General features: G+C 65.0%; 47 protein-coding genes and 1 pseudogene (2 of these 48 only partly in view). 42 read left to right on the top strand and 6 right to left on the bottom strand.

Features of this window, described 5'->3' with window-relative positions; genetic code table 11:
- The 8 genes from asnS to CZ375_RS06155 all read left to right on the top strand — a co-directional run.
- Nucleotides 1-441, top strand: partial view of an asparagine--tRNA ligase gene (gene asnS, locus CZ375_RS06190; RefSeq protein WP_077598383.1) — the 3' end only. The gene continues 969 nt to the left of window position 1, outside the view; only the last 441 of its 1,410 coding nucleotides appear in the window; its start codon lies beyond the left edge, outside the window; it ends in the stop codon at nucleotides 439-441.
- A 116-nt stretch (nucleotides 442-557) separates the two neighbouring features.
- Entirely contained in the window at nucleotides 558-1,844 is a 1,287-nt protein-coding gene (locus CZ375_RS06185; protein WP_077598382.1) for an O-acetylhomoserine aminocarboxypropyltransferase/cysteine synthase family protein, read from the top strand.
- Nucleotides 1,845-2,017: 173 nt separating this feature from the next.
- Complete coding sequence (locus CZ375_RS06180; RefSeq protein WP_077598783.1) at nucleotides 2,018-3,058, top strand: YeiH family protein; 1,041 nt, start codon at nucleotides 2,018-2,020, stop codon at nucleotides 3,056-3,058.
- Nucleotides 3,059-3,418: 360 nt separating this feature from the next.
- Entirely contained in the window at nucleotides 3,419-5,233 is a 1,815-nt protein-coding gene (locus CZ375_RS06175; protein ID WP_077598381.1) for an ABC transporter ATP-binding protein, read from the top strand.
- 139 nt (nucleotides 5,234-5,372) lie between these two features.
- Nucleotides 5,373-6,920 carry an aminotransferase class I/II-fold pyridoxal phosphate-dependent enzyme gene (locus CZ375_RS06170; RefSeq protein ID WP_097677389.1) on the top strand — a complete coding sequence of 516 codons (1,548 nt, stop codon included), beginning with the start codon at nucleotides 5,373-5,375 and terminating at the stop codon, nucleotides 6,918-6,920.
- Nucleotides 6,921-6,950: 30 nt separating this feature from the next.
- Complete coding sequence (locus CZ375_RS06165; RefSeq protein ID WP_077598379.1) at nucleotides 6,951-7,772, top strand: PHP domain-containing protein; 822 nt, start codon at nucleotides 6,951-6,953, stop codon at nucleotides 7,770-7,772.
- Between the two features lie 60 nt (nucleotides 7,773-7,832).
- Nucleotides 7,833-8,882, top strand: coding sequence for an inorganic phosphate transporter (locus CZ375_RS06160; RefSeq protein WP_077598378.1), 1,050 nt, complete (start codon nucleotides 7,833-7,835; stop codon nucleotides 8,880-8,882).
- 69 nt (nucleotides 8,883-8,951) lie between these two features.
- Entirely contained in the window at nucleotides 8,952-9,584 is a 633-nt protein-coding gene (locus tag CZ375_RS06155; protein ID WP_077598377.1) for a DUF47 domain-containing protein, read from the top strand.
- Between the two features lie 59 nt (nucleotides 9,585-9,643).
- Here CZ375_RS06155 and CZ375_RS06150 read toward each other — a convergent pair whose 3' ends face one another.
- Nucleotides 9,644-10,693, bottom strand: coding sequence for a threonine aldolase family protein (locus CZ375_RS06150; protein ID WP_077598376.1), 1,050 nt, complete (start codon nucleotides 10,691-10,693; stop codon nucleotides 9,644-9,646).
- Nucleotides 10,694-11,100: 407 nt separating this feature from the next.
- Between CZ375_RS06150 and CZ375_RS06145 the strand changes: the two genes are divergently transcribed.
- A complete protein-coding gene (locus CZ375_RS06145; RefSeq protein WP_268794211.1) occupies nucleotides 11,101-12,147 on the top strand; it encodes a branched-chain amino acid aminotransferase in 1,047 nt (348 codons plus the stop codon).
- Between the two features lie 189 nt (nucleotides 12,148-12,336).
- Here the strand turns inward: CZ375_RS06145 and CZ375_RS06140 are convergent, their stop codons facing one another.
- The 3 genes from CZ375_RS06140 to CZ375_RS06130 all read right to left on the bottom strand — a co-directional run bounded on the left by CZ375_RS06140 (nucleotide 12,337) and on the right by CZ375_RS06130 (nucleotide 15,607).
- A complete protein-coding gene (locus CZ375_RS06140) occupies nucleotides 12,337-13,191 on the bottom strand; it encodes a hypothetical protein (protein WP_077598374.1) in 855 nt (284 codons plus the stop codon).
- 493 nt (nucleotides 13,192-13,684) lie between these two features.
- The gene (locus CZ375_RS06135; protein WP_077598373.1) at nucleotides 13,685-14,926 is read right to left on the bottom strand and encodes a M20 family metallopeptidase; all 1,242 of its coding nucleotides are present in this window, start codon (nucleotides 14,924-14,926) and stop codon (nucleotides 13,685-13,687) included.
- Nucleotides 14,927-14,956: 30 nt separating this feature from the next.
- On the bottom strand, nucleotides 14,957-15,607 hold the full coding sequence (locus tag CZ375_RS06130) for a helix-turn-helix transcriptional regulator (RefSeq protein WP_077598372.1): 651 nt from the start codon (nucleotides 15,605-15,607) through the stop codon (nucleotides 14,957-14,959).
- A gap of 363 nt (nucleotides 15,608-15,970) precedes the next feature.
- On the opposite strand from CZ375_RS06130, the gene ssnA reads away from it, so the two are divergent.
- The 16 genes from ssnA (at nucleotide 15,971) to ade (ending at nucleotide 39,492) form a co-directional block, all read left to right on the top strand.
- Complete coding sequence (gene ssnA / locus CZ375_RS06125; protein ID WP_077598371.1) at nucleotides 15,971-17,326, top strand: putative aminohydrolase SsnA; 1,356 nt, start codon at nucleotides 15,971-15,973, stop codon at nucleotides 17,324-17,326.
- A 79-nt stretch (nucleotides 17,327-17,405) separates the two neighbouring features.
- Nucleotides 17,406-20,402 carry a putative selenate reductase subunit YgfK gene (gene ygfK / locus CZ375_RS06120; protein WP_077598370.1) on the top strand — a complete coding sequence of 999 codons (2,997 nt, stop codon included), beginning with the start codon at nucleotides 17,406-17,408 and terminating at the stop codon, nucleotides 20,400-20,402.
- A 115-nt stretch (nucleotides 20,403-20,517) separates the two neighbouring features.
- Nucleotides 20,518-20,967: a 4Fe-4S binding protein gene (locus tag CZ375_RS06115; protein WP_077598369.1), complete on the top strand. Its 450-nt coding sequence runs from the start codon at nucleotides 20,518-20,520 to the stop codon at nucleotides 20,965-20,967.
- Between the two features lie 12 nt (nucleotides 20,968-20,979).
- The gene (gene xdh / locus CZ375_RS06110; protein ID WP_077598368.1) at nucleotides 20,980-23,766 is read left to right on the top strand and encodes a selenium-dependent xanthine dehydrogenase; all 2,787 of its coding nucleotides are present in this window, start codon (nucleotides 20,980-20,982) and stop codon (nucleotides 23,764-23,766) included.
- A 108-nt stretch (nucleotides 23,767-23,874) separates the two neighbouring features.
- Nucleotides 23,875-25,386 (top strand): ABC transporter ATP-binding protein, encoded by a 1,512-nt coding sequence (locus CZ375_RS06105; protein WP_077598367.1) that lies wholly within the window; start codon nucleotides 23,875-23,877, stop codon nucleotides 25,384-25,386.
- Nucleotides 25,387-25,398: 12 nt separating this feature from the next.
- On the top strand, nucleotides 25,399-26,508 hold the full coding sequence (locus CZ375_RS06100) for an ABC transporter permease (protein ID WP_077598366.1): 1,110 nt from the start codon (nucleotides 25,399-25,401) through the stop codon (nucleotides 26,506-26,508).
- Entirely contained in the window at nucleotides 26,508-27,443 is a 936-nt protein-coding gene (locus CZ375_RS06095) for an ABC transporter permease (RefSeq protein ID WP_077598365.1), read from the top strand. The genes CZ375_RS06100 and CZ375_RS06095 overlap by 1 nt, the downstream gene beginning before the upstream one ends.
- A gap of 189 nt (nucleotides 27,444-27,632) precedes the next feature.
- Nucleotides 27,633-28,730 (top strand): BMP family lipoprotein, encoded by a 1,098-nt coding sequence (locus CZ375_RS06090; RefSeq protein WP_077598364.1) that lies wholly within the window; start codon nucleotides 27,633-27,635, stop codon nucleotides 28,728-28,730.
- Between the two features lie 106 nt (nucleotides 28,731-28,836).
- Nucleotides 28,837-29,334 (top strand): nucleoside deaminase, encoded by a 498-nt coding sequence (locus CZ375_RS06085; RefSeq protein ID WP_077598363.1) that lies wholly within the window; start codon nucleotides 28,837-28,839, stop codon nucleotides 29,332-29,334.
- Nucleotides 29,335-29,410: 76 nt separating this feature from the next.
- Entirely contained in the window at nucleotides 29,411-30,496 is a 1,086-nt protein-coding gene (locus tag CZ375_RS06080) for a BMP family lipoprotein (protein ID WP_077598362.1), read from the top strand.
- A gap of 82 nt (nucleotides 30,497-30,578) precedes the next feature.
- A complete protein-coding gene (locus CZ375_RS06075) occupies nucleotides 30,579-31,862 on the top strand; it encodes an amidohydrolase family protein (protein ID WP_077598361.1) in 1,284 nt (427 codons plus the stop codon).
- Between the two features lie 422 nt (nucleotides 31,863-32,284).
- Complete coding sequence (gene xdhA, locus CZ375_RS06070) at nucleotides 32,285-34,627, top strand: xanthine dehydrogenase subunit XdhA (RefSeq protein ID WP_077598360.1); 2,343 nt, start codon at nucleotides 32,285-32,287, stop codon at nucleotides 34,625-34,627.
- Nucleotides 34,627-35,508: a xanthine dehydrogenase subunit XdhB gene (gene xdhB, locus CZ375_RS06065; RefSeq protein WP_077598359.1), complete on the top strand. Its 882-nt coding sequence runs from the start codon at nucleotides 34,627-34,629 to the stop codon at nucleotides 35,506-35,508. Before xdhA ends, xdhB begins: the two co-directional genes overlap by 1 nt.
- Nucleotides 35,508-36,017 (top strand): xanthine dehydrogenase subunit XdhC, encoded by a 510-nt coding sequence (xdhC, locus tag CZ375_RS06060; RefSeq protein ID WP_077598358.1) that lies wholly within the window; start codon nucleotides 35,508-35,510, stop codon nucleotides 36,015-36,017. Before xdhB ends, xdhC begins: the two co-directional genes overlap by 1 nt.
- A gap of 216 nt (nucleotides 36,018-36,233) precedes the next feature.
- Nucleotides 36,234-37,616: an NCS2 family permease gene (locus tag CZ375_RS06055; RefSeq protein ID WP_077598357.1), complete on the top strand. Its 1,383-nt coding sequence runs from the start codon at nucleotides 36,234-36,236 to the stop codon at nucleotides 37,614-37,616.
- 46 nt (nucleotides 37,617-37,662) lie between these two features.
- Nucleotides 37,663-39,492, top strand: coding sequence for an adenine deaminase (ade, locus tag CZ375_RS06050; protein WP_077598356.1), 1,830 nt, complete (start codon nucleotides 37,663-37,665; stop codon nucleotides 39,490-39,492).
- A 120-nt stretch (nucleotides 39,493-39,612) separates the two neighbouring features.
- On the opposite strand, the gene CZ375_RS06045 is transcribed toward ade, so the two are convergent.
- Nucleotides 39,613-40,092 (bottom strand): hypothetical protein, encoded by a 480-nt coding sequence (locus tag CZ375_RS06045; RefSeq protein ID WP_077598355.1) that lies wholly within the window; start codon nucleotides 40,090-40,092, stop codon nucleotides 39,613-39,615.
- Nucleotides 40,093-40,197: 105 nt separating this feature from the next.
- Here CZ375_RS06045 and CZ375_RS08415 point away from each other — a divergent pair.
- The 13 genes and pseudogenes from CZ375_RS08415 (at nucleotide 40,198) to CZ375_RS05985 (ending at nucleotide 54,468) form a co-directional block, all read left to right on the top strand.
- Nucleotides 40,198-40,746: pseudogene (locus CZ375_RS08415) on the top strand (MptD family putative ECF transporter S component).
- Entirely contained in the window at nucleotides 40,730-41,113 is a 384-nt protein-coding gene (locus CZ375_RS06035) for a hypothetical protein (protein WP_200799708.1), read from the top strand. The pseudogene CZ375_RS08415 and the gene CZ375_RS06035 overlap by 17 nt, the downstream one beginning before the upstream one ends.
- On the top strand, nucleotides 41,110-41,355 hold the full coding sequence (locus CZ375_RS08475) for an ATP-binding cassette domain-containing protein (RefSeq protein WP_327196219.1): 246 nt from the start codon (nucleotides 41,110-41,112) through the stop codon (nucleotides 41,353-41,355). Before CZ375_RS06035 ends, CZ375_RS08475 begins: the two co-directional genes overlap by 4 nt.
- Before the next feature lie 15 nt (nucleotides 41,356-41,370).
- On the top strand, nucleotides 41,371-41,580 hold the full coding sequence (locus CZ375_RS08470) for a hypothetical protein (protein ID WP_327196218.1): 210 nt from the start codon (nucleotides 41,371-41,373) through the stop codon (nucleotides 41,578-41,580).
- Nucleotides 41,581-41,925: 345 nt separating this feature from the next.
- The gene (gene dpaL / locus CZ375_RS06025; RefSeq protein ID WP_077598354.1) at nucleotides 41,926-43,140 is read left to right on the top strand and encodes a diaminopropionate ammonia-lyase; all 1,215 of its coding nucleotides are present in this window, start codon (nucleotides 41,926-41,928) and stop codon (nucleotides 43,138-43,140) included.
- Between the two features lie 112 nt (nucleotides 43,141-43,252).
- Nucleotides 43,253-44,632, top strand: a complete 1,380-nt coding sequence (locus CZ375_RS06020) for a YgeY family selenium metabolism-linked hydrolase (RefSeq protein WP_077598353.1) — start codon at nucleotides 43,253-43,255, stop codon at nucleotides 44,630-44,632.
- A gap of 83 nt (nucleotides 44,633-44,715) precedes the next feature.
- Complete coding sequence (gene ygeW, locus CZ375_RS06015) at nucleotides 44,716-45,918, top strand: knotted carbamoyltransferase YgeW (RefSeq protein ID WP_077598352.1); 1,203 nt, start codon at nucleotides 44,716-44,718, stop codon at nucleotides 45,916-45,918.
- A 110-nt stretch (nucleotides 45,919-46,028) separates the two neighbouring features.
- Nucleotides 46,029-46,982 carry an NTP transferase domain-containing protein gene (locus CZ375_RS06010; RefSeq protein WP_077598351.1) on the top strand — a complete coding sequence of 318 codons (954 nt, stop codon included), beginning with the start codon at nucleotides 46,029-46,031 and terminating at the stop codon, nucleotides 46,980-46,982.
- Nucleotides 46,983-47,012: 30 nt separating this feature from the next.
- Nucleotides 47,013-48,368: a dihydropyrimidinase gene (hydA, locus tag CZ375_RS06005; protein WP_077598782.1), complete on the top strand. Its 1,356-nt coding sequence runs from the start codon at nucleotides 47,013-47,015 to the stop codon at nucleotides 48,366-48,368.
- A gap of 83 nt (nucleotides 48,369-48,451) precedes the next feature.
- Nucleotides 48,452-48,835 carry a Rid family detoxifying hydrolase gene (locus CZ375_RS06000; protein WP_077598350.1) on the top strand — a complete coding sequence of 128 codons (384 nt, stop codon included), beginning with the start codon at nucleotides 48,452-48,454 and terminating at the stop codon, nucleotides 48,833-48,835.
- Nucleotides 48,836-49,320: 485 nt separating this feature from the next.
- Complete coding sequence (locus CZ375_RS05995) at nucleotides 49,321-50,112, top strand: FAD binding domain-containing protein (protein ID WP_077598349.1); 792 nt, start codon at nucleotides 49,321-49,323, stop codon at nucleotides 50,110-50,112.
- Nucleotides 50,109-52,988, top strand: a complete 2,880-nt coding sequence (locus tag CZ375_RS05990; protein WP_077598348.1) for a molybdopterin-dependent oxidoreductase Mo/Fe-S-binding subunit — start codon at nucleotides 50,109-50,111, stop codon at nucleotides 52,986-52,988. Before CZ375_RS05995 ends, CZ375_RS05990 begins: the two co-directional genes overlap by 4 nt.
- Nucleotides 52,989-53,148: 160 nt before the next feature.
- Nucleotides 53,149-54,468, top strand: a complete 1,320-nt coding sequence (locus CZ375_RS05985) for a uracil-xanthine permease family protein (protein ID WP_077598347.1) — start codon at nucleotides 53,149-53,151, stop codon at nucleotides 54,466-54,468.
- 91 nt (nucleotides 54,469-54,559) lie between these two features.
- Here CZ375_RS05985 and yqeC read toward each other — a convergent pair whose 3' ends face one another.
- Complete coding sequence (gene yqeC / locus CZ375_RS05980) at nucleotides 54,560-55,249, bottom strand: selenium cofactor biosynthesis protein YqeC (RefSeq protein WP_077598346.1); 690 nt, start codon at nucleotides 55,247-55,249, stop codon at nucleotides 54,560-54,562.
- Nucleotides 55,250-55,447: 198 nt separating this feature from the next.
- Here yqeC and yedF point away from each other — a divergent pair, with 198 nt between their 5' ends.
- The 4 genes in view from yedF to yqeB are tightly spaced (at most 28 nt apart) and all read left to right on the top strand, a layout consistent with a single transcriptional unit that may run on beyond the window.
- Nucleotides 55,448-56,065, top strand: a complete 618-nt coding sequence (yedF, locus tag CZ375_RS05975; protein ID WP_077598345.1) for a sulfurtransferase-like selenium metabolism protein YedF — start codon at nucleotides 55,448-55,450, stop codon at nucleotides 56,063-56,065.
- Nucleotides 56,066-56,078: 13 nt separating this feature from the next.
- The gene (locus tag CZ375_RS05970; protein ID WP_234966907.1) at nucleotides 56,079-57,242 is read left to right on the top strand and encodes an aminotransferase class V-fold PLP-dependent enzyme; all 1,164 of its coding nucleotides are present in this window, start codon (nucleotides 56,079-56,081) and stop codon (nucleotides 57,240-57,242) included.
- Nucleotide 57,243: 1 nt separating this feature from the next.
- Nucleotides 57,244-57,480 carry a putative Se/S carrier protein gene (locus CZ375_RS05965; RefSeq protein ID WP_077598344.1) on the top strand — a complete coding sequence of 79 codons (237 nt, stop codon included), beginning with the start codon at nucleotides 57,244-57,246 and terminating at the stop codon, nucleotides 57,478-57,480.
- Nucleotides 57,481-57,508: 28 nt separating this feature from the next.
- Nucleotides 57,509-57,671, top strand: partial view of a selenium-dependent molybdenum cofactor biosynthesis protein YqeB gene (yqeB, locus tag CZ375_RS05960; protein WP_077598343.1) — the 5' portion only. 632 nt of this gene lie beyond the right edge of the window; 163 of the gene's 795 nt are visible here — the first part of the coding sequence; the start codon lies at nucleotides 57,509-57,511; the stop codon falls past the right edge of the window.

The following is a 57,671-nucleotide window of genomic DNA, read 5'->3' as shown; positions in this document are numbered from 1 at the left end:
CAGGAGTCTGGCGCCAGCTTCGAGTACCCCGTGAGCTGGGGCTCAGACCTCCAGACCGAGCACGAGCGCTTCCTCACCGAGCAGCACTTCAAGCGTCCCACCTTCGTGACGGATTACCCCGCCGCCATCAAGGCCTTCTACATGCGCCTGAACGATGACGGCAAGACCGTCGCCGCCGCCGACTGCCTCGTGCCCGGCATAGGGGAGATCATCGGCGGATCCCAGCGAGAGGAGCGCCTCGACCTGCTCGAGGGCCGCATTCGCGAGCTGGGCATGGAGGTCGAGCAGTATCGCCACTACTGCGACCTGCGCCGCTTCGGCGGCTGTCGCCATGCGGGCTTCGGCCTGGGCTTCGAACGGCTGGTCATGTACCTCACGGGCATCGACAACATCCGCGACGTGCTTCCGCACCCACGCACCGTGGGCAACGCGGAGTTCTAGCCGCGCCGCCGGAAGGTGCCCGGTGTGTGGCAGCCATGTTAACGACAGGCACGCCGGGGACCCAGATGCTATAACCAAAAGCCTGCCAAGGGACGAACACACGAGAGGGAGGCCGCATGACGGGTCAGGGAATCGGCACGCGCTGCGTGCAGGGAGGATACACGCCAGGAAACGGGGAGCCGCGCCAGGTTCCCATCATTCAGTCCACCACCTTCAAGTACGACAGCAGCGAGGCCATGGGGAGGCTCTTCGACCTCGAGGCGCAGGGCTACTTCTACTCTCGCCTGCAGAACCCCACCTGCGACCACGTCGCCTCCAAGATCGCCCAGATGGAGGGTGGCGTCGCCGGCATGCTGACATCCTCGGGCCAGGCGGCCAACTTCTTCGCCCTCTTCAACGTCTGCGAGGCAGGCGACCACATCGTCGCCTCGTCGTCCATCTACGGGGGCACCTACAACCTCATCAAGGTCACCATGGCCAAGATGGGCGTCTCGTCCACCTTCGTCCCCTCGGACGCGAGCGAGGAGGAGCTTGCCGCCGCCTTCCAGCCCAACACCAAGGCGCTCTTCGGCGAGTCCCTCGCAAACCCTGCTCTCACGGTGCTGGACATCGAGAAGTTCGCCCGCGTGGCAGGCGAGAAGGGCGTGCCCCTGATCGTGGACAACACTTTCCCCACGCCGGTCAACCTGAGGCCCCTCGAGTGGGGCGCAAACATCGTGACCCACTCCACCACCAAGTACATGGACGGCCATGGCGTGGCCGTGGGAGGCGCCATCGTGGATGGCGGCACGTTCGACTGGATGGCCCATGCCGAGAGGTTCCCTGGGCTCACCACGCCCGACGACTCGTATCACGGCATCGTCTATGCCGAGCGCTTCGGTCAGGCGGGGGCGTTCATCACCAAGGCCACGGCCCAGCTCATGCGTGACTTTGGCTGCACCCAATCTCCGCAGAGCGCGTTCTACCTCAACCTGGGGCTGGAGTCCCTGCACGTGAGGATGCCGCGTCACGTAGAGAACGGGCAGGCCGTGGCGGAGTTCCTCGAGGGGCATCCCCTGGTCTCGAGCGTCAACTACCCGGGACTTCCCAGCAGCCCTTACTACCAGCTGGCACAGAAGTACCTTCCCCAGGGTGGCTGCGGCGTCGTTTCCTGCGAGCTCTCCGGGGGTCGTCCCATGGCCGAGAAGTTCATGGCCGCGCTGCGCCTGGCTGCCATCGAGACCCATGTGGCCGACGCACGCACCTGCTGCCTCAATCCGGCCACCAGCACGCATCGCCAGCTGAGCGACGAGGAGCTTGTCGCCGCGGGCGTGCCTGCGGGCATGATTCGCCTCTCCTGCGGCCTGGAGGACAAGGAGGACCTCATCGCCGACCTCTCCCAGGCCCTGGACGCCTGCCGATAGGGTCCGTGGATTCCCTTGGGCCCGCAGCCCGCCACCAACTGGCGGGCTGCGGGCCTTTTTGGTCGAACCCCGCGAAGCGGCCCCCAATGACGCCACCTGCTGACGGGGTTGCGGACTGGGGCAAGAGGGGTCTATAGTCTCACCTGCGCAAATTCATGCAATGGGGAGGCAAGATGGGTTCTTTCGTGGGCGAGAGGGGCAGGGGCATCCTGCTCTGCCTGGCAATTTCCGTGCCGTGCTGGTTTGTGGGAACGGCATTTCCGGTGGTGGGTGGCCCCGTGCTTTCCATCGTCGCGGGCATGGTGGTGGCTCTCTTCCTCAAGGGCGAGAGGCGCGCGGGCTTTGACGCGGGCATAGCGTTCAGCTCCAAGAAGCTGCTCCAGACTGCCGTGGTGCTGCTGGGCTTTGGCCTCGACCTGCGTGTGGTTGCCCAGACGGGCGCTCAGTCCCTGCCCATCATCGTGCTCACCATCAGCTCCTCGCTCGTTGTCGCCTACCTCATGCACCGCCTTCTCAAGGTGCCCACCAAGATCTCTGCCCTTGTGGGCGTGGGGTCCTCCATCTGCGGAGGGTCTGCCATCGCGGCCACGGCTCCCGTGGTGGATGCCGACGACTCCGAGGTGGCGCAGGCCATGTCCGTCATCTTCCTGTTCAACCTGGTGGCAGCCCTGGTGTTTCCCTCCTTTGGCAGCCTGCTGGGCTTCAGCACCACTTCCGGCGAGGCATTTGGCATCTTCGCGGGCACCGCAGTGAACGACACCTCCTCCGTGACCGCAACCGCATCAACCTGGGATGCGCTCTGGGGTCTGGGCACGGCGACCCTTGACAAGGCCGTGACCGTCAAGCTGACGCGCACCCTGGCCATCATCCCCATCACCTTGGCGTTGGCCCTGCTGAGGGCACGTCGCGAGAAGGGTGGCGAGGGGAGCGGCTTCTCGCTCAGGCGCGCCTTCCCGATGTTTTTGCTCTGGTTCGTGCTTGCCTCCCTGGCGACTACCCTCGCTACTGCGGCAGGCATCCCCGTTGCGGCGTTCGCCCCGCTCAAGACCCTGAGCAAGTTCCTCATCGTGATGGCCATGGCCGCCATTGGCCTCAACACTGATGTCGTCAGGCTGGTGCGCACGGGTGGCAAGCCCATCGCGCTGGGATTCTGCTGCTGGCTGGGCATCATAGCCACCAGCCTGCTCGCCCAGCACGTCTTGGGGATCTGGTAGTTCGGCAGGTGCCCCGTCCGCCCCGGTGGGTAGATGTGACGCTTGTTGCTTCGGTCAGTGTTTTCTCTCGTGTTCGCTCACCTGACGTGTCTGGTTTGGTGGGCGAACGCGTCTTGTGGAGCCATGCGGTGACAAAAACGTTGCATTCGCCCACCAATACAGGGTCTCCAGGTGGGTGAACACGTCCTTTTCGGCCGAGAGAAGCCCCAACCTGCGCGTTCACCCACCTCATCCAGGTGCGCCCTGCGCAATTGTGGCAGCTTGCATGGCATATCACGGCGCCATTTGGGTATCAAAGGGTGTCTAGCACCGAAACGGGGGCATTGCACCTGCCCGGCCAGGCCTGAGGAGCACCACGCAATGAGCATGCGCAGCACCACCGACAAGAACGATCGTCAGACCATCCGTCGTACCCTGCACTACTTCTGGTGGGTCACCAAGCAGAAGCCCGGCGCATTCGCGCTGTCCATCGTCAGCTCCGTCGGCTACATAGCGCTGCTCACCTTTGCCAACACCTACGTCATGGGACTCATCGTTGACAGGGTCCAGGCCTCTCCCGTTGCGGCAGAGCAGGTCTTCTCCGTCTTTGGTCCCTACATCCTGGCGCTCCTCGTGGTGAACGCGTTGGGTCAGACCCTCTCCAAGCTGCAGGACTATTCCGTCTACAAGCTCGAGATAAACGGTGACTACCAGCTCTCGCGCCTGTGCTTCGACACCCTCTCCAACCAGTCCATGACCTTTCACAACAGCCGTTTCGGCGGCAGCCTCGTGAGCCAGACCTCGCGTTTCGTCTCGGGCTACACGGGCCTTGTTGACGTCCTGACCTATGCCCTTTACCCCACGCTGGCATCCATCGTGCTGACGGTTGGCCTGCTGGCGCCGGTCTCTCCCAGCTTCGTAGCCATCCTGCTGGTCATGATGGTGGTCTATGTGGCGCTGGCGTATCGCATGTACAAGCGCATCCTCCCTCTTTCCGCAGCCGCCTCCACCGCGCAGAACAAGCTCTCGGGCGTGCTCTCGGATGCCGTGACGAACATCCTCGCGGTAAAGACCTACGGCCGCGAGGACTTCGAGCGCGAGACCTTTACCACGTCCAACCGAGATGCCATGCTCGCGGCAAACTCCAACATGCGCGCCACCATGTGGCGAAGCTTCACCACGTCGTTCCTCATCACGGTGATCATGTTCGTGGTCTCGATCTTTGTCGCCGGAGGCAACGCCTGGTTTGGCATCAGCGCGGGCACGCTGGTGGTCATGTTCACGTACACCTACAACCTGACCATGCGCTTCAACTACTTCAACTCCATGATGCAGCGCATCAACCGCGCTCTGGGGGACGCGGCCGAGATGACCCGCGTCCTGGACGAGCCCACCCTGGTGGCGGACGACGAGGGCGCCTCCCCGCTCAGGGTGAGCGAGGGCAGGATCGACTTCGAGCACATCGGCTTCCGCTACGCGGACGCCCAGGCGGACGACAAGGTCTTCGACAACCTCAACCTGCACATCCCCGCAGGCCAGCGCATGGGCCTTGTGGGACGCTCGGGCTCCGGCAAGACCACCCTCACCAAGCTGCTGCTTCGCCTGGACGACGTGCAGGAGGGCCGCGTGCTGGTGGACGGGCAGGACGTGAGCCGAACCACCCAGCAGTCCCTGCGGCAGCAGGTTGCCTACGTGCCGCAGGAGGCGCTGCTCTTCCACCGCACCATCCGCGAGAACATCGCCTACGGAAGGCCCGATGCCAGCGAGGAGGAGATTCGCGCGGCAGCCGCCGACGCAAACGCGCTCGAGTTCATCGAGCGCCTGCCGCTGGGCTTTGACACCATGGTGGGAGAGAGGGGCGTCAAGCTTTCGGGTGGGCAGCGCCAGCGAGTTGTCATTGCCCGCGCCATCCTGGTCGACGCCCCCATACTGGTGCTTGACGAGGCCACAAGCGCCCTTGACTCCGAGTCCGAGGCCCTGGTCCAGGACGCCTTGGAGAACCTCATGCGTGGCCGCACCTCCATCGTGGTGGCGCATCGACTCTCCACCGTCGCGGCCCTCGACCGCATCGTGGTCCTCTCGCACGGGCAGATCGTGGAGGATGGGACCCATCATGAGCTGGTCGAGGCCAAGGGTGAGTACGCGGGCCTCTGGGACAGGCAGACGGGCGGCTTCCTCGAGGGAGACGTGGAGTAGGCGCATCATCCCCGCCCCAGCGCAGTGGAGACAAAAATTGAACTTTTTGCCAAAGTCGTTCTTGCGGTGTGCTATAGTTCGTTCAATTTAACGAAGCATGCATTGAACTTCTGCTTTAAATTGAACTTTTTGGAGCATGATGACTGACGAGAACGTCTCACGCAACGGCTTCGCGCTGCGCCTTGGCCAGGCGATGGGCGAGCGCCGGCTCAAGCAGGCCGACCTCATCCGCCTCGCTGCCGAGAGGGGCAAGAAGCTGGGCAAGAGCCAGATGAGCCAATACCTCAGCGGGAAGACCCAGCCCCGCCCGGACGTCCTTGCCCTGCTGGCCGACCTCCTGCGCGTCGAGCCGGCATGGCTCGCCCGCGGCACGACGCGAGCAGCCAAGGGCCTTGCGCCCCGTACCACGAGCCAAGCAACTGAGTCCCCCTCCGCACGCCAGACCAAGACCCCCAAACGCAAAGGATCGGCCATGCGACAGTTCACCAAGTCCTCCAAGCTCGACAACGTTCTCTACGACGTCCGCGGTCCCGTGGTGGACGAGGCCAACCGCATGGAGGAGGACGGCGTCCACGTCCTCAAGCTCAACATCGGCAACCCCGCGCCCTTTGGCTTTCGCACGCCCGACGAGGTCATCCACGACATGAAGCGCCAGCTGCGCGACTGCGAGGGCTACTCCGACAGCCGAGGGCTCTTCTCCGCTCGCAAGGCCATCATGCAGTACGACCAGATCAAGGGAATCCCCAACGTAGAGATGAGCGACATCTACACCGGAAACGGCGCCTCCGAGCTCATCAACCTGAGCATGTCCGCCCTGCTGAACACCGGCGACGAGATACTCATTCCCAGCCCCGACTACCCGCTCTGGACGGCTTGTGCGACGCTTGCGGGCGGCACGCCCGTGCACTACGTCTGTGACGAGCAGGCCCACTGGTACCCGGACATGGCCGACATCCGCTCCAAGATCACGGCAAGCACCAAGGCCATCGTGGTCATCAACCCCAACAACCCCACCGGCTCGCTCTACCCGCGCGAGGTCCTGCAGGAGATCGTTGACATCGCCCGCGAGCACCAGCTCATGATCTTTGCCGACGAGATCTACGACCGTCTGGTCATGGACGGCAAGCAGCACGTCTCCATCGCGAGCCTCGCCGGCGACCTCTTCTGCGTGACCTTCAACGGCCTCTCCAAGTCTCACATGGTGGCGGGCTATCGCATTGGATGGATGTCCATCTCGGGCAACAAGGAGCTGGGCCGCGACTACATGGAGGGCATCAACATGCTCTCCAACATGCGTCTCTGCTCCAACGTCCCCGCCCAGTCCATCGTCCAGACCGCGCTTGGCGGTCACCAGAGCGTGAACGACTACATCGTGCCGGGAGGGCGCGTCTTCGAGCAGCGCGAGTTCGTCTACGACGCCCTCAAGGAGATCGACGGCGTTGAGGTCCAGAAGCCCGATGCCGCCTTCTACATGTTCCCGCACCTGGACCCCAAGAGGTTCAACATCACCGACGACGAGCGCTTCGCCCTTGACCTCCTCAAGCAGAAGCGCGTGCTCGTCGTGGGCGGCAAGGGCTTCAACTGGGAGACGCCGGGCTACTTTCGCATCGTCTACCTGCCGCGCGTCGAGATCCTGCGCGACGCCATGCACAACCTGGCGGAGTTTCTCAGCTTCTATCGCCAGTAGGCGCATTCCCGCAAGGCGAGAGGACACGGCATGCTCAAGGCGAACTTCCATACCCACAGCCGCTTCTGCGACGGCACGGACACCATAGAGGAGCTTGCCGCGCACGCCACCGCGCTGGGCTTCGAGCAACTGGGCTTCTCTGGGCACATGGACCCGCACATCCACATGGACTGGCCGGCCTACGTGGCAGAGGTCAGGCGGGTGCGGGAGCTCTACCGCGGCCGGCTGGACATACTTCTGGGCGTGGAGCTGGACAACGCCATGGACCCGGGCTGCTGCCCGGAAGCGGAGTACGCGATAGGCTCCACGCACTTCCTGCCGCTCCAGCAGGAGGAGCCAGAGAGCGTAGACCATACCTTCGAGGGCCTTGAGGGTCTCTGCCAGGAGTTCTACGGAGGAGACTGGTACGCGCTCGCCCGAGCCTACTTTGACTTCGAGGCCCAGGTGTTCGACCGCACGCACTGCAGCTTCGTGGGGCACTTCGACCTCGTCACCCGCTTCAATGACCAGAACCCGAGCTTCGACGAGCGGGACCCGCGCTACCTGGGTCCGGCGCTCGATGCCATGGAGCACCTGGTCTCTCAGGGCGTCCCCTTCGAGATCAACTGCGGGGCGGTGAACCGGGGGAGGAAGAGGGAGCTCTACCCCCGTCGCGAGCTGTTGCACAAGCTGCATGAATTTGGGGGAGAGATACTCATCAGCGCGGATGCACACCAGAAGGAGCTTCTCAACGGTGGCTTTGACCAGGCGGTGAGAACGGCCATGGAATGCGAGTTCACGCATGTCAACATCCTTGCCCACGACAGCTTCGGAGGCGTGGGGCTCAGGCAAATCGCATTGGATACCCTCTAGCTTCCATGCTTGTCAGGCATTTGTTCCGCTATGATTGTCCAACCCCGAGAAAGGCGGAACATGATTAGCTTCGAGCAGTTCCTCTCCATCCTTGCGTCTAACCCCTTCCTTGCTGTAGTGATGGTCCTCGTTCTGGGGACCATCTTCGTCAACGGCTCCACCGATGCGGCCAATGCCATCGCGGAGCCCGTGGGCACACGCTCCATTGGCGTCAACGAGGCCATCGTCATGAGCGTGGTGTGCAACTTCGTGGGCCTGGTGGCCATGTCCTTCGTCTCCACGGCAGTCGCTGACACCATGAGCAACATGGTGGACTTCGGCGGGGACACCCACGCCGCCCTCATTGCCCTGGCGGCGGCGACCGTGGGCATCGTTGCCTGGGGCGTCGGGGCCTGGATCTTCGGAATCCCCACCTCGGAGAGCCATGCGCTCATCGCCGGCCTCACGGGAGCGGCGCTCGCGGTCTCCGGCGGCCTGGATGGCGTCAACATGGGCGAGTGGGTCAAGGTCATCTATGGCCTGGTCCTCTCGACTGCGCTGGGCCTCCTTGCCGGCTGGGCCATCGCCAAGGCCATTCCCCGCCTCTGCCGTCACGCAGACCGCAGGAAGGCCAACGACTTCTTCGGTCGCATGCAGGTGGTGGGTGCCGCGGGCGTGGCCCTCATGCATGGTGCCCAGGATGGCCAGAAGTTCATGTCAACCGCCATGATGGCCATCGCCCTGGCAGCCAACATGGGCGTGTCCGACGTGGGCGGCTTCCCGCTCTGGATAGAGGTGCTCTGCGCCGGCATCATGGCCCTGGGCACGGCGGTTGGTGGCAAGAAGATCATCAAGACCGTGGGCATGAACATGGTCCAGCTGGACAAGTACCAGGGATTTGCCGCCTCGATCAGCGCCACCGCCTCGCTGCTGGTGGCAACGCTCACGGGCCTTCCCGTCTCCACGACGCACACCAAGACAGCCGCCATCATGGGTGCCGGCGCCGCAGAGAACGTCCGCTCGGTCAACTGGGCCATCGCCAAGGACATGGTGCTCACCTGGATCTTCACCTTCCCGGGCTGCGGCCTCATCGGCTATGTGCTCGCAAAGATCTTCCTGGTCCTGTTCTAAACGTCGGGGCGCCTCGTTCGCCTCGCGCCCGTCACGCAGTCACGTCCCCCTCGCAGAAAGAGAAGACAGATGGCACGCATCAAGAAGGAAGACCCGTTCTACACCCTCTTCAAGCAGTTCGCCGCAGAGATAAAGGCAACGGGCGAGGACTATGTGAAGTTCGTCGAGGGCTACCCCGGCAGCATTGCCATGATTCCCGTCATGAAGCTGCACGAGGCACGCTCTGACGAGTTCGTGCGCAAGATCATGAAGGAGCTCTACACCTCCTTCATCACGCCCTTCGACCGCGATGACATCTCCAACCTGGCGCTCAGGCTGGATGACATCGTTGACTACATGGAGGGCGTCTGCACGGGCCTTGACCTCTTCAACATGAGCGGCACCCGCGTGGAGGCCCGCCAGATGGCAGGCCTCGCCCTTGAGGCGGCCAAGGAGCTGGTGGGGATGTTCGACCACCTGCCCGACTACAAGAACGATCCCGTGGTCATGGAGAAGGCCATTGCCGTGGGCCACATCGAGGACGAGGGAGACGAGGTCTACGAGCAGGGCCTGCGCCAGCTCTTCCACGACGACACGCTCGACGAGGCGCGTCGTGGGCACGTGGTGGGCTGGATGCGCGTCTTCGACCGCATGGAGGGCTGCCTGGATGCCTGCGACCATGCTGCCGGCGTGGTGCGCTCCGTGGTCATGAAGAGCGCGTAGGGGCAGAGCGTCACAATTGGAGAGAGAAGCGCCTGGCCCCGGTGGGCCAGGCGCTTTTTCTAGCGCAGCGTGCGGGCGAGGGCGAGCAGCTCGTCCACGTCCTCGGCCCTCGTGGCCCAGGAGCAGACGAAGCGGATGACCTCGCTGCCGTCGGGCAGCAGCGCGAAGGCCTCCGACCCCACGGCCTCCTCGAACGCGCGGGCAACGGCAGGGGAGACCACGAAGAACTGCTGGTTGGTGGGGGAGTCGAGGTAGGGCGCAAAACCCAGCTCAACCATGCCCGCGCGCAGGCGGGCGGCGCACCTGTTGGCGTCCCTCGCCAGTCTCCAGTAGAGCGCCTCGCCGTCCCCGTCGCGCTCGAAGGCCGCCTCGAACTGCACGCCCAGAAGGCGTCCCTTGGCCATGAGGCCACCGCGCTCCTTCACCAGGTAGGGGAAGCTCTCCTTGAGCTCGGGGTCGGCTATGACCATGGCCTCGCCGAAGAGCATTCCGTTCTTGGTTCCGCCCAGGTAGAAGGCGCTGGCACGGCTTGCGAGATGTCGCAGCGTGAGGTCTGAGCCCTCGGAGGTCAGCGCGCAGGCCATGCGCGCGCCGTCCACGAAGACTTTGAGGTCGTGGCTCTCTGCCCAGTCGCAGATGGCGTCGAAGCGCGTGCGGTCCCACGCGCCGCCGAACTCCGTGGCATTGGTGATGTAAATCATCTTGGGACGAGTCATGTGCCGCCCGGTCATGGTCTGGCTCTGGAAGACCTGCTCGGCGCGGTCGGGCGAGAGGAAGCCGTCCTCGTCCTGAGTGGCCAGAATGGTGCGGCCGCAGGCGGCGATGGCGCCGGTCTCGTGCACGTTGATGTGCGCGTCCTTGGTGCAGATGACACCCTCCCAGTCGCGGAGCATGCCGGTGACGCCAACGATGTTGGTGGAGGTGCCGCCGATGCAGAACTCGACGTCCGCCTCGGGAAGCCCAGCCTCTGCCCGGATGAGCTCGCGGGCACGCTCGCAGTGGGGGTCTCCCTCGGTGTAGCCAACGCACTGCTCGCCATTGGTGCGCACGAGCGCCTCGAGTATCCCTGGTGCCGCTCCCTCGGAGTAGTCGTTCTTGAACATGCGCATGAGATTCCCCCTGCCTTGTCGTCCTTGTTCTCTCGTATGGATTATGAGTCTCCGCCTGCGGCAGGCGTCCTGTCTTTTGCGGCCTGCAGAGTCTAGGACGGAGCCGCACTCAAGGTCTGGACACCAAGGCGGGAGTATCTGACCAAAGGAGGCGCCTCACCTATGGGTGACGGTCGTTGTCACAGTCGCACATGGCCCGCATCAACTCACTTGTCACGGCAGAGCCGAGGCTTTCATGGCCGCGTCACGTCTCAACGCTCGGCATCGGGCGGGTTTGCGACGAGCCCAAGAGCTCCGGTTTCGGTTTGGCACCAGAGGGGGCTGCCGTATCCATGTTTCGGGAATGTCTCGCTTGCCGAAGTGCCCCAAGGCACGCGTGTACACTTCGGTGAAACGAGGCCCGCAACGTGCGAAGGAGCGTCATGGAGAAGAAGGACCTGGACTGGGGCAAGCTCTCGTTTGCCTACCTGCCAACCGACTACAGCTACGTGTCCAACTACAAGGACGGCGCATGGGACGAGGGCTGCCTCACGTCTGACCACACCCTCACGCTTTCCGAGTGCGCAGGCATCTTCCACTACTGCCAGGAGGTCTTCGAGGGGCTCAAGGCCTACACCACCAAGGGCGGCGAGATAGTCTGCTTCCGCCCGGACCAGAACGCCGAGCGCATGGCCGATTCCGCCAGGCGCATCGTCATGCCGCCCTTCCCAGAGGAGCGCTTCGTTGATGCCGTCGAGCGGGTCGTGCGTGCCAACGCGGCATGGGTGCCGCCCTTTGGCTCTGGGGCGGCCCTCTACGTGCGTCCCTTCATGGTTGCCACGGGCAACGTGATCGGCGTGGCACCTGCCACCGAGTACCAGTTCCGCATCCTCGTGACGCCGGTGGGCCCGTACTACTCCGGTGGCGTCAAGCCAGTCAAGCTGCGCGTCTCCGAGTACGACCGCGCTGCCCCGCATGGCACGGGCGGCATCAAGGCCGGCCTCAACTACGCTATGTCCCTCTATCCCAGCGTGGAGGCGCATGCCGAGGGCTACGCGGACAACATGTACCTCGATCCCGAGACCCGCAGCTTCGTGGAGGAGTCTGGTGGCGCCAACTTCCTCTTCGTGAAGAAGGATGGCAGCTTGGTCGTTCCCCAGTCTGCGACCGACTCGATCCTGCCCTCCATCACGCGCCGCTCGCTCGTGGACGTGGCCGAGAAGATGCTGGGCATGACCGTTGAGCAGCGTCCGGTGCGCTTTGACGAGATAGGCGAGTTCGTGGAGTGCGGCATGTGCGGAACCGCGGCGGTCATCTCCCCGGTTGGCCAGGTGGATGGCCCCGATGGTTCGGTCGTGTTCGGCATGGACGAGGTTGGCCCTGTGATGCGTCGCCTGCGTGAGACGCTGACCGGCATCCAGGCTGGCGAGGTCGAGGATCGCTTCGGCTGGGTCCACAAGATCGACGTCGACTAGCCAGTCTCCCCCGCCGTCTCGCACCCGCGCCGCCAGCCGAACCCATGCCACGAAAGCGGCGATGTGTGTAGCTTTGTCTCCACCACAGCTGAGATGTGTGTAGTTTCTCGCCCAAAATGGGCCTCCAAGCTACACACATCTCGCATTTTGCGTCAGTGGAGCGAGGGGAAGAGAGCCGCCCTCAGGGCACTAGAACCTGCGACGAGAGGTGTTGACCAGAAGCGCATGCAATTCGCGCTGGCGTGCGCGCCCCTTATCCGAGCAGGAGCGATGTCGCAGGTCCAGCTGCGTCTCGAGACTCCACACCAGGTCATCGAAGCGGCCGAGGGTTCTCACCTGCCCAAAGGTGATCGAGTTGACGGAATACCCAAGAGCGCGCAGGGCATTGGCCCGCGCCTGGGTGTTGTCGTACTCAACTCGTCCGGCGTGATGCTCGTAGCTGTCAAACTCTAGGCAGAGTCCAGCTCCCTCAAAGAGGAGGTCAACGTAGACGTGCGAGCGTCGGGCAAGGCGCCTCAGGTGCATGTCGGGGAGGGCTATCCGCCGATTGAGCGCAAAGGGCGGAAATCCTCTGCCGCCCAGCTTCTTGGGCATGCCAAGCTCCATGGCAAGGAGGGTCTCCATGGGGGAGGCGGAGCCGTCCATTACCCAGCGCAGGGCTGCCCGCGCCTTTGCATACCCCCGAAGACCAGGGCATCGGTCAAGGTAGGCAGAGAGGCCCCCAACGCTCGTGAGGGGAGGGCGACTGCCTGCGGGCTGCTTTCCATCTGGCTGAAACGCATAGCTCCCACACAGCTCAAATCCCAGTTCCACGATCTTGCACGGCATGCCCAGCGTGTCAGACATAAGAAGAAAGCAGAGCTCAGGTGATGCAATGAGCACATCTGGCGCAAGCATCCTGAGCGAGCCTTCCGGCAGGCCGTGGGAGAAGAGGTGCCTGATGACGCCCCCGCTCACATTTCGACTTGTGGGCGAAGGCACAAGAACGTCAAGCTTGCCGTCGTGGAGAAGGCGGGCTGCATCCTCGGGCCTCAGCTCCGCCATGTCATGCCTGACGGCGTCAACGGAAGTGCTTGCGTCCCCAAGGTCCGCCCTGTGAACAGGGGGCAGCCCATGGATGGCGTGTTGGCATGTGAGCCAGTACGCCAGAGAGCTGTTATGCGAGATGAAAGTTGGCATGCCGGGAGGCTATCAGGCCAAACTTGCGGAGGGTGCTCTTTCTGCAAGCCCCTGGCCGGCAGAAGCGCTTGTGAGATTCATGAATTCCCAGGCAAGGGTGGGTGCATGCCGAAGCAGCCCTCGCTTGGGAGCCGGGCGCGTGGTGTGGGACGACACCATATGTCTACATGGCTCACGGCGAGAGGGTATCTCGCGCCGTGGGTGCGCGCCACGAGAGCTGAGATGTGTGTAGCCAGAGCCCCTTTTTTGGCGAGAAAGCTACACACATCACAGCTGTAGTGGCGAGAAAGCTACACACATCGCCGTTTTGCGCGGCATGGGTTCGGCTGGCGGTGCCACGGCGCGCCCGTGCGTGCGCCTACTCCTCCCAGGCGCTGCGCAGAAGCGCCACCAGCACGCCCTGCACGCGCTCGAGGTCCGCAAGTGCCACGTGCTCATTGGGCTTGTGCGCCATCTCAAGCTCGCCCGGACCATACGAGAGGCAATTGTCGTTGTGGCAGAGCCCGGCAACCACGGCGCCGTCGGTGTAGCCGGTGAAGACGTCCATCTCGGCCTCATGCCCCGTTGCCTCACGGTAGGCCCGCTGCAGGCGCGCGAGGAACGGCGAGAGGGGATGCCCCTCAAGGGGCGGCCTGTCTCCCGTGACGCGCCAGCTTCCGCTCGTTCCCGACACGGCCTCCTCGGCCTCGGCCATGGACTCGCGCACGATCCGCCGAGCCAGCTCGCTGCCTGCCGGAGGCACCAGGCGCATGTCCACGGTGGCATGACAGGAGTCGGGCACCACGTAGGGTCGATATCCTCCCTCAACCTGTCCAAACGTGACGGTCGAGCGGCCCAGGGCGGGGTGCTCTGCCAGCTCTCCCACGCGTCTGCGGATCCGGCAGATCGCCTCGGCCATGCCAGCGATGGCGTCGGCCCCCTTCCAAGGGGTGCTTGCGTGCGCCGTGACCCCGCTCACGTCCAGCTCGAACCAGGTGCGGCCCTTGTGAGCCATGCGGATGCTCCCACCCGTTGGCTCGATGTCCTGCACCCAGTCCGTCGCGCCCACCCATCCGGCAGATATCGCCGCCTCGATGCCGCGCATGAAGTCCTCCTCGTCCACCGTGCAGACGAGGCTCAGGCTGCGAGAGGGGAGGCCGTCTCCCTCGGCGACTCGGCCAAGGGCGCTGGCAAAGGCCAGCATGGCACAGGCAAGTCCTCCCTTCATGTCGCAGGACCCCCGGCCATACAGCTGCCCGTCGCGCACCACGCCGGAAAAGGCGCCCGTCTCGGCAGGCCAGCCCTCGCCCGCAACCACGGTGTCCATGTGGGCAAGCAGGCAGATGCCGCCCGCACCCTCCTCGTGGTCGGGAATGCGCAGCCTCAGGCAGCGTCGCCCCGGCAGCGCCTCGAGCTCCTCCAGCAAGACCCGTCCCAGCTGCAGTCTGGCCTCGCCAGAGACGGCCCGCTGCTTCGCTTCCTCAAGCTGCGCCGCAAGCCAGTCACGCACGAAGGACTCGACCTCTCCCTCGCACGCCCCCGGGTCGCTGCTATCAATGCGCACAAGCGCCTGCGTGAGGACCGCCGCCTCGCTCAGCGGGCCCGCCTCAAGATCGTTCATGGAAACCTCCCCAATGGGGCCTGGTGTCGGCTACTCCTTCGGCTGGCCCTTGGCCTCGTCCATGTAGCTGTAGAGCGTGTACTTGGAGATGCCGAAGTAGCTGCAGACCTTCTGGCCGGACTTCGTGACCAGGAACGCGCCGGAGTCGTTGAGGAAGCCGATGGCCTTGACCTTGTCCTCCTTGGTCATGAGCGTGACGGGCTTGCCAACCATGCGCACGCTCTGCTCGATGAGCTCGTCCAGAAGCTCCGTCACGCTCTGGGGAATGGGCTCGGGCTCGGCCGTGGGCCCGCCTGAGACGGAGATCATGTTTGCCATCTCGGTCTGGGCGGCCAGGAGGATGGTGATGTCATAGTTGATGGCAAAGATGCCGTCTACCTCGCCGTCGTCCCCGCGCAGGAAGATGGTCGAGGACTTCAAGATCTTGCCGTCCTCGGTCTTGGTGAGATAGGCGAGGCGGTCGCTGGGCGCCTTCCTTCGGTCGTGAAGAGCCTCGAGGACCACGTGGGAGGGACCGTCTCCCAGCTTGCGCCCGGAGACGTGGCCGTTCTCAATGACCACGATGGTGCTCGTGAGGTCGCCCGAGGAGATGTCGTGCACCGCTATCTCGCAGTTTGGTCCAAACTGGGCAGCGATGCCATGTGCCAGGCTCTTGCAGAACTCGATGTCGCGGCCACGCATGTGTTCCTCCGCCGATGAGTGAGTCGAGGTATCGGAAAAAATGACAGATGCTGGATATACCACATCGGCATCTGTTCGGGATAGGTCCGTGCGGCTTCCCTGCGGTTGATGGTATAACTAAATTTCGGTGCTTAGCAGCGAAACTCCTGCCAACGGCATGGGTCCTTATACCACCCTAGCGTTGCATATATGAAAGTACAACGCGCCGATGGGGCGATATCGACCGTCCGCGCCCTGATGGATTCTTACTTTTCGTCATTCATCCTATCATTTTTTCGGATAGGAACATGGTCGGAGAGGGCCGTGTGCTTTTTCCTTGTCTGGCCGTAGCTGATCTGCGGCGCATCGAAGGGGGAGGGTCACATGCTGCTTGTTGGTAACGGTAGGGTCATCACGCGAGATGACGAGCATGCATACTTCGGAGATGGTGCCGTTGTCGTGGACGGGAGCGCCATCGTCGCGGTGGGGGATCGCACTGAGCTTCAGCAGGCGTACCCGGGGGCAGAGTTCCTCGACGCCCAGGGCGGCGTCATCATGCCGGGCCTCATTAACGCGCACACCCACATCTACTCCGGCCTGGCACGCGGCCTTGCCATCAAGGGCTGCAACCCCACCAACTTCCTCGAGAACCTCGAGCAGCAGTGGTGGAAGATAGACCGCAACCTCACCATGGAGGGCACCCGCGCGTCCGCCTATGCCACCATCCTCGACTGCATCCGCAACGGCGTGACCACCATCTTCGACCACCACGCCAGCTTCCGGGAGATCCCCGGCTCGCTCTTCGCCATCAAGGACGTCGCCGAGGAGATGGGCATGCGCTCCTGCCTCTGCTACGAGACCTCAGACCGTGACGGCCAGGAGAAGCGCGACCAGGCCATCGCCGAGAATGCCGAGTTCGCGCGCTGGGCTGCCGAGCAGGACTCCGACATGATCGCCGCCATGTTCGGCGGGCACGCCCTCTTCACGCTCTCCGACGAGACGCTGGACAGGATGGTCGAGGCGAACAACGGCCTCACTGGTTTCCACGTCCACGTCTGCGAGGGCATGGACGACGTATACGACAGCCTGGGCAAGCACGGCTGCACCGCGGTGCACCGTCTGCTGGACCATGGCCTGCTGGGCGAGAAGACCATGCTGGGCCACTGCATCCACGTGACGCCGGCAGACATGGACATCGTTGCCGAGACCAAGACCATGATCGTCAACAACCCCGGCTCGAACATGAACAACGCCGTGGGCTGCGCCCCGGTCCTCGAGTTCTTCAAGCGCGGCATCACCGTGGGCATGGGCACCGACGCCTACACCCATGACGTGCTGGAGAGCCTCAAGACCTTCATCATGGTCCAGCGCCACAACAGCTGCATGCCAAACGTCGCCTGGGACGAGGACATGGCCATGCTCTTCAAGAACAACCGCGCCATCGCCGAGAGGTACTTCTCGTCCAAGCCCGCGGGCAAGCCCCTTGGCATCCTTGCCCCTGGCGCCGCGGCAGACATCGCGATCTTCGACTACAAGCCCTTCACGCCCTTCTCTGACGAGAACATCGACGGCCACATCCTCTTCGGCTTCGAGGGCAAGTCCTGCCGCACCACCATCATCAACGGTCGCGTCCTGTACAAGGACCGCGAGTTCACGGGCGTGGACGAGGAGGCAATCAACGCCCGCATCCTCGCCGCCTCCAAGCAGCTCTGGGGGGAGCTCAACGGCCGCGAGTACTAAGTCGCATGCACCTGCGTCGCCCGCGGACGCAATAAATGCGGGGGACATAATCCGCTTTTGGTTTTAGGAGAGGACCAATATGAGCGACATCATGCGCCCCATTCCGTTCGACCAGCTGATGAACTGGATCATCGACGAGCATCGCACGCAGGGGACCATCTTCGGTGTGTCCCGCATGGCCAAGGGCACCAAGGAGGGCACGCGCCGCATCTTCGGTGAGAGCATCGAGACCCCCGTGGGTCCCGCCGCCGGCCCCAACTCGCAGCTCGCGCAGAACATTGTCGCCAGCTACGTCACGGGCGCCCGCTTCTTCGAGCTCAAGACCGTCCAGGTCATGGACGGCGAGGAGCTTTCCGCCTGCGTGAACAAGCCCTGCATCCTTGCGGGTGACGAGGGATACAACTGCGAGTGGTCCACCGAGCTCACCGTTCCCGAGGCCTTCGACGAGTACGTCAAGGCATGGGTCGCCTGCAAGCTGCTCTCCCGCGAGCTTGGCCTGGGTGACGCCGACGGCTTCGTGTTCAACATGTCCGTGGGCTACGACCTCGAGGGCATCAAGAGCCCCAAGGTGGACAAGTACATCAATGACATGAAGGACGCCTCCGCCACGCCCGTCTTCCGTGAGGCGATCGCGTGGGCAAAGGCGAACCTCGACCGCTTCGAGCATGTGGACGAGGCCTTCGTCGACTCCATCACCCCGCAGGTCTCCCGCTCCATCACCGAGTCCACCCTGCACGGCTGCCCGCCCGCAGAGATCGAGCGCATCGCGACCTACCTCATGGGCGAGAAGGGCCTCAACACCTTCGTCAAGTGCAACCCCACGCTCCTGGGATACGAGTACGCCCGCACCACCCTGGACTCGCTGGGCTTCGACTACATCGCCTTCGACGACCACCACTTCCTGGAGGACCTCCAGTGGTCCGATGCCGTTCCCATGCTCGAGCGCCTCATGGCCCTGGGCGAGGAGAGGGGCCTGGAGTTTGGCGTCAAGCTGACCAACACCTTCCCCGTGGACGTCACCCGCGGCGAGCTTCCCAGCGACGAGATGTACATGTCGGGGCGCTCCCTGTACCCGTTGTCCCTCACCCTGGCCGCGCGCCTCTCCGAGCAGTTCGACGGCAGGCTTCGCATCTCCTACTCCGGCGGGGCCGACGCCAACAACGTGGCCGGCCTCGTCTCGTCCGGGATCTGGCCCGTCACCGTGGCCACCACCATCCTGAAGCCTGGTGGATACCAGCGCTTTGGCCAGATCGTGAGCGTGCTGGAGGCGGTTCCCGCCAAGGCGTTCGACGGCGTTGACGCCAAGGCCGTGCGCGGCCTGGTGGAGGAGGCCGTGAGCGGCGATGCCTATCGCAAGCCCATCAAGCCGCTTCCCGAGCGCCATGTTGCGGCCAAGCTCCCCCTCACGGACTGCTTCACCGCACCCTGCCGCCACGACTGCCCCATCCACCAGGACATCCCCGGCTACCTCATGGCCGTGGACGAGGGTCGCTACGAGGACGCGCTCAACATCATCCTGGAGCGCAACGCCCTGCCCTTCGTGACCGGCACCATCTGCCCCCACCACTGCGGTGACGGCTGCATGCGCAACTACTACGAGGAGCACGTCCACATCCGTGAGGCGAAGCTCAAGGCCGCGGAGTCCGCAGCCGAGAAGGTCCTGCCCACGCTTGCCCGCAGGGGAGAGCGGGAGGGCAAGACGGTCGCCGTCATCGGCGGCGGTCCGGCCGGCCTGTCCGCCGCCTCCTTCCTCTCTCGTGCCGGCGTGGACGTGACCGTCATCGAGCGCACCGACAGGCTCGGTGGCATCGTTCGCCACGCCATCCCGGAGTTTCGCATCTCCCACGAGGCGATAGACCGCGACATCGAGCTCTGCCGTGCCTATGGCGCCAAGTTCGAGCTGGGCCGCGAGGTCAAGTCTGCGGGCGAGCTGCTGGAGCAGGGCTACACCGACGTCGTCATCGCCATCGGGGCCTGGGCGCCGGGGCGTGCCACCCTCAAGTCTGGCGCCGAGATGGACGCCATCGACTTCCTCGTGGCCGCCAAGAGCGACCCCGACTCTCTCGAGCTGGGCAGCGACGTCGTGGTCATCGGCGCCGGCAATACCGCCATGGATGTCGCCCGTGCCGCAAAGCGCATCAAGGGCGTCGAGAACGTGCGTCTGGTCTACCGTCGCACTCGTCGCTACATGCCCGCAGACGAGGAGGAGCTGACGCTCGCCCTTGGGGACGGCGTGGAGCTCATGGAGCTCCTTGCGCCCGAAACGCTCTCTGACAACGTTCTGACCTGCGCGGTCATGGAGCTTGGTGCCCCTGACGAGTCTGGTCGCCGCTCTCCTGTCGCAACGGGCGAGACCGTCACCATTCCCGCCACCGCCGTCATCGCCGCCGTGGGCGAGAACGTCGAGGGCGATCTCTTCGAGGCCTCCGGCATCGAGCTCGACCGCAAGGGACGCCCCGTGGTCAACGCAAGCCACAAGACCAGCGTGGACCACGTCTACGCGATCGGCGACGCCCGCCGTGGGCCTGCCACCGTGGTCGAGGGCATTGCCGACGCGGCCATGGTCACCGTGGCCATCTCGGGCTTCAACTTCAACTCCAAGGCGGAGTCCAACGTCAAGGAGGACTACGAGGCCCCCCTGGCCAAGCGCGGTGACCTCTGCCTCGGCCTCAAGGGTTGCGACAAGACCCGCTGCCTGGGCTGCGCCACCGTGTGCGAGACCTGTGTCGAGGTCTGCCCCAACCGTGCCAACGTGGCAATCCGCGTGCCCGGCATGAGGCAGCGCCAGATCGTGCACGTGGACGGCATGTGCAACGAGTGCGGCAACTGCGCCGTCTTCTGCCCCTATCAGGGCGGCCGCCCCTACAAGGACAAGCTCACGCTCTTCTGGAGCAAGGAGGACTTCGACAACAGCACCAACGAGGGCTTCCTTCCCGTCGAGGGCGGCATGCTCGTGCGTCTGGATGGCTCCGAAAAGGTCTACGATGTGAATGATAAGGACTGTGGCCTACCCGAGGCGGTCCGTGCCACGATCGCCGCAGCGCAGAGCGACTACGCCTATCTCACGGTCGGCTAGCTTCAGACTGCGCCCTTACACGTCAGCCGGGTGTCGGGTGGCAGTGCGCGCGTCGCAGTGCCCCCGACACCAAACCCAGGGGAAGCCAGGTGCCAGAGTGGCTAAGAGAAGGGACATGGTAGCTGTCGTACATTGCTGGGGAGGGTCCAGCAGGTACTGCAACTACGGATGCATGGGCTGCGGGGCCTGCGTCCTTGCCTGCCGCGTCAACGCAATAGAGCTCAACGAGAACAACACCGCCCAGGTCAACCGCGAGGCATGTGTTGGCTGCGGCCTCTGTGCCAGGGCCTGCCCGCAGGACGTCATAGAGGTCGTTCCGCGCGAGGCGGCCATTCTGCCCCTCTGCTCCAACCCTGACGTGGGCTCCCTCGCCCGCAAGATATGCGACTCGAGCTGCATCGCATGCGGGGCGTGCGAGAGGGCCTGCCCGGCAGATGCCGTGCACGTCATCGACAACTGCGCCGTGACCGATGTCGAGCTTTGCATCTCCTGCGGCATGTGTGCCACAAAGTGCCCGCGCGGCGTGATTCGCGATGCCCACGGCATCCTGGCCAAGAGCTTCTAGGGAGGGGAGGACATGGGAAAGTACAGCTTCACCGTCAACGGCGAGGGGATAAGCACCGACGAGAACGTCTCGCTCCTTCGCTTCCTCCGTGATGAGCTTGGCCTCACCTCCGTCAAGGATGGCTGCTCGGAGGGCGCCTGCGGCACCTGCACCGTGGTGGTGGACGGCGTCGCCACCAAGGGCTGCGTCATCTCCACCGCCCTTGCCCAGGGTAAGGAGGTCCTCACCGTTGAGGGCCTCACCGAGCGGGAGAAGGAGAGCTTCGTCTATGCCTTCGGGGCGGTTGGCGCCGTGCAGTGCGGCTTCTGCATCCCCGGAATGGTAATGAGCGGGGCCGCCCTCCTGAGGTCCAACCCCAATCCCAGCGAGGACCAGGTCAAGGTCGCCATCAGGGGCAACGTCTGCCGCTGCACCGGCTACAAGAAGATCATCGAGGGCATCCTCCTTGCCGCGGAGATCCTCAGGGGCGAGAAGGAGATCGACCCCGAGCTGGAGAGGGGCGAGGACTACGGCGTGGGCAAGCGCGCCTTCCGCGTGGACGTGAGGCGCAAGGTCCTGGGGTACGGCCAGTATCCCGATGACCTCACCAAGGACGACTACCCGGACATGGCCTACGCCTCCGCCGTCCGCTCCAAGCACCCTCGCGCCCGCGTGCTGGGCATCGACAGCTCCAAGGCCGAGGCCCTGCCTGGCGTCCTGGGAGTGCTCAGGGCCGAGGACGTGCCCGTCAACCAGGTGGGCCACCTCATCCAGGACTGGGACGTGATGATTGCCGAGGGCGACGTCACGCGCTTCGTGGGGGACGCCATATGCCTGGTGGTTGCCGAGGACGAGAAGACCCTGGCAAAGGCGAAGAAGCTCGTCAAGGTCAGCTACGAGGAGCTCGAGCCCGTCCGCAGCATAGAGGAGGCCAAGGCGGAGGGCGCACCTGTCATCCATGACAGCTTCCTTGCCTTTGGCAACGTGGTGGAGCTGCACGACAACGTCTGCCAGAGCAGGCATGTCACGCGCGGCAACGCCAAGGAGGCCCTCGCCAGCTCCGCGCACGTGGTGACCAAGACCTTCGAGACCCCCTTCACCGAGCATGCCTTCCTTGAGCCGGAGTGCGCCGTTGCCTTCCCCTACAAGGATGGCGTCAAGATACAGAGCACAGACCAGGGCGCCTATGACACGCGCAAGGAAGTCGCCCACATGTTTGGCTGGGACGGGACCCCCGAGCGCGTGGTGGTCCAGACCATGCTCGTGGGCGGCGGCTTCGGCGGCAAGGAGGACGTGAGCGTCCAGCACCTCGCGGCCCTCGCCGCCATGCGCTTCGGTCGCACGGTCAAGTGCCGCCTCACGCGCCAGGAGTCCATCAACTTCCATCCCAAGCGCCATGCCATGCAGGGCACCTTCACCCTGGGCTGTGACGAGGAGGGCATGCTCACGGCCCTGGACTGCGAGATCAACTTCGACACGGGCGCCTACGCGAGCCTCTGCGGGCCGGTGCTGGAGCGCGCCTGCACCCACTCAGTGGGCCCCTACAGGTACCAGAACACCGACATCCGTGGCTATGGCTACTACACCAACAACCCTCCCGCGGGCGCCTTCCGTGGGTTCGGCGTGTGCCAGAGCCAGTTTGCCCTCGAGTGCCTCATGGACCTCCTTGCCGACGAGGTTGGCATCAGCCCCTGGCAGATGCGCTATCAGAACGCCATCGAGCCAGGGGAGGCACTGCCCAACGGCCAGGTCGCAGACTGCTCCACCGCCCTCAAGGAGACCCTCCTCGCGGTGAAGGACGCCTATGACGCCAATGCCGACCATTGCGGCCTCGCCTGCTCCATGAAGAACGCCGGAGTGGGCGTGGGCCTGCCCGACGCCGGACGCTGCAAGATAGTCGTCGAGGGCGGCAGGGCCACGGTCTACTCGGCCACCTCCGACATAGGGCAAGGCTGCAACACCGTCTTCCTGCAGGACGTGGCCGAGGCCACGGGCCTGCCCCGCGAGCTCATCATCAACGGCGAGTGCTCCACCGAGGCGGCCCCCGACTCCGGCACCACCTCCGGCTCGCGCCAGACCGTCATCACCGGCGAGTCCGTCCGTGGCGCCGCCTTCCTGCTGCGTGACGCCATGACCAACATCGAGGCGGGCTGCCCGGCCCCCGCGGACCCGGTGCGCGCCACCGGTGATGGCGCCAGGGTCGAGTACGAGGACGGTCGCGTCCACGACGTCCGCGCCTGCGAGCTCAAGGCGGGTGGCGGCAGGCACGCCAAGGACCCCGCGGGCGCCCTTGCCGCCCTCGAGGGCTGCGAGTTCAGCTACGTCTACTTCGAGCCCACGGACAAGCTGGGGGCGGACAAGCCCAACCCCAAGAGCCACGTGTGCTATGGGTTTGCCACGCACCTGGTGATACTGGACAAGAAGGGCCTCGTTTCCCAGATCTACGCCGCGCACGACTCCGGCAAGGTGGTCAACCCCATCGCCATCCAGGGCCAGATAGAAGGCGGTGTCCTCATGGGCATGGGCTACGCCCTCACCGAGGACTTCCCGCTGGATGACTGCGTGCCTTCCGCCCGCTTTGGAACCCTGGGCCTGCTGCGCGCCAACCAGATCCCCGACATCCACGCCATCTACGTGGAGAAGGAGGAGCTGCTCGACGTGGCGTACGGCGGCAAGGGCATCGGCGAGATCGCGACCATCCCCACGGCGCCGGCGGTTCAGAACGCCTATCGCCGCCTGGACGGGAGGCTCAGGTGCAAGCTGCCGCTGGCGGACACTCCGTACGAGAGGAGGTCACGGCGCAAGGGGGCGGGTGCCTAGCCTCCCTCGCTTCGGGAATCCAGGGGAACGCCCGTCCTTGACGGTCCCCTGCAAGCTCATCACCACTGGAACGTGACATTGCAGAGCTGCGAAAGAGGTGGTCAACACATGGAAGAGCTCTTGAGGATGGAGGGCATCGACAAGCGCTTCGGTTCGTTCTACGCGAACCGGAACGTGAACCTCTCCATAATGAAGGGCGAGGTGCACACCCTGTTGGGCGAGAACGGAGCGGGCAAGTCCACGCTCATGAACTGCCTGATAGGCCTGTACACACCTTCTGCGGGCAAGTTCTTCATGAGGGGCGAGGAGGTGCGCATCGACTCCCCACGCGATGCCGTCGAGCGTGGCATCGGCATGGTCCACCAGCACTTCATGCTGGTGGAGGACATGACGGGCCTCGAGAACATCATCCTGGGCGACAAGCGCCACAGCACCCCGCTGCTCAGGCAGGAGGACGACCGCAAGACCATCGAGGGCCTCATGCAGCGCTATGGCCTTGAGGTTGACCTGGACGAGCGCGTCGCCGACATGTCCATCGGCATGCAGCAGCGCGTCGAGATCCTCAAGGTCCTCTTCCGCGGCGCGGACCTGCTGATCCTGGACGAGCCCACGGCGGTCCTGACGGACCTCGAGGTCCAGGGGCTCTTCGACATCATGCGCTCGCTCACCGACGAGGGCAAGTCGATCATCTTCATCTCGCACAAGATGCGCGAGGTCATGCACATCTCGGACAGGGTCACCGTCCTGCGCCGCGGCGAGTGCATCGACACCCTGGAGATCGCGAAGACCACCGAGCAGGAGCTCGCCGACCTCATGATCGGCCAGAAGTTCGAGGAGAGCGTCTACGCCAAGGTGAACGCCACCGATGAGCCCATGCTCCAGCTCACCAACGTCTCCTATCATCCCGAGGTCAAGCACGGGGGACTCAAGGACGTGAGCCTGACGCTGCACAAGGGAGAGATCCTGGGCGTCGCGGGCATAGACGGCAACGGGCAAGCGGCGCTGGCCTCCCTCGTCACGGGCCTCCTCTCGCCAGAGTCCGGCGAGGTCTGCGGTCCGGACGGCAAGAGCATCGCCCTCTTCTCGCCCCAGGCCTTCATCGACGCGGGCTTCGGCAACATCCCCGAGGACCGAAACAAGATGGGCCTCGTGGGAGACATGACCATCGCCGAGAACCTGGTCCTCAAGCAGACCGACTCCGAGCGCTTCTCTGCAGGACACGGCGCCTGGCTCAAGATGGACGCCATCCGCGACTTCGCCGAGAGGCTCCGCGAGGAGAACGACATCCGCTGCACCTCCGTCAGCCAGACGGCACGCAGCCTCTCGGGAGGAAACCAGCAGAAGGTCATCCTCGCCCGCGAGCTCGAGAGCCACCCCAAGCTCCTTGTGGCCGTCTATCCCACTCGCGGCCTGGACATCGGGGCCACCAGCTTCGTCCACGACCAGATCGTGGCGCAGCGCGACGCGGGATGCTCGGTGCTTCTGGTCTCCGCGGACTTCGACGAGGTCCTGAAGCTCTCCGATCGCATCGTGGTCCTCTTCGAAGGACAGATCATGGGAACGTACCCCGGCGCGAATCCCCCCATCAAGGAGATCTCGCTCGCCATGGCCGGCAAGTAGGAAGGAGGAGCCATGTCAAAGAGCACGAGTTCGGAAAACAGCCGCGAGAAGATGCTGATGACGCTCACCCCCATCGTCTCGGTGCTGCTTGCGCTCATCGTGGGCGCGATCATCATCGCCTGTCTCGGCAAGAGCCCCCTTCAGGGCTATGGCGCCATGATCCAGGGGTCTTTGGGGTCTGCGGCCAAGATCGGCAAGACCCTCGAGCGCTCCTGCCCGCTCATCTTCACCGGCCTCACCGCCGTCTTCGCCTACAAGTGCGGCGTGTTCAACCTCGGTGGAGAGGGGCAGTTCATCATGGGCGGCTGCGCCACCGCGACCGTCATCCTGGGGATGGGGCTCGACGGTCCCGTCGCCACGCTCTGCGGCCTCACGGCAGGCATCGTGGTGGGTGGTCTCTGGGGCCTGCTCCCAGGCATCCTGAAGATCACCCGTGGCCTCAACGAGATGATCACCACGATCATGCTGAACTACATCGCCATGTACTTCATGGAGCACGTATTCAAGAACCTCTACTCGGACAACGGCCTCCCCAAGACCCTTGCCCTCCCCAATGCGGCACGCCTCGCCAGCCTGGGCGACATGCATGCGGGCGTGATTCTGGCGCTGCTCCTGGGTGCCTTCCTGTGGTACGTGATCTTCCGCACCTCCTTTGGATTCAAGATTCGCGCGGTGGGCATGAACCCCATCGCCTCCCAGGTGAGCGGCTTCCCCGTCAAGAGGCTCGTCCTGCTCGCCTTCGTCATCTCCGGTGCCATCGCCGGCATGGGCGGCTCCGTTGAGCTCCTGGGCAAGACGCCCTATCGCCTGGCCGGCGGCTTCGGCTCCGGCTTTGGCTTCGATGGCGTCGCAATCGCGCTCATCGCCCAGCTCAACCCCCTGGCCGCCATGGCAGTCGCCGTCCTCTTCGGCATCCTCAACACGGGTGGCACCATGATGCAGAGCGTCATCGGAGTCCCCACCGCAATCGTGGACATCATCCGCGGCCTGATCATCATCTTTGCCGTGGCGGGCATGGCCATCGTCAAGCTGCCCAAGGTCATCGCGTTCTTCAACGTGCGCGGCACCAGGCACGACAAGGCCCAGAGCGCCCCTGACAAGAAGGAAGAGGTGACGGCATAATGGACTTCCTCGTCAACTCGCTGCCCACCATTCTCAACGCGACCACGCTGAGCGCGGCCCCGCTGCTCCTGGTTGCCTTGGGCGAGCTCTTCTCCGAGCGTGCAGGCCTGGTCAACATCGGCCTCGAGGGCATCATGGCCGTTGGCGCCTTCGTCGCCTTCGCCGTGGGCAAGATGACCGGCAACCTCTGGCTGGGCGTCTGCGCCGCCGTCATCGCGGGCATCGCCATCAACATGATCTACGCCTTCTGCACCGTCACGCTCTGCGTCGACCAGGTGGTCGTGGGCATGGCCATCAACATCCTGGCCCCGGCACTGGCCCTCTTCGGCTACAACATGTTCGTAGGCGCAAACTCCGCCAACGCCACGGGCGTAGTCATGGAGAGGCTCTCCATTCCCGGCCTCAGCCAGATACCCTACATAGGAGGGCCCCTGTTCAACCAGCAGCTTCTGGGCTATCTCGCCTTCCTGCTGGTGCCTGTGGTCACCTACTTCTTCAAGCGCTTCCGCTCGGGCCTGTCCTTCCGCTCCGTGGGCGAGAACCCCCAGGCGGCAGAGACCCTGGGCATTAACGTCATCCGCATCAAGCTCGTCGCCTGCGTGCTCTGCGGCGCGCTCGCCGGCATGGGCGGCGCGTTCCTCTCGGTGTGCATGACCCCCATCTACATTGACGGCATCGTCATGGGCCGTGGCTTCATCGCGCTGGCAACGGTCATCTTCGGCCGCTGGAGCGCCGTGGGCATCATGGCGGCAAGCCTGCTCTTCGGCTTCTTCGATGGCCTCAACGTTGCCCTGCAGGCCCAGTTCAACGCCGCCCCCGTCATGTTCTTCAAGATGATCCCGTACATCTTCACCATCTTCGCCCTGATCTTCTTCGGCTCCAGGCACGCTGGTCCCAAGGCCAATGGCCAGCCCTATTACCGAGAGTCGCGCTAGACCGCACACGTTCCCTGCTCCACCGCTTGCAGAGCGGGGGGTGGCAAGCCGAACGGCTCAGGCAAAATGTAAGGGAACCCTTGGTTCTTTTTAAGTTTCTAGACGAAGGGAGCGAGCTGGGCACAAGAGGGAGTTGAAAGTTCTTCGCAGCGTTTTGGCAGGTTAGTCTTATCTAGGAAAGGAACTACCATGAGCGAGTCCAAGTTCAACTTCATGCTCAACAGGCGTCAGGCCGTCAAGCTGGGCCTCGGCTCCGCGGCCATGATGGCTCTTGCGGGATGCGGCAACAGCGGCAGCACCGCCTCCTCCGGCACCGACGCTGGCTCCGAGGGCGGCTACAAGGTCGCCATGATCATGTCCGGCACTATCACCGACGGCGGCTGGGACCAGGGCCACTACGAGTCCCTCAAGCGCGCCCTCGAGAAGCACCCCAACTGGACCATGCTGGAGCCCAAGGAGAACACCCCCGACGCCGACGCCGCCACTGCGGCCCAGAGCTACGTCGACCAGGGCGTTGACCTCATCATCGGCAACGGCAACCAGTTCGCGTCCGACTGGGCCGAGGTCGTGGCCGATGCCGCATCCAACGAGAAGGTCCACTTCCTCATCACCAACACCGACCCCAAGTCCGAGATGGGCGACTACGAGAGCCTCGACAGGGTCGAGACCGTCCTGCCCAACTTCAAGCAGACGGGCGCCCTCGCCGGAGTCGTCGCCGGCCTCATGACCAAGACCAACAGCATCGGCTTCATCGGTGGCATGAAGCTTCCCTCCACCGAGGCGAAGTACTCTGCCTTCCTCGCCGCCGCCAAGAAGATCAACCCCCAGATCCAGGGTCAGTACAACTTCGAGGCCGGCTTCACGGACGCCTCCCTGGGCACCAAGCTCACCGAGAACTGGATCAACACCAACAATGTTGACGTCATGTGGGGCGACGCCTCCGCGGTCGACAACGGCTCCCGTCAGGCGCTCGAGTCCGCTGGCGCGGACACCCACTTCGACATCGCCCAGCCCATCGACATCGCCGGCCCTGACCAGCCCACCGTCGTGACCTCCACCGTCACCGACTGGAAGATCGACCAGGCCATGGACGAGATCGAGGCCGGCAGCTTCGGGGGCGGCAAGGTCATCAGCGCCGACATGTCCAACGGCGGCATCTCCCTGGGTGCCTTCTCAGACAAGGTGTCCGCGGACGTCCAGGGCAAGATCAAGGAGTACGCCGAGCAGATCAAGAACGACGCCTTCCTCACCGACGCGGAGGTCGAGGCGATCCGCTCCACGCTCTAGGCACCCGTCTCGCACGACCAAGATATGCGCCGGGATGCCTTTCGCGACATCTCGGCGCATCGTGCATTCCAACGCTGGGCATGCCGAGCCTGGGCCAGGAGGAAAGATGGAACGAAAGAACTTCACGCACGAAGAGGACGTCGCGCTCCTTCGCAGGGCCATCGAGGTCTCCCGTCTCTCGCGCGAGCACGGCAACACCCCCTTTGGCGCCATCCTCGTCTCGCCCGAGGGCGAGGTGGTCCTCGAGCAGGAGAACATAGAGATCGCCACCCATCGCTGCACGGGTCACGCCGAGACGCAGCTCGTGGACAGGGCGTCACAGAAGTTCGACCGCGCATACCTGGCAGCCTGCTCGCTCTACACCTCGGCCGAGCCCTGCGCCATGTGCGCGGGTGCCATCTACTGGGCGGGCGTGGGCCGCGTCGTCTACGCGATGACCGAGAGGGCGCTCCTCAGGCTCACGGGCTCGAACGAGCAGAACCCCACCTTCGACCTCCCCTGCAGAGAGATCTTTGCCGCAGGCCAGAAGGACATAGAGGTGGTTGGCCCCTTCCCGGAGCTTGAGGAGGAGGCGGCGCAGGCCCACCAGGGATATTGGAGCTAGCCCAGCTGCGGGTGCACGTTTCGTCGTGCCCCATCAAGAGAACGCCCCCGGCAACCCCCCTTGAAAGGAACGAAGCATGAGTGTCATGTTGAGCAGGCGCCAGGCCCTCGCAACCGGCGCCATGGCCGTTGCAGGCAGCCTCCTTGCAGGCTGCGGGAGCTCCGCGTCCGATGGCTCCGCCACCTCGGGCGACGAGGAGGGCAGGAAGCTCAAGGTCGCCATCGTTATCAGCGGGCCCACCAACGACGGCGGCTGGGGCCAGGGCCACTTCGAGTCCCTCAAGCGCGCCCTCGAGTCCCACCCCAACTGGGAGATGCTCGAGCCCAAGGACAACACCGCCGACGCGGACGCCGCCGCGGCGGCCCAGAGCTACGCCGACCAGGACGTTGACCTCATCGTCGGCGCGGGAAACGAGTTCGCCTCCGTGTGGGCGGACGTCGTCGCCGAGGCGGCCGAGGACCATCCCAAGGTCCACTTTCTCATCACCAACACCGACCCCAAGATCGACCTGGCTGACTACCAGACGCTTGACAACCTCGAGACCGTCCTCACCAGCCTCAAGCAGTCCGGCGCCCTGGCCGGAGTCGTCGCCGGCCTCATGACCAAGACCAACAGCATCGGCTTCATCGGCGGCGCGAAGCTCCCCACCACTCTGACGAAGTATGCCGCCTACCTGGCGGCGGCACAGAAGGTGACCCCAGGCGTCGAGGGGCACTACAACTTCGAGGCCGGCTTCAGCGATGCCTCCCTTGGCGCCAAGCTCACGGAGAGCTGGATCAACACCAACAACGTTGACGTCATGTGGGGCGACGCCTCCGCGGTCGACAACGGCGCGCGTCAGGCGCTCGAGTCCGCTGGCGCGGACACCCACTTCGACATCGCCCAGCCCATCGACTCCGTGGGAGACGAGAAGCCCTGCGTCATCACCTCGACCATCATCGACTGGAAGATCGACCAGGCCATGGACGAGATCGAGGCCGGCAGCTTCGGGGGCGGCAAGGTCATCAGCGCCGACATGTCCAACGGCGGCGTGTCTTTGGGCACCTTCTCCGACAAGGTGCCCGCGGACGTCCAGGACAAGGTCAGGGAGTACGCCGAGCAGATCAAGAACGACGCCTTCCTCACCGACGCGGAGGTCGAGGCGATCCGCTCCACGCTCTAGCACCAAAGACGCTTGACATGCGGTGGTACGCCGGGGTGGCCATCGCCATCCCGGCGTACCCACGCAAGGGGAGGGGGAGACAATGGGAGGGTCATTTGCCCTCAGGGGTGACATCTGCTGGTCGAAGAGCGCAGCCGAGCTCTCTTGCGTGAAGGACGGCTACCTCGTCTGCGAGAACGGCGTCTCCCGGGGAGTCTTCGAGGAGCTTCCCGCAGGCCTTGAGGGAATCGAGGTCATCGACCGGCGCGGCAGGCTGGTCGTTCCCGGCCTCGTGGACCTCCACCTGCATGCGCCCCAGTATGGGTTCCGTGGCCTTGGCATGGACCTGGAGCTCCTGGACTGGCTCGACACCCACACCTTTCCCGAGGAGGGCAGGTACGCAGACCTCGGTTACGCCGAGCGCGCCTACCAGGTCTTTGCGGATGACCTCCTCCACTCCGCAACCACGCGTGCGGTGGTCTTTGGGACCATCCACGTGGAGCCCACGCTGAGGCTCATGGACCTTCTCGAGGAGACGGGCCTCAAGACCTTCGTCGGCAAGGTCAACATGGACCGAAACAGCCCGGACTACCTCCGCGAGCGCTCGGCAAAGGCCTCCCTTTCCGACACCAGGCTCTGGCTGGGACGGGTGGGGGAGAGGGGATACGAGAACACGCTGCCCATCCTCACGCCACGCTTCACGCCCAGCTGCACGGACGAGCTCATGGCGGGCCTTGGCCAGCTCAGGGAGGAGCTGCGGCTTCCCCTTCAGTCGCACCTCTCGGAGAACCTCTCCGAGGTCGAGTGGGTGCGCGAGCTCTGTCCCTGGTCAAGCTGCTATGGACAGACCTATGAGCGCTTTGGCCATCTCTCGGGAGACGTCCCCTCGGTGATGGCGCACTGCAACTACTGCCCCGAGGAGGAGATCGAGATCCTCAAGGGCAGCGGCTGCTTCATAGCGCACTGCCCACAGTCCAATACCATGCTCTCCTCGGGCATCGCTCCCATCAGGGACTACCTCGAGAGGGGCATGAACGTGGGCCTGGGCACGGACATCGCGGGCGGCGCCAGCCTGTCGCTCTTCAGGGCGATGGCCGACGCGGTGGGCGTCTCCAAGCTGCGCTGGCGCTGCGTGGACGAGACCCTTCGCCCCCTCTCCACCAGCGAGGCATTCTATCTCGCCACCGCAGGCGGCGGGTCCTTCTTCGGAAAGGTTGGGTCTTTCGATCAGGGCTTCGAGTTCGATGCCCTGGTCCTGGACGACTCGGCCCTGCGCACCACCCTCGAATGCAGCCTCGAGGAGCGTCTCGAGCGCTACGTGTACCTGGAGGCGGAGGGCGGGCGCATCTGCGACAAGTTCGTGGCTGGAAGAAGGCTGCAAATCTAATGCGACCGCCAAAGCGATGTATTTCCGCAGGTATAACGATTTGTTAGCATTCCTAACAACTTGTATGCCACTGGCGGCGAATAATTCGCCGCACGCGTCGCGATTACTTTTTGTAAGGGCACAACACCGTTACGATGAAATCGGTCAAACAGTCGAGCGGCACGCATAGGTCTGTCAGTTCAACTGTGGGTTCCCCCAGGGAGGGGGTCCACGGCACCTTCAGACAGCCCATGAGAAGGCTTGGAACCTCCGTTCCAAGGTGGGCTACGTAATATGGAAAGGTTACGCAAGCGTGGCAGGGCGTGCATCAGCGCGCATGTCTCGACCGCGAGGAGCCCCTTTCCATAGCGCGAGGGTAGGGTAGTGGCATCAGCGCCAGCCGTGGCTGCTGCCAGAGCTGTTTGTGACTGAGGGGGGAGCAAATGGAGAAGCTGAAAGAGGTGGGCAGGCCCGTCGCGCGCGTTGACGCATATGACAAGGTGACCGGTCGTGCCATGTACACCGACGACCTATGTCCCAAGCCCTGTCTTGAGGCCCGGATTCTGCACTCCACCATCGGCAACGGAGTGGTGAAGTCCATAGATGTCAGCGAGGCCGAGAAGGTGCCGGGTGTCGTGGGCATCTTCACCTGCTTCGACACGCCCGAATGGGCGTATCCGGTTGCCGGGCATCCGTGGTACGCGGAGTCCAAGAAGGAGAAGCGCGACGTGGGCGACCGGCGCCTCCTCGATCCCCGCGTGCGCATCTACGGTGACAACATCGCTGCCGTGGTAGCGGAGGACACCGTGTCCTGCGACCGTGCCCTCGCCAAGATCAAGGTCGAGTACGAGGAGTACCCCGTCGTCTACGACCCCATCGAGTCCATGAGGGGCACCGAGCACCCCGTCCAGGAGGGCAAGCCGGACAACGTCGTGGCCCACACCCTGGCCAAGACCGACGACGAGAAGCTGGCCACGATGGGCTACTCCTGCGTGGAGGATGTCCTCACGGATCCCAGGTACCACCACTACAAGCTGCACATGGAGACGGGCGAGCAGTCGCAGGTCCACATCGAGACCTGCACCTCCTATTGCTACGAGGAGAACGGCAAGATCGTCTGCGTCTCGTCCACCCAGATACCCCACATCTGTCGGCGCGTCATCGGCCAGGCCCTGGGCATCCCCTGGGGTGACGTCCGCGTCATCAAGCCCTACATCGGTGGCGGCTTCGGCACAAAGCAGGACATCCACTACGAGCCCCTGAACGCTTGGCTTTGCAAGCAGGTGGGCGGCCGCCCCGTCCGCCTCGAGCTCAGCCGCGAGGAGCTCTTCTTCGGCACGAGCGGGCGCCAGCCCAAGAGCTTCGACGTCGAGGCCAGCGTGGACGACGACATGAACCTGCGTGCCCGCTCCATCAAGGCCTGGTCCAACACCGGCGGCTACATCCATCACGGCCACGCCTTGGTGCTCAACTCCGTCAACTCCTTCCGCTGGCTGTATCACAGGCAGGAGGACGCCATCCGCTGCGAGGCGTGGACCGTCCACACCAACGGACCGCACACCGGCGCCATGCGCGCCTATGGCGTGCCCGAGGGCAACTGGGCGGCGGAGTGCCTCATGGGCGACATCGCCCACGACATGGGCTGGGACGGTGTCGAGTTCCGCCTTCGGAATGCCATCTACCAGGGTTACGTGGACGAGTTCAGTCCCGGCAACTACATCTCGGCACGCACCTGCGGCCTTCCCGAGTGCGTAGAGAAGGGCAAGGCCTACATCGAGTGGGACAAGAAGAAGGCCGAGTACGCAAACCAGACCGGCCCGGTGCGTCACGGCGTGGGCGTCGCGTTCTTTGTCTACAAGACCGCGGTCGCGCCGTTTGCCCTCGAGACCGCGACGGCTGCCATCACGTTGAACCAGGACGGCAGCTTCCAGCTCCAGATGGGCGCAACCGAGATCGGACAGGGCGCCGACACCGTCTTCAGCCAGATGGCCGCCGAGGCCATCGGCGTGGACACCGAGGACATCCACATCGTCTCGTTCCAGGACACCGATGTCACCCCCTATGACGCGGGCGCCTACGCGTCGCGCCAGACCTATGTCTCGGGCACGGCCGTGAAGAAGGCCGGCGAGAAGCTGCGTGCCAAGATCATCGAGTTCGCAGCCGGGCTGTACCCTGCCGCCCAGGGAGACCTCACCCTGCGCGACCACGCCATCTACGACACTGTCGGCAACAGGGTGTGCGGCCTGGGAGACCTTGCGCTCGAGGCCTACTACAACACCGAGCACAACGATCAGCTTCACGCCCGCGCTACCGCGAACGTGCACACCAACGCGATCGCATGCGGCTGCACCTTCGCGGACGTAACCGTTGACATGCCTCTGGGCCTGGTCACGGTCAACAAGATAATCAACGTCCAGGACTCCGGTCGCCTGATCAACCCCAAGCTCGTGGAGCAGCAGGTCCACGGCGGCATGGCCCAGTCGATCGGCTTCGGCCTCTACGAGGAGGTCCAGGTGGACCCCAAGACGGGTCGCGTTCTCAACCCCACGCTGCTCGACTACAAGATTCCCACCACCATGGATGTGCCCGACCTCGAGGCCCAGTTTGTGGAGACGGATGACCCCACTGGCCCCTATGGCAACAAGGCCGTCGGCGAGACGCCCATCATCTCGCCTGCCGGCGCCATCCGCGACGCCATCCTGGACGCCACGGGCGTCAAGTTCTACCAGGAGCCGATGACCCCTCAGCGCCTCTTCGAGGGATTCAAGAAGGAGGGTCTCATCTAATGTATGACATCGAATCCCTGCACTGCGCAACGAGCGTCGACGACGCCGTCCGCGCGCTTGCGGAAGACCCCCAGGCCATCGTCGTCGCCGGTGGCACCGACGTCCTCGTGAAGATCCGTGAGGGCAAGTTCGCGGGGGCTCACCTGGTGTCCATCCACGAGCTGCGCGACGAGCTTGATGGGGTGACCCTCTCCGACGACGGCACCGTGGAGATCGGTCCCATAACCTGGTTCCATCATGTGACCACGAGCCCCGTGATCCAGGCGACCGTCGCCACCCTGGGCGACGCCTGCGACACCCCTGGCGGCCCACAGCTGCGCGTCTCGGGCACCATCGGTGGCAACGTCTGCAACGCCGCCACCTCGGCAGACTCCGCCTCGACCCTCTTTGCCTACGGGGCGCTCCTGGACGTGAGGGGCCCCAGGGGCGAGCGCACCATCCCCATCGAGGAGTGGTATGCAGGCCCTGGACGCTCCACCAAGGAGCGCGACGAGGTCCTGGTCAAGATCCGCATCCCCAAGGACCACTACGAGGGCTTCACGGGACACTACTTCAAGTACGGCAAGCGCCGCGCCCTTGAGATCGCAACCATGGGCTGCTGCTGCCTGGTCAAGCTCTCTGCCGACAAGCGGCGCGTCGAGGATGTCCGCCTGGCCTTTGGCGTCGCGGGCCCCACGCCCATGAGGGCGCATGGCGCGGAGGACGGCGTGCGTGGGCTCACCGTCGCGGAGGCCGCGGAGAGGGTCGGCGCGCTCGCCCAGGCCGACACCAACCCGCGTGACAGCTGGCGCGCCTCCAAGGAGTTCAGGCTCCAGCTCATCAAGGAGATGGCCAAGCGCTCCCTCGTCGAGGCCGCGCGCAAGGGAGGGGCAGAGATCTAATGGACATGAGAATCCTCAAGTGCACGGTCAACGGCAAGGAAGTGCAGGTGGGCTATGACCCCCGCGAGTCCCTGCTGGACACCCTGCGCAACCGCCTGCACCTCACGAGCGTCAAGCGCGGCTGCGAGGTGGGCGAGTGCGGGGCCTGCACCGTCCTGATTGACGGCGTGACCACCGACACCTGCCTCTACCTGACCGATTGGGCCCAGGGCAAGGAGATTCTTACCGTCGAGGGGCTCCAGGGCCCCGATGGCGCCCTCGACCCCGTCCAACAGGCCTTCGTGGACGAGTTTGCCGTCCAGTGCGGCTTCTGCATCCCCGGTCTCATCATGAGCACGGTCGAGATAGTGCGCTCCGGCAAGACCTATGACAGGGACGAGCTGCGCAAGCTCCTCTCGGGGCACCTTTGCCGCTGCACGGGCTACCAGGACGTCATGAACGCGGTGGAGAGGGCGGTCGAGTACTGTCACGAGCGCCTGGGAGAGGAAGAGGGCCAGCCCGTCCGCTAGCAAGGGGCCGCGTCGTGACCTGCCGGTACGGCCGCGACAATCTCATTCCAAAAAACAAGGTGGGCCCCGCAAGGGACTCCGTGTTTGGCCGCATCAGCGTGCGGTCAGGTCGTTCTTATAAAAAAATGGGACTCATGGCCAGCAAAGGACATGTCGGAAGGAGGACCAAGGCCACCCCGGAAGCATTCGACTCAACGAGAAAGGAGACATCCGCCCATGAAGGAGAAGATCCAGTCGTTCTTCCACCTGGAGGAGCATGGAACCAACATTCAGACGGAAGTGATCGCAGGCATCACCACCTTCGTCACCATCGCATACATCCTCGTCGTCAACCCCTCCATCCTGGGTGACGGCGGTATGGACCCCGGCGCGGTCTTCACGGCAACTGCCATCACTGCCGCATTCGGCACCTGCATCATGGCCCTCTCCACGAACTACCCCTTCATCCTGGCGCCCGGCATGGGCCTCAACGCCTTCATGATCTACACCGTCGTCCTGGGAATGGGCTACACCTGGGAGGTCGCGCTCGCGGCGTTCTTCGTCGAGGGCCTGATCTTCCTGCTCATCGCCCTGACCAACATCAGGGAGATCGTCCTGGACGCCATCCCCATGAGCCTCAAGCTCGCGATCACGGCAGGCATCGGCCTCTTCATCACCCTGATCGGCCTCAAGAACGCCGGCATCGTGGTCGACAGCCCCTCCACCCTCATCACCATCTTCCCCTTCCATGCCAGCATGCAGGACGGCAGCTTCTCCACCGGCGGCATCTCCGCGCTCCTGGGCCTTGTGGGCATCGTCATCACGGCGCTGCTCATGATTCACAACGTCAAGGGCAACATCCTCCTGGGCATCCTCATCACCTGGGGCATCGGACTCGTCTGCCAGCTCGCGGGCATCTACGTCCCCGATCCCGCCGCCGGCTTTGGCAGCCTGATCCCCGACTTCTCTCGCGGCCTGTCCATACCCTCGCTTGCGCCCACCTTCATGAAGATGGACTTCTCCCAGGTCTTTAGCGTCGGGTTCGCGACCGTCGTCGTGGCCTACCTCTTCACCAACATCTCCGAGACCTTCGGCTCGCTGGTGGGATCCGCCTCCAAGGCCGGCATCCTCCAGGCGGACGGCAAGTTCCCCCGCTTCAAGAACGCCCTCGTCGCGCAGTCTGTCGGCGCCATGACCGCGGCCGTCACGGGCACCTCCGTCACCACCTCCGTGGTCGAGTGCGCGGCCGGCATCGCCGCCGGCGGCAAGACGGGCCTCACCTCGCTGGTCACCGGCGTCATGTTCCTGATCTCGCTGCTCCTCTCGCCGATCTTCCTGGCGATTCCCTCCTTCGCAACGGCTCCAGCCCTGGTCATCGTCGGCTTCCTGATGATCTCGTCGCTGCTCGGCATCGACTTCTCCGACATGTCCGAGGCAATGCCGGCCTTCATCTGCCTCTTCACCATCCCCTTCACCTACAGCATCGTCGAGGGCATGGCCCTGGGATTCATCTCATACGTCGTGATCAACACGCTCGGCGGTGAGGACCGCCGCAAGAAGGTCAGTGTGGCAATGTACGTGATAGCGCTCCTGTTCGTCGCAAAGTACTTCTTCGTCTAGGGAAGGCGTGCCGGCGCCAGCTGACCGGAAGAGAAAGGACCGCACCATGCTCAACAAGTTCTGCAAGCAGCCCCTGTGGGAGTGCAACCGCACCCTCATCAAGGTAGCCCAGGGTCAGGAGCCCGCTGACCTCGTAATCCGCCATGCAAAGCTCGTGAGCGTCACCACCCACGAGATCCTCGAGGACACGGACATCGCCGTCGCGGCGGGCCGCGTCGCCTACGTGGGCATCGCCCCCTACACTGCTGACCACTGCATAGGCGAGAACACAAAGGTCATAGACGCCGAGGGCCAGTACGTGGCACCCGGCTTCATGGATGGCCACATCCACGTGGAGAGCTCCATGGTGGGCGTGGACGAGTACGCCCGCGCGGTCGTGCCCCACGGCACCACAGGCATCTACTGGGATCCCCACGAGCTCTGCAACGTCACGGGCCTCGAGGGGGTGGCCGAGGTGGCCAAGGTCGCCAAGAGCGTGCCCCTGAAGGCCATGATCACCACCCCGTCCTGCGTGCCTGCCGTTCCCGGCTTCGAGGACACGGGCGCCTCCGTCGACGCGGCAGGCGTCGAGGGGACCATGGGCTGGGATTCCGTCGTCGCCCTGGGCGAGATGATGAACTACCCCGGCATCCTCTCCTGCGCCGACAACGCCATCGAGGAGGTCAATGCCACGCTCAAGGCCGGCGCCACCCCCACGGGCCACTACAGCGTCTGCGAGACCGACCGCGGCCTGAACGCCTACATCGCCTCCGGCGTCTCCTCCTGCCACGAGTCCATCCGCTCCGAGGACATCATCGCCAAGCTGCGCCTGGGCATGTACGCCCAGATTCGCGAGGGCTCCGCCTGGCAGAACCTGCACGACCTGGCTCCGGCGGTCGCCGGCGGCAGGATCGACACCCGCCTGTGCAACCTCGTCTCCGACGACAACCATCCCAACACGCTGGTCTCAGACGGCCACCTCGACCGCATCCTGCGCATGGCCGTGCGCGAGGGCATCGACCCCGTCACCGCCATCCAGATGGTGACGATCAACGCCGCCACCTACTTCCAGATGGGCACCGACATGGGCTCCATCACCCCGGGCAAGTGCGCCGACATCGTCTTCCTCGAGGACCTCAAGGACTTCCACGTGACGCGCACCATCATCGATGGCGAGGTCGTGGCAGAGGACGGCAAGGCCCTCTTCGAGGCCGGCTCCTACCAGTATCCCGAGTTCATGACCGACACCATGCACGTGGCCGTTGACATCACCGACGCCACCTTCCGGATCCCCGCCGTGAACTCCAAGGGCGAGGCCCTCGCGGGTGACTCCGCAACCGTGCGCGCCATGGTGGTTGCCCCTGGCTCCACCATCACCGAGTGCGCCCTTGCCCAGGCGCCCATCAAGGACGGCCAGCTTGTTGCCGACTCCGAGAACGACCTGCTCAAGGCCTTCGTCTTCGAGCGTCACAACAACACCGGCAGCTTCGCCCATGGCTTCGTCAAGGGCTTCGGCATCCATGGCGCCCTGGCGCAGACCGTTGCCCACGACGCCCATAACCTGCTCGTCGTTGGCGACAATGACGCCGACATGGCCCTTGCCGCCAGGACGCTCGTCGAGTGCGGCGGCGGCGAGTGCGCCGTCGAGGACGGCAAGATCCTGGGCCAGGTGGCCCTTCCCGTCTGCGGCCTCATGAGTCCTCGTCACGTCGAGGACGTGGCGGCGGACGTCGAGAGAGTCGAGGAGGCCTGGAAGAGCATGGGCTGCACCATGCCCTCGCCCTTCATGACCATGGCCCTTCTCTCCCTGGCCTGCATCCCCAGCCTGCGCCTGACCAACCGCGGCCTCGTGAACACCGACACCTTCCAGTTCGAGGACCTGGTGGTCGAGGGCTAGCCGCCCAACGGGTGACATTCGCTCGAACGGACGCATGTGGCGCCCGCGGGGAAGAGGGTCCCCGCGGGCGCCCCTCTTCGACAGCCGTGCCGGTGGCCCTGGGACGCGTTCTCCCTGGGCCTACCAGTTCACGATGATGGTGCTGTCATCGCGGCGGGCGTTTCCGGCGTCAGCGCCGTCTGACGCCTCGGTGCCCGTCTGGACGTCAAAGCCCAGGCGCCGCAACGTGCGGATGAAGTGCACCAGCTGCGTGTTGTACTCGTTCAGGAGACGCGCCTGCTGGAGGGGGCTGATGAGCGTCTGCTCCCTGCCGTAGATGATGTCGCTCATCGCGTCCGCGACGGTCATGTTGCTGTTTGCCAGCAGATCGTTGTAGAACGCGTTGCCCTCGCCGTTGCCGTCCCTCTCGCCCGGCGCGAACTTCACCGTCAGGGACCTGCGCCCGTAGGTCGCGTACATGCGGATGCGCGTGTCCGTCTGGCCCACGGCGTTCTTCATGGCCCACTTGAGGGCGTTGCCCGACAGCGTGTCCGCCTCCGCGCGCTCGCGCCCTGGCTTCGCCTCGTCGGCTATCCTTCTGGCCTCCTCCGCCTCGAGCATGTCGTCCCTCTCTTTCCCGCCCCTGGGGGTGTCCGTCCTCGGTCCACTAAAGATACCCGATGGGGCCGTCCTCCCGTCAGCGGGATCGCTCGCGCCTTGTGCCGAATGAGGAGCAAGTCGACGAGTTGCAACCGGCCGTGTGTTTTCTCCTACGACTTCGCGATGGTCGCCTCGGGCGCCGCGGCAGTGCTCCTCGCTGCGCCCGTGTACATGCTCATGGTGAGGTGCGTCAACCGCCTCGGCATGACCGCCGTCTTCACCACCATCGCCGCCCTGCTCCTCTGCACGATGGGCAACATGCTCTTCATGCTGCCCTTCTACGTGGTAGGGGGGCTGGCTCTCGACCTCGTCTTCCTGCGGACACCCCGGCAGCGCCAGAGCCTCTGGTAGATAACCGCCGCGTGGACCACGTTCAGAGGCCTATACCTGCTCTCCACGCTGATCCCCTACCTCGGGAACATGGGGGCGTACGTGGCGCAGACCATGGCCGACCGCGGCCTGTACCAGTCCTACGCCGAAGCGTTCTTCAAGTACTACGGGAACCCGGCGTGGATCGTGGCCATCATGCTCATCACCATGGCCGTGGGGTTCTTGGGCTGCCTCGTCGGGAGGGCCCTCATGAAGAGGCACTTCGAGCGTGCCGGCGCCCTGTAGAGCGGGCGAGGACGACGTCAGGGGAGTGGGGCTCACGGTTGCCACAAAGGCGGCCGTGCTGCTCCTGGCCATGGTCGCATGCTCTCAGAACCTGGGGCTGCGCCCCATGCTCGCGCTCAGCCTGTCGTCGATTGTCTACATGCTGGTCGCAAGGGAGCTGCGCGGCGCCCTGGGCATGATGGGGTTCCTGGCGGTTCTTGGGCCGCTTTATGTCGCGTACACACGCTGGGGAGTCTCGTCCATCATCCTCTCGCCCGTGCAGGTCTTCCAGATGTGGCATCTCTTTTCCGTGACGGCCTGCGCCTGCGTGGCCCTCGCCCTCGTCGTCTGCGTCGGTGCGGTTGCCGCGAACGGAGTGATGGCATGAGCGCGCTGAGCGGGGAGGTCCTCTCCCTGGAGGACGTCTCGTTCGCGTACAAGGGGGCGTCCAGGACCGTCAGCGACGTGAGCCTGAGCGTTGCCGAGGGCGAGTGCGTGGTGCTCTGCGGCCCCTCGGGAGGCGGCGGGCTCTCCGGTGGCGAGCGCCAGCGCGTCTCCATTGCCCGAGCCCTGCTGAAGGACGCACCCATAGTCCTCTTCGACGAGGCGACGGCGGCGCTTGACGCGTAGAACGAGGCGGCCATCGTGGACACGATGCACGAGCTCGCGCGTGACAGGACGGTCATCGTGATCGCGCACCGGCTCTCGACCATTGCCGGAACGGACCAGATAGCCATGTTGGAGGAGGGCCGCATCACCCAGCTGGGAACGCACGAGGAGCTGCGTGCCCAGGAGGGACGCTACCGCAGCTTCTGGGCGGACCGCCATCGCGCGCAGGGCTGGCGCGTGAGGTAGGCCCGCCCCACGACGTCCGCCTCGCGCGGCGCCGCTGGCCGTCTGGGGTCCTGTGGCCCACTGCCGTCCCGCCCGCGCCCCCTTACGATTCGTCTGGTTCCGCCCCCGTGCAGCCCGAGCTGCACGGGGGCATGCTTTCCGAGGTCGTTGTTCTTGCGCGAGCACAACAACGTTCGGAGCGCCATTGGGGCCGTTCGGCGATGGGGCCAGCATGTGCGACGGACTCTTTGTAAAGCCCCTTGCCTATTGCTGCAAAGGGCCTATATTTGATAGTGCCAAACAAAAAGTTTGGTGTACGTACATTGTGTAAGTATTGGGTTCGGGAAGTCCAGGAGGGGACGCAGCATGGAGCCAAAGATCAAGTGGGTTGCCAACATGATGCCCAAGAGCGAGGACGTGAACCTGCCTGTCATGTCCCTCGACAACGTCGCCAAGGCCCGTGCCTTCCACGGGAGCTTCCCCCAGTACTCCGTGACCCCGCTGGCCAACCTCGCGGGCATGGCCGAGCGCCTCGGCCTGGGTGGCCTCTTCGTCAAGGACGAGAGCTACCGCTTCGGCCTCAATGCCTTCAAGGTGCTGGGCGGCTCCTTTGCCATGGCTCGCTACATCGCTGACGAGACCGGCCACGACGTGTCCGAGATGACCTTCGACTACCTCACGTCCGACCAGCTCCAGAAGGACTTCGGCCAGGCCACCTTCTTCACCGCGACCGACGGCAACCACGGTCGCGGCGTTGCATGGGCCGCCAACAAGCTGGGCCAGAGGTCAGTGGTGCACATGCCCAAGGGCTCCACCAAGACGCGCTTCGACAACATCGCCAAGGAGGGCGCCAAGGTAACCATCGAGGAGCTCAATTACGACGACTGCGTTCGTCTGGCAGCCAAAGAGGCGGCCGAGACCGAGCATGGCGTCATCGTCCAGGACACCGCCTGGGACGGCTACGAGAAGATCCCCTCCTGGATCATGCAGGGCTACGGCACCATGTCCGCCGAGGCTGCCGAGCAGCTCCGCCAGCTTGAGGTCAACCGTCCCACCCACGTCTTCGTCCAGGCCGGCGTGGGATCCCTCGCCAGCGCCATGGTCGGCTTCTTCGCCAACCTCTTCCCCAGCTGTCCCCCCAAGTTCGTGATCATGGAGGCGGAGGCCGCGGACTGCCTGTACAAGGGCGCCTTGGCCGCTGACGGCGATCCCCGCATCGTGGGTGGGGACCTGCAGACCATCATGGCCGGGCTTGCCTGCGGCGAGCCCAACACCATCGGCTGGGACATCCTGCGCAACCACGCGGACGCGTTCCTCTCCTGCCCCGACTGGGTGGCGGCGAAGGGCATGCGCATGCTTGCGGCCCCCAGCAAGGGAGACCCCAGCGTCACCTCCGGCGAGTCCGGTGCCGTGGGCATGGGCGTCATCTCCACGATCATGAGCGACCCCGACTACGCTGACCTGCGCGAACTTCTAGAGCTGAACCAGGACTCCAAGGTCCTGCTCTTCTCGACAGAGGGCGACACCGACCCGGTTCGCTATCGCGAGGTCGTCTGGGGCGGAGCCTACCCCACCGAGTAGCCTTCCCAGCGAGCCGCCCTCCGCCGCAGGCAGGGGAGGACGGCCCAAGGTCCGACCATCTGCCTGCACCCAAGCGAGGGTTCCCAAGGGAACGAGACAGGGAGGAAAGGACATGAAGGAGCTCGACTACGATCAGATCAAGAAGGCCGCGCAGGCCTACGGCGAGGATATGAACCGCTTCCTGCGCGCCATGATCTCCCACCCCAGCGAGAGCTGCCAGGAGAAGGAGGTCGTCGCCTGCATCAAGGAGGAGATGGAGCGCCTGGGCTTCGACGAGGTCCGCGTCGACGGCCTCGGCAACGTCATGGGCTTCATGGGCACGGGCGAGAAGATCCTCTGCATGGACGGCCACATCGACACCGTCGGCGTGGGCAACCTCGAGAACTGGGAGGCGGACCCCTACGAGGGCTACGAGACCGACGAGCTCATCTACGGCCGCGGCGGCTCCGACCAGGAGGGCGGCGTCTGCTCTGCCGTCTACGCAGCCAAGATGATGAAGGACCTCGACCTCATCCCCGAGGGCTACAAGGTCATGGTCGTCGGCACCGTCCAGGAAGAGGACTGCGACGGCATGTGCTGGCAGTACATCTACAACAAGGACGGCATCAAGCCCGAGTTCGTCATCTCCACCGAGCCCACCGACGGCGGCATCTACCGCGGCCACCGCGGCCGCATGGAGATCAGGGTCGACGTCCACGGCGTCTCCTGCCACGGCTCTGCCCCCGACCGCGGCGACAACGCCATCTACAAGATGGCCGACATCATCGCCGACGTCCGCTCCCTCAACAACAACGGCTGCGACGAGTCCACGGACATCAAGGGCCTCGTCAAGATGCTCGATCCCAAGTACAACCCCGAGCACTTCGAGGACGCGCGCTTCCTGGGCCGCGGCACCTGCACCGTCTCCGAGATCTTCTTCACCAGCCCCAGCCGCTGCGCCGTCGCGGACTCCTGCGCCATCTCCATCGACCGCCGCATGACCGCCGGCGAGACCTGGGAGTCCTGCCTCGAGGAGGTTCGCGACCTCCCCGCAGTCAAGAAGTACGGCGATGACGTCAAGGTCTCCATGTACATGTATGACCGCCCCTCCTGGACCGGCGAGGTCTACGAGACCGAGAGCTACTTCCCGACCTGGATCAACAAGGAGTCCGCTCCCCACGTCAGGGCCCTGATCGACGCCCACAAGGCCCTCTTCGGCGACGAGCGCATCGGCTGCGAGCCCTCCATGGACAAGCGTCATCGCCCCCTGGTTGACAAGTGGACCTTCTCGACCAACTGCGTTGCCATCCAGGGCCGCTACGGCATCCCCTGCGTCGGCTTCGGCCCCGGCGCCGAGTCCCAGGCCCACGCCCCCAACGAGATCACCTACAAGCAGGACCTCGTGACCGCCGCCGCCCTCTACACCGCGGCACTGAACCTCTACGACGGCTCTGCCGCCACCGGTGACGCCACCGAGTTCCGCGCCGGCCTCACCAACAACGACATCAAGTAGAACGTGCATGACGGCGCCCGCCCTGCCCTGGGGCGCGGCGGGCGCCTCCTTGCAAGGGACAAGACAACAAGGAAGGGGCACAGATGGACAGCAAGTTCGACGCCTACCTGGAGGAGCTCGGCAAGCTCGACTACTCCAAGATGTACAACAACGACTTCCTGCACACCTGGGACAAGACCACCGACGAGCTGAAGGCCATGTACATCGTGGCTGACGCCTTGCGCAACCTGCGCGAGCGCAACATCTCCACCCGCATCTTCGAGTCCGGCCTGGCCGTCTCGAACTTCCGTGACAACTCCACGCGCACCCGCTTCTCCTTCGCCTCCGGCACCAACCTGCTGGGCCTCCAGCAGCAGGACCTGGACGAGAGCAAGTCCCAGATCGCCCACGGAGAGACCGTCCGCGAGACCGCTACCATGATCAGCTTCATGGCCGACGTCATCGGCATCCGCGACGACAAGTTCATCGGCGAGGGCGACGCCTACATGAAGGAGGTCGCCGAGTCCGTAGAGCAGTCCTGGCGTGACGGCATCCTCGACCACCGTCCCACCCTGGTCTCCCTGCAGTCCGACTCCGACCACCCCACGCAGTCCTCCGCCGACATGCTCTACCTCATCAACGAGTTCGGCGGCCTGGACAAGCTCCGTGGCAAGAAGGTTGCCGTCACCTGGGCGTACTCTCCCTCCTACGGAAAGCCCCTCAGCTGCCCCCAGTCCCTCATCATGCTGCTGACCCGCTTCGGCATGGACGTCACCCTGGCCCACCCCGAGGGCTACGACCTGATGCCGGACCTGGTCAGGCAGGCTGGCGAGTTCGCGCAGGAGAGCGGCTGCAGCTTCAGGCAGTCCCACGACATGGCGGAGGCCTTCGAGGGCGCCGACATCGTCATTCCCAAGAGCTGGGCCCCCTATGCCGCCATGGAGCAGCGCACCAAGCTCTACGCCGCTGGTGACACCGCTGGCATCGACAAGCTCGAGAAGGAGCTTCTCGCCCAGAACGCCACCCACAAGGACTGGTGCTGCACGCCCGAGCTCATGGCAAAGACCGCCAAGGGCATGGACGCCATCTACATGCACCCGCTGCCCGCCGACATCAACGGCGTCTCCTGCGAGGAGGGTGAGGTTGCGAACGAGGTCTTCGACTACCACCGCGACGGCCTGTACCTCGAGGCGAGCTACAAGCCCTACGCCGTCGCCTCCATGGTCTTCCTGCAGAAGGCCAAGGACCCCGTGTCCACGCTGAGGGCCCTCGAGGCCCGCGGCGAGGCCCGTTGGTTCGAGGCGTAGAAACGCTCTGCGGCCCGCGTCGCCTTTCCCGGCGCGGGCCGTATCATTTGAGGCGACGGCACCGCTTGCGGTTCCGTCGCCTTGTGCAAGCGTCAGGAGGGAAGTGGGCCATGAGACCCTCGCAGGCTCTGTTCGTGTTGGATGACAACGCAAGGCGGTGCTTCGGACCGGGGCCTTGCAGGCTGCTCAGGGCCATAGGGGCCACGGGGAGCCTGCGTTGCGCCGCCCAATCCATGGGCATGGCCTACACCAAGGCGATCAGGATGCTCAAGTTCGCAGAGGAGTCTTTGGGCGTCAAGCTCACGAGCCGCACCATTGGCGGATCTGGCGGCGGCGGCTCTCGCCTCACCCCCGAGGCGCTTGACCTCATCGAGCGCTACGAGCGCTGGAGCGCCGACTGCCGCGCCTTTGGCGCCCATTCCTTCGAGGCCTGCTTCGAGGGCTTTGGCCCTCTGGGGGAGAGCGAGGACCCACGCCCGCGGGTGGGCGTGGTGGTGATGGCCTCGGGCCTCTCGACGCGCTTCGGCTCCAACAAGCTGGTGGCACCCCTGGCGGGAACGCCCGTGCTCGAGCGCACCCTGCGGGCGCTGCCCCTCGACCTGGTGGACCCCGTGGTGGTGACCCGCTGGGATGAGGTGCGCCGTCTCTGTGGCAGGCTGGGCATCCGCTGCGTGAGGCACGACCTCCCCTTGCAGAGCGACACGGTCCGCGCGGGGCTTGACGCAGGCTGCAACTGGAGCGGCTGCATGTTCGTGACGGGGGACCAGCCCCTTCTTGGCGAGAGAAGCGTGCGGGCCATGGTGAGGGAGTTCGAGGCCGATCCGAGCCGCGTGGTGCGCCTCTCGTGGAAGGGCCGCGCGGCGGGGCCCGTGCTCTTCCCGTCCGAGCTCTTCGGCAGGCTCCGTGCGCTCGAGGGTGACGTGGGCGGCACCGCCCTGCTCAGGCAGGACAGCTCCCTTGCGCAGGGGTGCGTGCTGGTGGAGGCCCAGGACGCCAGCGAGCTTGAGGACGTTGACACGCCAGAGACCCTTGCACTCCTCGAGCGCAAGGTCACGGGCGCGTAGGGATTTCCGAGTCGGAAGGAGATGGTGCAGGTGAAGCTGGTCAAGGGTGGCGTGCTGGTTCTTCCGGACGGCCTGGTGCGTGCGGACCTGGCCCTTGAGGGAGACAAGATCGCGCGCATCGCAGCTGACATCGAGGCCACGGGCGTGGACGAGGTGCTGGATGCCTCGGGCTGCTGGGTCTTTCCGGGCTTCATCGATGCGCACACGCACATGCAGTGCTGGACGGGCATGGACTGGACGGCGGACAGCTTCGAGACGGGCACGCGCGCGGCCGCCTGCGGTGGCACCACGACCATCGTGGACTACGCCACCCAGGACAAGGGAATGACCCTGTCGGGCGCCCTCGAGGAGTGGCACAGGCGGGCCGAGGGGACCTGCACGGCAAACTATGCCTTCCACATGGCAATCGCAGACTGGAACGAGCACACCAGGTCTGAGATCAACGGCATGTTCGATGCCGGCGTGAGCTCCTTCAAGACCTACTTCGCCTACGACCACCTGCGCCTTGATGACGCCCAGACCCTCGAGGTGCTCGAGTCCATCCGCGAGCGCAACGGAATCCTCTGCGTGCACTGCGAGAACGGCACGCTGGTGAACGAGCTTCAGCGCCGCATGCTGGCGCGCGGCGTGACGGGCCCCGAGGGCCATCCCCTGAGCAGGCCGGACGTCTGCGAGGCGGAGGCCATCTCCCGCCTGTGCTACCTGGCGGAGCTGTCGGGCGCGCGCATCAACGTTGTGCACCTCTCCTGCGCCCTGGGCCTTGAGGCAATCCGTGACGCCCGTGCGCGTGGCGTGGAGGTCATGGTGGAGAGCTGCCCCCAGTACCTGCTGCTCGATGACGCTCGTTACCTGGAGGGCGGCTTCGGGGGAGCCAAGTTCGTCATGAGCCCGCCCCTGCGCAGGCGCCATGACGTCTCGGTGCTGCGGCAGGCGTTGCGCGACGGCGAGATAGACACCCTGGCGACGGACCACTGCTCATTCAACCTCAAGGGTCAGAAGGACCGCGGAATCGGCGACTTCACCAAGATTCCCAATGGCGGGCCCGGTGTGGAGCATCGCCCCGCCCTGGTCATGACCAGCTTTGCGGACGAGCTTGGCCCCCAGGACTTCTGCCGTCTCATGAGCGAGAACCCCGCCAAGGTGTTCGGCATGTTCCCCCGCAAGGGGGTCCTTGCCGAGGGTGCCGACGCCGACGTCTGCGTCTGGGACCCGTCCCAGAGCTGGACCATCCAGGCAGCAACCCAGCACCAGAACGTCGACTACACTCCCTATGAGGGCTTCGAGGCTCACGGCCGGGCGAGGTACGTCCTCGTGAACGGCGTGCTCGTCGCCCAGGACGGGGAGCCCACGGGTGAGACGCCCGGGTCTTACGTGAGCAGGCGGTAGAACGTCCCGGTCCCGCTTGCGCATCCTATTGGTTTCCGTGCCCGTCTCCAACTGCGACGGGCAGAGATGAGAGAGGAAGAGATATGAACAAGAAGGCTATCGTCACCGACAAGGCTCCCGCAGCCGTGGGTCCCTACTCCGCAGCAGTCCAGGCCGAGGGCGTCTCCATCAACGTGTCGGGCCAGCTGCCCGTCGACCCCTCCTGCGGCTCCATCGCCGGCGACGACGTCAAGAGCCAGACCCGCCAGAGCCTGACCAACATGAAGAACGTCCTCGAGGCCGCCGGCGCGAGCATGTCTGACGTGGTTGAGACCACCGTCCTGCTCGCCGATATCGCCGACTTCGCCGCCATGAACGAGGTCTACGCCGAGTTCTTCGAGGCTCCGTATCCCGCCCGCGCCGCATTCCAGGTTGCGGCTCTCCCCCTGGGCGCAAAGGTCGAGATCAAGGCCGTCGCCAGGGTCTAGCGCCTGCGTTCTAGTCATTTGACCTGCTGTTTTTGCCCCGCGCGCCCTTGTGTGGCCCGGGGCTTTTCCGTGCGTGTTGGGGGTGTGCCGGCGGCTGGTGACTGTTGTGGTACCTGCCGTGGTGGGCGAACGCACGCCCAGAGCCCCTCTCGGCGAGAAACCCGCGTGTTCGCCCACCTGTGGGTCGGTGCCAGGTGGGCGAACGCGCGTCTCTGCGGGCTTCTCGGCGTTGGATGTCGCGTCTGCTCACCTGTGGCCACCCGGCCCCCGCCTCAGGCGTTGTGTTACTGAAAGTATCACGTTTGCGCAGCTCACAGGCGTAGTTTTTGGTAACTTCCGCCCCTTCGCGACTATCTTTTGCCCCAATTTAGGCGCACGATAGGGGTGTGCGGAATAGTCCTCCCTGACCGTGCGAATCCTTGCTTGCTGGGAGGAAGCGCGTGCCTCTGGCACGGCAGCCACGCGCCTGTACATTGGAGCATCACATGGACGAGAGGCTTGTCATGGCGTCCTCCGCGCGGGAGGCGGCGGTCCTTGCCGCTGGTGGCGCGGGGTACCTTGCCGGCGGCACCGAGCTCATGCGCCTTGGCGCGGCCCGGCACTGCCGGAAGATGGTTTCAATCCGGCGTATAGAGGGGCTGGGAAAGGTCGAAGAGCGGGACGGGGAGGTGCTGATCGGCGCGGCCGTGACCTTCCAGGAGGCACTGCAGAGCCAGCTCGTTCCCGCCTACCTTAAGGAGGCCCTGTCCTTCATGGGGTCTCGCACCAAGCGCAACATGGCAACCGTGGCGGGCAACGTCGCCGCCTGGCGCGACGACTCCTACCTCGCGGCCACGATGCTTGCCGTCGCCGCAGAGGTGGAGCTCATGAACGAGGCTGGCGCAACCAGGCGCCTGAGCGTTGCCGAGTGGGCAAGGACTAGGCCCGAGCACAGGCTCATCGGCCGCGTCATCGTCCCCGCCGAGCCCGGATGGGTCTCGTCGAAGCGCTATGCCAACACCATGGAGAGCCTCTCGTACCTCGTCGTCTCCCTCTGCCTGTCGCAGGGCGAGGCCCGTGCGGCGCTCTGCGTCAAGGGCGTGGGCGCCTTCGTCTCTCCCGAGCTCTCGGAGGCGCTGTCTCGCGGCGCCGGCGAGGACGAGCTGGTCGAGCTCTCCTACGGGCTTGACGAGGCCATTCCCACAGACATGTATGGTAGCGAGAGGTACAAGCGCTACCTCGCGGGCGTCACCCTCGCCCGCATGCTCGAGGACGCGGAAAGGGACGGTGCGCGATGAGGATCGAGTGCACGATCGACGGCAGGGAGCGCGGCTTCGAGCTTGACCCCACGCTGCCCCTGCGCGAGCTTCTGGTTCGAAGCGGCTGCTTCTGCGTGCGAGACAGCGATGACGGCGAGGGCTTCTGCGGCTCCGACACCGTGCTGGTCGATGGCACGCCCGTCTACGCCAACCTCATGCCCGCCGGCGAGGCGGATGGTCGGGAGGTCCGCACCCCCGCAGGTCTCGCAGAGCCCGGCAGGCTGAGCTACGTGCAGCAGGCCCTGATCGATGCCGGCGTGGTCCAGAGCGCATACAACTCGCCCGCCACGGCCCTGATCCTGACCTGGCTTCTCGAGAGGGAGCCCCATCCAACGCGCGAGCAGGTCAAGGATGCTCTCTCGGGCATCTACATCCGCGACGCCAGCTACGAGAACTACTACCTGGCCGTCAGGCTGGCCTGCGAGCTGCGCGACAAGGGCCGCTACGAGTCCAAGATCGCCGATGACTACCGCCCCGAGCTGTCCTACGTGGGCAAGCCCGGGTCAAAGGTGGACGGCCCCCAGCTTGTGCGGGGGGAGCGTGCCTTCGTGGAGGACTTCGTCGACTCCGATGCCTGCCACCTGGCCATGCTCCGCTCGCCCTACGCCTCCGCGTACATCAACTCCATCGACGCCAGCGCGGCTGAGGCCCTTCCTGGCGTCGTCGCGGTCATCACCTGCTTCAACTGCCCCGACATCACCTACATGCAGGCGGGCCAGGGCAACCCCGAGCCCTCCCCGCATGACACCAGGCTCTTCAACCACAAGGTGCGCTTCGTGGGAGACCGTGTGGCTGCGGTCATCGCCGAGACCAAGGAGATAGCCGAAAGGGCTTGCGGCCTCATCACCGTGGACTACCAGGTCTTGGAGCCGGTCTTCTCGGTGGAGCAGGCCATGGCCGAAGGGGCTCCGCGCGTGCACGACGGCATCGTGGAGTACGGCGCGGGAGCTCCCGCCGACCTGGACGAGTACAACCGGGATGCCGGGGACGCCCGCGAGGGCAAGGTCTTCTACCCCTTCCCGCTGAGGGCAGACACCCACAGGAACATCGCCGCCTCCAACAAGGGCGGCATCGGAGACGTGGAGCGCGGCTTCGCCGAGGCAGACGCCATCGTGGACGAGACCTACCGCACCACCAACGTGCAGCAGGCGCCCCTCGAGCCGCACCTCTGCTATGCCAAGATGGAAGGTGGCCGCCTTCAGGTCTATGCCTCCACGCAGGTGCCCTACCACGTGCGCCGCATCGTCTCGTGGGTCTGTGGCCTCCCGCAGAACAAGATCCATGTGGTGAAGACCAGGGTCGGCGGCGGCTACGGCTCCAAGCAGGACATACTTGTCGAGGACGTCTGCGCCTACGCGGCCTATGCAACCCACCGCCCCGTCTACTACCGCCACACCCGTGCCGAGGAGCTCACCGCCGCCTCAGCCCGCCACCCGATGCGCGTGCGCGTGAAGATGGGCGCCAAGAAGGACGGCACCATCACGGCCATCTTCATGGAGGTGCGTGCCAACACCGGAGCCTACGGCAACCACTGCCTCACCGTTCCCATGAACTCCTGCTCCAAGGTGCTGCCGCTCTTCAAGGTCGACAACATGGCCTACGACCTGATCACCTACTACTCGAACAAGCTGCAGCCCGGGGCCTACCAGGGATACGGAACTCCCAAGGGCACCTACGGCATCATGATGGCCATGGCCCAGCTTGCCGAGAGGCTCGGAATCGACTTCAAGGACATGGTCGTCAAGAACCACGTGGAGACGGGATATCGCCTGGAGATTCTCAAGGGCCTGGGAGAGGGTCGCGAGGGCAACGTGGTCCCCGTTGGCTCCTGCGGCCTGGACGAGTGCATCGAGCAGGGCTGCAAGATGATCGAGTGGGGCAAGCGCGAGGAGCCCGAAGACCCCGACTGGAGGATAGGCAAGGGCTTCGCGATGATCATGCAGGGCAGCGGCCTGCCCGGGCTCGATCACGCCGAGGCCATCTGCAAGCTCGAGACCGACGGCACCGTGATTCTCAACAGCGGCGGCGCCGACATCGGAACCGGCCTGGACACCATCTCGACCAAGGTGGCGGCAGAGATCTTGAAGCTGCCCCTCGAGCTGGTCACCGTCATCTCCGGCGACACCGACTCCGCCGCCTTCGACACGGGCTCCTATGCCTCCTCGGGCACCTTCTTCAGCGGAAACGCCTCCGTGGACGCCGCCCGCAAGCTCGCGGCGGGCATCATGGCTGAGGCAGCCCTGCAGATGGGGGAGGACGAGGCCGACCTCGAGCTGCGCTACCCGGGAGAGGTGCACTCCACCAAGACGGACGCGACCCTGAGCTACGCGGACCTCTCGCATGCCTGCTGCGCTGGCAACGGACGCGGGCAGGTGGTGGCGCACGGCAGCTTCGTCACCACGGCGAGCGCCATACCTTACGGCGCGCACTTCGCCCAGGTTGCGGTCAACGTGCGCACCGGCCAGATCAAGGTGCAGAAGTACTACGCCCTGCAGGACGCGGGCACCCCCATCAACCCCGAGCTCGCCCAGTGCCAGATGTTCGGCGCCGCCCTCAAGTCCATCGGACACACCCTCTACGAGGACATGACCATCGACGAGCAGGGACGTCCCCTGCGCACCACGCTCACGGACTACGGCGTGCCCATGGTCTTCGAGCAGCCGGATGACTTCAGGGCCATCATGGTGGACGTCAACGACGCCGACGGGCCCTTCGGCGCCAAGTCCATCTCGGAGATCGCCTGCAACGGCGCGGCCCCTGCCATCGGCAACGCCATCCACGACGCCTGCGGTGTCTGGATGCGCAGCTGGCCAATGACTCCGGAGAAGGTTTTGAAGGAGCTTGGTAAGATCTAGCGCTTTCGTTCGAAATTATATAGGGTGCGAGTGGCGGTTTTTCTCACCTAAACGGCATATATAGGCCATTTCCTTACGTTTGGAGCTTTTATGGGGGAATGGCCTATAGACTTTTTGTCTTGTTGTCATACAAAAAGTTTTTTTTAGGGGGGAGACACTCATGGCAGCAGACGACCTGAAAGAGCTCAGGAAGCTTGACGGCACGCCCAGCTGGGGGGCTTGCGTTCCGCATGCGCTCCAGCATGTTCTCGCGATGGTGGTCGGCAACATCACGCCTCCCATCATCATCGCCTCTACGCTGGGGCTTCCCGACGGGGAGAAGGTCATCCTCATCCAGGCCTGCATGCTCATTGCGGGCATCACCACGCTCGTCCAGCTCTTCTCGCCCTTTGGCGTGGGCATGGGGCTTCCCAACGCCATGGGCGTCGCCTTCGCCTACCTGCCGATCCTTCTCACCATCGGCAAGGCCTACGGCGTCTCGGGCATCCTGGGCGCGCAGCTCGTGGCGGCGTTTCTCTCCATCTTCATCGGCATGGCCATGGAGAAGATCCGCCCGCTCTTCCCGCCCGTGGTCAGCGGTACCGTCGTGCTCTGCATCGGTCTCTCGCTCTACGGCACGGCCATGAACTACATCGGCGGCGGCGCGGCAAGCCCCAACTTCGGAAGCCCCGTCTTCGTTGCCATAGCCTTCCTCGTGCTTCTGGTGACCCTCTCGTTCAACTTCTTCGCCAAGGGCATCCTCAAGACCCTGGGCATTCTCTTTGGCCTGCTTGTGGGCTACGTGGTCTGGGCCATCGTCATCGGTGTCGACACCACCGGCATCTCCAACGCCGCGTGGGTCGCCCTGCCCCAGCCCCTGCACTTCGGCCTGACCTTCGAGCCAACCGCCATCGTGACCATGGTCCTCATGTACGTCGTCCAGGCGGTGCAGACCATCGGTGACGTCTCCTCCACCACGGCCGGCGGCTTCAACCGCCAGGCGACGGACAAGGAGCTGGGCGGGGCCGTCAAGGGCACCGGCGTCTGCGGCATGCTGGGCGCCCTCATCGGAGGCTTCCCCTCCGACCCCTTCAGCCAGAACGTGGGCATCATCGTGACCACCAAGGTCGTCGCCAGGCGCGTCTTCACCATCGTGGGCGCAACGCTCATCGTGGCTGGCCTGATCCCCAAGTTCGGCGGCGTCATGACCTCCATCCCCAACCCCGTGCTAGGTGGCGCCACGCTCTCGGTCTTCGCGGCCATCACGATGTCGGGCATCCAGCTCATCGGCGAGCAGCCCCTCAACTACCGCAACCGCATGATCGTGGGGGTCTCCCTGGCGATTGCCGTGGGACTCACCAACGTGCCGGCGGTCATGGGCTTCCTGCCCGCGGAGGTTGCCGGGGTAATCACGGGGTCTCCCATCATCACCGGCTTCCTCGTCTCGTTCCTGCTGAACATCGTCGTCCCCGAGGACAACAGCGAGGAGGAAGAGGCGTAAGGCTCCCTCCTCAAGGCTGGATTTCGGGGCGGCGTGGGGAATTGCTCCCTGCGTCGCCCCTCCCCTGCAGGCTGTTGCGGTGTTCCAGGCCTTAGCGCAGGCGAGAGAGGCGTCCCTCGCGCAGGCTGCCCGCGCAGACCTCGACGGGCGCCTCGAGCGCCACGGCGAGCCTCCGGGCCAGCTCGAGCTCCCTCTCGCCGTCCACCTGGTTGACCAGCACACGGTCGAAGGGGAGCAGCCCCAGTCTCCGCTCGGCGTCAAGTACGCGCGCAACGTCCTCGGGACGAACCATACCCTCGGCAGAGATTCCCGCGCGCTGGCAGAAGAGCCCAAGGCGGTGCGCGACCTCGGAGGCGGGCCTCCCAAAGCCTGACGCCCCCAGCACCAGGATGCAGTTGTCGCCGCCCTCAACCATCACGGGCTCCCAGCCCTCGTGCGCCTTGAGCGGAAGTCGCTTGGAGCCGTCTGCCTCGACGAGCACATAGTCTGCCAGGCCGGCCATCTCGCCGAAGCCGCAGCGTTTGGGTGCCCCCAGCTTGGGTCCCTTTCCGGCGGCTCCCACGCAGACTACGCGCTCATCCCTAAGCGCGGCCCGCAGCTCCTGGGGGCTGGGGTCATACAGGAGCGGCACCCCCTCGAAGGGCAGGATGTGGGTGGACGTGGTGAGGGCCACCGTGCCCGGCAGCTCGCGTGCCAGGGTTGCAAGCAGGCTGGTCTTGCCGCCGCTTCCCACCACGCACGTGATGCCCGGGACCACTCGCAGCAATTCATGACAAATCATTTGGCCGCCAAACCAATCGTCTTCTATACTTTTCCAAAGCCATGGTACAGATTCGCCGCTCGGTAGCTCGCGTGTCCTGCGCCGAGCGTTATGCTCTTAGATATACTGCGCCATCGCAGGTTTCCCCAAGACCTCCCAAGGCCTTGGCCAGCGTGCTGGTCGCGCGGTTCGGAGAAAACGAGTCGAAAGGGGATTCTCATGGATGTCGATGCCCGCAACCAGGCTTGCCCGCGCCCCGTGGTCCTGACGCTCTCGGCGCTTCCCAGGCTCGCGCCCGGCGAGACCCTCAACGTGCTGGTGAACGACGAGGTGGCAACCAACAACCTCAGGCGCCTTGCCGAGGAGAAGAACTGCGGATTTGCGGTCTCGGTCAATGCGGGCGAGACCACCGTGAGCCTGACCCCGCGCGAGCGGCTCGAGGCCAGCGGCAGCGCGGAGCAGGAGGCGTCCGCCTACTGCGACGTCCCGGCCGCCTCGCAGAACCCGTCCGCGGTGCTCGTTGGCTCCGCCACGCTGGGCAAGGGGGACGACGTCCTTGGCGCGAAGCTCATGAGCGGCCTCATCTACGCGCTCGCGCATGGCGAGGAGGTTCCCAAGACGGTCATCTTCTACAACGGCGGAGCCCCCTTCTGCTGCGAGGGCTCGGAGTCCCTCGAGGACATCAGGGAGCTCGCGGCTCGCGGCTGTGAGGTGCTCACCTGTGGTACCTGCCTGGACTTCCTGGGCATCCGCGACAAGCTTGCCGTGGGTGGCGTGACCAACCTCTATCACATCGGCGAGGTCATAAGCTCCACGCCGGGCGTCACCAGCATCTAGGCCGCGGATCGCGTTGGAGACGATCTACCTCAACTGCGCGGCAACCTCGCTCGATAGGCCCGCCTGCGTTGCCGAGGCCGTCATGGCGGCCTTGGGCTCCTTTGGCAGCGCCGCGCGTGGCACCTCCCCCACGGAGCTGGGCCCCGCCCGTTCCGTGACCGCCTGTCGCGAGGGGTTGGCGCAGCTCCTGGGCTTCTCCCATCCCGAGAGGGTCTGCTTCACCGCCAACGTCACCCAGGCGCTGAACTGCGCGCTCTGGGGCCTGCTGGGCGAGGGTGACCACGTGGTCGCCACGGACTGGGACCACAACTCAGTCCTGCGTCCGCTGCACTCCCTTGCGGCCGAGAGGGGCGTGCGTGTGGACTTCGCCCCTGCGGACGCCTTGGGACGCCTTTCGCTTGCGGACTTCGACCACCTGGTCACGCCGGGGACGCGCCTGGTGGTGCTGACGCACGCCTCCAACCTCACCGGCAACGTGCTCGACCTGGCGCCTGTCGTTAGCCTGGCTCATGCGCGCGGCGCCCTGGTCCTGCTCGACGCCGCCCAGACTGCGGGCTGCATCCCGCTGGATATGGAGGCCCTGGGCGTGGACGTGCTCTGCTTCACGGGGCACAAGGCCCTCATGGGCCCCCAGGGAACGGGTGGCCTCATGGTTGCCCCGCACGTCGAGGTGGAGCCTCTTCTCTCGGGCGGCACAGGCGTCCTGAGCTTCGAGGAGACCCAGCCCAGGAGCTACCCCGAGCATCTGGAGGCGGGCACGCTCAACGGGCATGGCCTGGCAGGGCTCGCCGCTGCCGTGGGGTGGATCCTCGAAACGGGCGTGGATACCATCCAGGCCCATGACCAGGCTCTCCTCTCTCGGCTGCTCGGAGGGCTCAGGGAGAGCCTGCCCGAGGGGTCGATGACCCTTTACGGGGACTTTGTGCCTGGTGCCCCGCATGCGCCCGTGGTGGCGCTCAACCTCAGGGGGTGGGAGTCCTCAAGCCTGGCAGACGCCCTGACAGGTGACTATGGCATCACCACGCGCGCGGGGGCTCACTGCGCACCACGCATGCACAGGGCCCTGGGGACTCAGGACGCGGGGTCGGTGCGCCTCTCGTTCGGCTGCTTCACCAGCGAGGAGCAGATAGACGCGGCCGTCGTCGCCCTGGCGGAGCTTGCGACGGAGGCGCTCTAGCATGGTGCGCGCACGTCGCGCGAGGGCGGTCGCCTCGTTCGATTCGACGCACGAGGCGCTCGAGGCGGAGCGCTGCTGCCATGAGGGGGGCATAGAGGGCAGGATCATCCCCATGCCCGTGTCCCTGGGGGCGGACTGCGGCATGGCCTGGTCCATGCCGCCGGAGTGCCGCCCCGCGTTCGAGGCGGCGGCACGCGGCCGCTTCGCGTACGCACGGATCGTCGAGCTGGAGCTCTAGGGACGGATCGGGAAGGGAAGTGATAAAGATGCTGGTTGTCGTAAGGGGGGCGGGAGACCTTGCCACGGGCATCGCGCTCAGGTTGCATCGCGCGGGCTGCTCGCTGGTCATGCTGGACGTGGCCGTACCCACCTCGGTACGAAGGACCGTGTGCTTCTCCGAGGCGGTTCGCCTGGGAGAGGCGCAGGTCG

Source organism: Olsenella urininfantis, assembly GCF_900155635.1.
Classification (GTDB): Bacteria; Actinomycetota; Coriobacteriia; order Coriobacteriales; family Atopobiaceae; genus Olsenella_G; species Olsenella_G urininfantis.
This window is presented reverse-complemented; position numbering and strand designations above follow the sequence as displayed.

Excerpts from the sequence above, each read along its gene's own strand:
- CZ375_RS06020 (WP_077598353.1), top strand. The coding sequence starts at position 43,253 with ATGAAGGAGCTCGACTACGATCAGATCAAGAAGGCCGCGCAGGCCTAC.
- ygeW (WP_077598352.1), top strand. The coding sequence starts at position 44,716 with ATGGACAGCAAGTTCGACGCCTACCTGGAGGAGCTCGGCAAGCTCGAC.
- CZ375_RS05990 (WP_077598348.1), top strand. The coding sequence starts at position 50,109 with ATGAGGATCGAGTGCACGATCGACGGCAGGGAGCGCGGCTTCGAGCTT.
- CZ375_RS06085 (WP_077598363.1), top strand. The coding sequence starts at position 28,837 with ATGGAACGAAAGAACTTCACGCACGAAGAGGACGTCGCGCTCCTTCGC.
- dpaL (WP_077598354.1), top strand. The coding sequence starts at position 41,926 with ATGGAGCCAAAGATCAAGTGGGTTGCCAACATGATGCCCAAGAGCGAG.
- CZ375_RS06150 (WP_077598376.1), bottom strand. The coding sequence starts at position 10,693 with ATGCGCATGTTCAAGAACGACTACTCCGAGGGAGCGGCACCAGGGATA.
- yqeC (WP_077598346.1), bottom strand. The coding sequence starts at position 55,249 with ATGATTTGTCATGAATTGCTGCGAGTGGTCCCGGGCATCACGTGCGTG.
- CZ375_RS06155 (WP_077598377.1), top strand. The coding sequence starts at position 8,952 with ATGGCACGCATCAAGAAGGAAGACCCGTTCTACACCCTCTTCAAGCAG.
- CZ375_RS05995 (WP_077598349.1), top strand. The coding sequence starts at position 49,321 with ATGGACGAGAGGCTTGTCATGGCGTCCTCCGCGCGGGAGGCGGCGGTC.
- CZ375_RS08475 (WP_327196219.1), top strand. The coding sequence starts at position 41,110 with ATGAGCGCGCTGAGCGGGGAGGTCCTCTCCCTGGAGGACGTCTCGTTC.
- xdhB (WP_077598359.1), top strand. The coding sequence starts at position 34,627 with ATGTATGACATCGAATCCCTGCACTGCGCAACGAGCGTCGACGACGCC.
- CZ375_RS06090 (WP_077598364.1), top strand. The coding sequence starts at position 27,633 with ATGAGCGAGTCCAAGTTCAACTTCATGCTCAACAGGCGTCAGGCCGTC.
- CZ375_RS06170 (WP_097677389.1), top strand. The coding sequence starts at position 5,373 with ATGACTGACGAGAACGTCTCACGCAACGGCTTCGCGCTGCGCCTTGGC.
- CZ375_RS05985 (WP_077598347.1), top strand. The coding sequence starts at position 53,149 with ATGGCAGCAGACGACCTGAAAGAGCTCAGGAAGCTTGACGGCACGCCC.
- CZ375_RS06105 (WP_077598367.1), top strand. The coding sequence starts at position 23,875 with ATGGAAGAGCTCTTGAGGATGGAGGGCATCGACAAGCGCTTCGGTTCG.
- CZ375_RS06055 (WP_077598357.1), top strand. The coding sequence starts at position 36,234 with ATGAAGGAGAAGATCCAGTCGTTCTTCCACCTGGAGGAGCATGGAACC.
- yedF (WP_077598345.1), top strand. The coding sequence starts at position 55,448 with ATGGATGTCGATGCCCGCAACCAGGCTTGCCCGCGCCCCGTGGTCCTG.
- CZ375_RS06165 (WP_077598379.1), top strand. The coding sequence starts at position 6,951 with ATGCTCAAGGCGAACTTCCATACCCACAGCCGCTTCTGCGACGGCACG.
- xdhA (WP_077598360.1), top strand. The coding sequence starts at position 32,285 with ATGGAGAAGCTGAAAGAGGTGGGCAGGCCCGTCGCGCGCGTTGACGCA.
- ssnA (WP_077598371.1), top strand. The coding sequence starts at position 15,971 with ATGCTGCTTGTTGGTAACGGTAGGGTCATCACGCGAGATGACGAGCAT.
- CZ375_RS06135 (WP_077598373.1), bottom strand. The coding sequence starts at position 14,926 with ATGAACGATCTTGAGGCGGGCCCGCTGAGCGAGGCGGCGGTCCTCACG.
- ade (WP_077598356.1), top strand. The coding sequence starts at position 37,663 with ATGCTCAACAAGTTCTGCAAGCAGCCCCTGTGGGAGTGCAACCGCACC.
- CZ375_RS06000 (WP_077598350.1), top strand. The coding sequence starts at position 48,452 with ATGAACAAGAAGGCTATCGTCACCGACAAGGCTCCCGCAGCCGTGGGT.
- CZ375_RS06075 (WP_077598361.1), top strand. The coding sequence starts at position 30,579 with ATGGGAGGGTCATTTGCCCTCAGGGGTGACATCTGCTGGTCGAAGAGC.
- xdhC (WP_077598358.1), top strand. The coding sequence starts at position 35,508 with ATGGACATGAGAATCCTCAAGTGCACGGTCAACGGCAAGGAAGTGCAG.
- CZ375_RS06160 (WP_077598378.1), top strand. The coding sequence starts at position 7,833 with ATGATTAGCTTCGAGCAGTTCCTCTCCATCCTTGCGTCTAACCCCTTC.
- CZ375_RS06010 (WP_077598351.1), top strand. The coding sequence starts at position 46,029 with ATGAGACCCTCGCAGGCTCTGTTCGTGTTGGATGACAACGCAAGGCGG.
- CZ375_RS06175 (WP_077598381.1), top strand. The coding sequence starts at position 3,419 with ATGAGCATGCGCAGCACCACCGACAAGAACGATCGTCAGACCATCCGT.
- CZ375_RS06140 (WP_077598374.1), bottom strand. The coding sequence starts at position 13,191 with ATGGCGGAGCTGAGGCCCGAGGATGCAGCCCGCCTTCTCCACGACGGC.
- ygfK (WP_077598370.1), top strand. The coding sequence starts at position 17,406 with ATGAGCGACATCATGCGCCCCATTCCGTTCGACCAGCTGATGAACTGG.
- CZ375_RS05965 (WP_077598344.1), top strand. The coding sequence starts at position 57,244 with ATGGTGCGCGCACGTCGCGCGAGGGCGGTCGCCTCGTTCGATTCGACG.
- xdh (WP_077598368.1), top strand. The coding sequence starts at position 20,980 with ATGGGAAAGTACAGCTTCACCGTCAACGGCGAGGGGATAAGCACCGAC.
- CZ375_RS06045 (WP_077598355.1), bottom strand. The coding sequence starts at position 40,092 with ATGCTCGAGGCGGAGGAGGCCAGAAGGATAGCCGACGAGGCGAAGCCA.
- CZ375_RS06095 (WP_077598365.1), top strand. The coding sequence starts at position 26,508 with ATGGACTTCCTCGTCAACTCGCTGCCCACCATTCTCAACGCGACCACG.
- CZ375_RS06115 (WP_077598369.1), top strand. The coding sequence starts at position 20,518 with ATGGTAGCTGTCGTACATTGCTGGGGAGGGTCCAGCAGGTACTGCAAC.
- CZ375_RS06130 (WP_077598372.1), bottom strand. The coding sequence starts at position 15,607 with ATGCGTGGCCGCGACATCGAGTTCTGCAAGAGCCTGGCACATGGCATC.
- CZ375_RS06100 (WP_077598366.1), top strand. The coding sequence starts at position 25,399 with ATGTCAAAGAGCACGAGTTCGGAAAACAGCCGCGAGAAGATGCTGATG.
- CZ375_RS06180 (WP_077598783.1), top strand. The coding sequence starts at position 2,018 with ATGGGTTCTTTCGTGGGCGAGAGGGGCAGGGGCATCCTGCTCTGCCTG.
- CZ375_RS06080 (WP_077598362.1), top strand. The coding sequence starts at position 29,411 with ATGAGTGTCATGTTGAGCAGGCGCCAGGCCCTCGCAACCGGCGCCATG.
- CZ375_RS06185 (WP_077598382.1), top strand. The coding sequence starts at position 558 with ATGACGGGTCAGGGAATCGGCACGCGCTGCGTGCAGGGAGGATACACG.